Annotated in this window: 34 protein-coding genes and 1 pseudogene (1 of these 35 running past the window's edge); 5 read left to right on the plus strand and 30 right to left on the minus strand. The window is 34.4% G+C overall.

What is annotated here, in order from left to right:
• Positions 1-435 precede the first annotated feature (435 nt).
• The 3 genes from Q1K37_RS03850 to Q1K37_RS03860 all read right to left on the minus strand — a co-directional run bounded on the left by Q1K37_RS03850 (position 436) and on the right by Q1K37_RS03860 (position 13,780).
• Positions 436-2,523, minus strand: a complete 2,088-nt coding sequence (locus Q1K37_RS03850) for a pilin N-terminal domain-containing protein (RefSeq protein WP_300409537.1) — start codon at positions 2,521-2,523, stop codon at positions 436-438.
• A gap of 122 nt (positions 2,524-2,645) precedes the next feature.
• Positions 2,646-13,478: a SpaA isopeptide-forming pilin-related protein gene (locus tag Q1K37_RS03855; protein WP_300409539.1), complete on the minus strand. Its 10,833-nt coding sequence runs from the start codon at positions 13,476-13,478 to the stop codon at positions 2,646-2,648.
• A gap of 89 nt (positions 13,479-13,567) precedes the next feature.
• Positions 13,568-13,780, minus strand: a complete 213-nt coding sequence (locus tag Q1K37_RS03860; RefSeq protein ID WP_300409541.1) for a hypothetical protein — start codon at positions 13,778-13,780, stop codon at positions 13,568-13,570.
• Between the two features lie 667 nt (positions 13,781-14,447).
• Here Q1K37_RS03860 and Q1K37_RS03865 point away from each other — a divergent pair.
• On the plus strand, positions 14,448-16,175 hold the full coding sequence (locus tag Q1K37_RS03865) for an ABC transporter ATP-binding protein (RefSeq protein ID WP_300409543.1): 1,728 nt from the start codon (positions 14,448-14,450) through the stop codon (positions 16,173-16,175).
• The gene (locus Q1K37_RS03870) at positions 16,168-17,928 is read left to right on the plus strand and encodes an ABC transporter ATP-binding protein (protein ID WP_300409545.1); all 1,761 of its coding nucleotides are present in this window, start codon (positions 16,168-16,170) and stop codon (positions 17,926-17,928) included. The genes Q1K37_RS03865 and Q1K37_RS03870 overlap by 8 nt, the downstream gene beginning before the upstream one ends.
• A 305-nt stretch (positions 17,929-18,233) precedes the next feature.
• Here the strand turns inward: Q1K37_RS03870 and Q1K37_RS03875 are convergent, their stop codons facing one another.
• The 4 genes from Q1K37_RS03875 to amaP form a co-directional block, all read right to left on the minus strand.
• Complete coding sequence (locus tag Q1K37_RS03875; protein ID WP_300409547.1) at positions 18,234-19,142, minus strand: radical SAM protein; 909 nt, start codon at positions 19,140-19,142, stop codon at positions 18,234-18,236.
• 103 nt (positions 19,143-19,245) lie between these two features.
• Positions 19,246-19,782: an Asp23/Gls24 family envelope stress response protein gene (locus tag Q1K37_RS03880; RefSeq protein ID WP_300409549.1), complete on the minus strand. Its 537-nt coding sequence runs from the start codon at positions 19,780-19,782 to the stop codon at positions 19,246-19,248.
• A gap of 18 nt (positions 19,783-19,800) precedes the next feature.
• On the minus strand, positions 19,801-20,115 hold the full coding sequence (locus tag Q1K37_RS03885; RefSeq protein ID WP_300409551.1) for a DUF2273 domain-containing protein: 315 nt from the start codon (positions 20,113-20,115) through the stop codon (positions 19,801-19,803).
• Between the two features lie 9 nt (positions 20,116-20,124).
• On the minus strand, positions 20,125-20,670 hold the full coding sequence (gene amaP, locus Q1K37_RS03890) for an alkaline shock response membrane anchor protein AmaP (protein ID WP_300409552.1): 546 nt from the start codon (positions 20,668-20,670) through the stop codon (positions 20,125-20,127).
• Positions 20,671-21,129: 459 nt separating this feature from the next.
• On the opposite strand from amaP, the gene Q1K37_RS03895 reads away from it, so the two are divergent.
• Positions 21,130-22,308, plus strand: a complete 1,179-nt coding sequence (locus Q1K37_RS03895; RefSeq protein WP_300409554.1) for an iron-containing alcohol dehydrogenase — start codon at positions 21,130-21,132, stop codon at positions 22,306-22,308.
• Between the two features lie 55 nt (positions 22,309-22,363).
• Here the strand turns inward: Q1K37_RS03895 and Q1K37_RS03900 are convergent, their stop codons facing one another.
• The 15 genes and pseudogenes from Q1K37_RS03900 to uraA all read right to left on the minus strand — a co-directional run bounded on the left by Q1K37_RS03900 (position 22,364) and on the right by uraA (position 46,350).
• Positions 22,364-23,458 (minus strand): glycerol dehydrogenase, encoded by a 1,095-nt coding sequence (locus Q1K37_RS03900; protein ID WP_300409556.1) that lies wholly within the window; start codon positions 23,456-23,458, stop codon positions 22,364-22,366.
• 320 nt (positions 23,459-23,778) lie between these two features.
• Positions 23,779-23,961 carry a hypothetical protein gene (locus Q1K37_RS03905; RefSeq protein ID WP_300409558.1) on the minus strand — a complete coding sequence of 61 codons (183 nt, stop codon included), beginning with the start codon at positions 23,959-23,961 and terminating at the stop codon, positions 23,779-23,781.
• Positions 23,962-24,221: 260 nt separating this feature from the next.
• Positions 24,222-24,650 carry a hypothetical protein gene (locus Q1K37_RS03910; RefSeq protein WP_300409559.1) on the minus strand — a complete coding sequence of 143 codons (429 nt, stop codon included), beginning with the start codon at positions 24,648-24,650 and terminating at the stop codon, positions 24,222-24,224.
• 8 nt (positions 24,651-24,658) lie between these two features.
• On the minus strand, positions 24,659-25,126 hold the full coding sequence (locus Q1K37_RS03915; protein ID WP_300409561.1) for a hypothetical protein: 468 nt from the start codon (positions 25,124-25,126) through the stop codon (positions 24,659-24,661).
• Between the two features lie 107 nt (positions 25,127-25,233).
• Positions 25,234-25,875: a DJ-1/PfpI family protein gene (locus tag Q1K37_RS03920; protein ID WP_300409563.1), complete on the minus strand. Its 642-nt coding sequence runs from the start codon at positions 25,873-25,875 to the stop codon at positions 25,234-25,236.
• 878 nt (positions 25,876-26,753) lie between these two features.
• Entirely contained in the window at positions 26,754-27,569 is an 816-nt protein-coding gene (locus Q1K37_RS03925) for a KilA-N domain-containing protein (RefSeq protein WP_300409631.1), read from the minus strand.
• 904 nt (positions 27,570-28,473) lie between these two features.
• Positions 28,474-28,881, minus strand: a complete 408-nt coding sequence (locus Q1K37_RS03930; RefSeq protein ID WP_300409564.1) for a GNAT family N-acetyltransferase — start codon at positions 28,879-28,881, stop codon at positions 28,474-28,476.
• A 34-nt stretch (positions 28,882-28,915) separates the two neighbouring features.
• The gene (locus Q1K37_RS03935) at positions 28,916-32,053 is read right to left on the minus strand and encodes a DEAD/DEAH box helicase family protein (RefSeq protein ID WP_300409566.1); all 3,138 of its coding nucleotides are present in this window, start codon (positions 32,051-32,053) and stop codon (positions 28,916-28,918) included.
• A gap of 1 nt (position 32,054) precedes the next feature.
• Positions 32,055-33,968: pseudogene (locus Q1K37_RS03940) on the minus strand (site-specific DNA-methyltransferase).
• Positions 33,969-34,580: a DUF4391 domain-containing protein gene (locus Q1K37_RS03945; RefSeq protein ID WP_300409568.1), complete on the minus strand. Its 612-nt coding sequence runs from the start codon at positions 34,578-34,580 to the stop codon at positions 33,969-33,971.
• Positions 34,573-37,824 (minus strand): helicase-related protein, encoded by a 3,252-nt coding sequence (locus Q1K37_RS03950; protein ID WP_300409570.1) that lies wholly within the window; start codon positions 37,822-37,824, stop codon positions 34,573-34,575. Before Q1K37_RS03950 ends, Q1K37_RS03945 begins: the two co-directional genes overlap by 8 nt.
• A gap of 426 nt (positions 37,825-38,250) precedes the next feature.
• Positions 38,251-39,765 (minus strand): glutamine-hydrolyzing GMP synthase, encoded by a 1,515-nt coding sequence (gene guaA, locus Q1K37_RS03955; RefSeq protein ID WP_300409572.1) that lies wholly within the window; start codon positions 39,763-39,765, stop codon positions 38,251-38,253.
• Positions 39,766-39,785: 20 nt separating this feature from the next.
• Entirely contained in the window at positions 39,786-44,702 is a 4,917-nt protein-coding gene (locus tag Q1K37_RS03960; protein ID WP_300409574.1) for a phosphoribosylformylglycinamidine synthase, read from the minus strand.
• A 102-nt stretch (positions 44,703-44,804) separates the two neighbouring features.
• Complete coding sequence (locus Q1K37_RS03965; RefSeq protein ID WP_300409576.1) at positions 44,805-44,960, minus strand: hypothetical protein; 156 nt, start codon at positions 44,958-44,960, stop codon at positions 44,805-44,807.
• Positions 44,961-45,090: 130 nt separating this feature from the next.
• Complete coding sequence (uraA, locus tag Q1K37_RS03970; protein ID WP_300409578.1) at positions 45,091-46,350, minus strand: uracil permease; 1,260 nt, start codon at positions 46,348-46,350, stop codon at positions 45,091-45,093.
• A gap of 247 nt (positions 46,351-46,597) precedes the next feature.
• Here uraA and Q1K37_RS03975 point away from each other — a divergent pair, with 247 nt between their 5' ends.
• Positions 46,598-47,776, plus strand: a complete 1,179-nt coding sequence (locus Q1K37_RS03975) for a DUF819 family protein (RefSeq protein WP_300409580.1) — start codon at positions 46,598-46,600, stop codon at positions 47,774-47,776.
• Between the two features lie 224 nt (positions 47,777-48,000).
• Positions 48,001-48,450: a transcriptional repressor gene (locus Q1K37_RS03980; RefSeq protein ID WP_300409581.1), complete on the plus strand. Its 450-nt coding sequence runs from the start codon at positions 48,001-48,003 to the stop codon at positions 48,448-48,450.
• An 82-nt stretch (positions 48,451-48,532) separates the two neighbouring features.
• Here Q1K37_RS03980 and ppk1 read toward each other — a convergent pair whose 3' ends face one another.
• The 8 genes from ppk1 to Q1K37_RS04020 form a co-directional block, all read right to left on the minus strand.
• Positions 48,533-50,716 (minus strand): polyphosphate kinase 1, encoded by a 2,184-nt coding sequence (gene ppk1 / locus Q1K37_RS03985; protein WP_300409583.1) that lies wholly within the window; start codon positions 50,714-50,716, stop codon positions 48,533-48,535.
• 10 nt (positions 50,717-50,726) lie between these two features.
• Entirely contained in the window at positions 50,727-51,629 is a 903-nt protein-coding gene (locus tag Q1K37_RS03990) for a phosphatase (protein ID WP_300409585.1), read from the minus strand.
• A gap of 351 nt (positions 51,630-51,980) precedes the next feature.
• Entirely contained in the window at positions 51,981-52,667 is a 687-nt protein-coding gene (gene gpmA / locus Q1K37_RS03995) for a 2,3-diphosphoglycerate-dependent phosphoglycerate mutase (protein ID WP_300409587.1), read from the minus strand.
• A 206-nt stretch (positions 52,668-52,873) separates the two neighbouring features.
• Complete coding sequence (locus Q1K37_RS04000; RefSeq protein WP_300409588.1) at positions 52,874-53,512, minus strand: V-type ATP synthase subunit D; 639 nt, start codon at positions 53,510-53,512, stop codon at positions 52,874-52,876.
• Positions 53,513-54,901, minus strand: a complete 1,389-nt coding sequence (locus Q1K37_RS04005) for a V-type ATP synthase subunit B (protein WP_300409589.1) — start codon at positions 54,899-54,901, stop codon at positions 53,513-53,515.
• The gene (locus tag Q1K37_RS04010) at positions 54,894-56,666 is read right to left on the minus strand and encodes a V-type ATP synthase subunit A (protein ID WP_300409591.1); all 1,773 of its coding nucleotides are present in this window, start codon (positions 56,664-56,666) and stop codon (positions 54,894-54,896) included. Before Q1K37_RS04010 ends, Q1K37_RS04005 begins: the two co-directional genes overlap by 8 nt.
• Positions 56,667-56,681: 15 nt before the next feature.
• Entirely contained in the window at positions 56,682-56,990 is a 309-nt protein-coding gene (locus tag Q1K37_RS04015; protein WP_300409593.1) for a V-type ATP synthase subunit F, read from the minus strand.
• A protein-coding gene (locus Q1K37_RS04020; protein ID WP_300409595.1) for a V-type ATP synthase subunit C crosses the window boundary here: on the minus strand, positions 56,983-57,671 show its 3' portion. It continues 313 nt past the right edge of the window; the window shows 689 of its 1,002 coding nt (coding positions 314-1,002); its start codon lies off the right edge, out of view; the stop codon is at positions 56,983-56,985. Before Q1K37_RS04020 ends, Q1K37_RS04015 begins: the two co-directional genes overlap by 8 nt.

Genomic DNA, 57,671 nt, shown 5'->3' on the forward strand with positions numbered 1-57,671 from the left:
TTTTTAACTATTGACAATATTACTGAAAATACATAAATTATGCGGGACTGAGTGCCCGATATATATGGTAGTGATCCCGCAATCAGTTTTAATTTACAAAGTTTGTTTTTTTAACTATTGACAATATTACTGAAAATACATAAATTATGCGGGACTGAGTGCTTGATTAAAAAGGGTTGTTTTTTCTCTTACTTCTAACTTCTCATTTCTCACTTCTATTTATAAACGTTCCTTAGTCCCCTCCTAAGGTGATTAGAAAAATATAAAACTTTTAATTAAATTTTCTCAAAGTTTAAGAAACTTTGATTTACCATTTGCCGTTAGGCAAAACTAACCAGGTGTTAGGGGCTGTAAAAGCCCCTAAATAGAAAATGCTGGAGTTTCCTCCAGCAGCTTCTAAATGGTTATCTAGTCAATATACTTGTTAGCTTTTTATTATTCTTCAGCAACTTCTCTTCTCTTCATAGCAACAACAGCACCTGCCATCAATGCTATACCAAGAGCACCGAAGATTATTGTACCTATACCACCTGTTTGTGGGATAGTTACTTTCTTATTTGTGATTTTTGTAGCATCTTTTACAGTATTTGTCTCTGCATTATTATCTGCATCGATAAAGTCTATGTCTCCGTCTGCATTAAATGAAGTATCTGATACTGTAAATGCTACTGGTGTTTCATTTTTTGCATAGTCTGCTGGTGGAGTGATTTCCTTGTATTTGTATTCACCATATGCAAGACCGTAAACTCCCCATTGACCTTGGTCATTAGTTACAAATTTTTGAGCATCGTCCTCAGTTTCAGTCCATTCCCAAACTATAGCAGCATCTTTAGCAGCAGCATCTCTAGCAGCTTTTAATTCTGCAATTTTTTCTGCTGATTCTGGTTTTTTAACTGCATTTTGGTATTCAGTTTCAGCCTTAACTAAAGCTTCTTGATTTTCATCTACAACAGCTTTATCTTTAGATTTAAGATATTTATCTCCAGATTCGTTCAGGATAATAAATTCTGCTCCTTCAAGTCTTTCTGTTCCATCTTGGTTAGTCTTCACGAATTTTTTACCACCAGTTCTAACTACTACTGGATCTGGAGTTATTGGAGGTGGGTTATCGTTCTTTTTATTTACTATAACAACTTTACCATCTTCTGTAGTTGAATAATTTGGTACCCAACCTTTAGTTTCAACTTCCACTACTTTATATTGCTTTGCATTATCTAAACCTTCAAATGTTGCACTTGTTGCACCGCTATTTAAAGTCTTAGTTTGACCTTCAACGTCTGACCATGTATTATCAGCTGGATTATAAACTTGAAGTTTTAAAGTTATTTCTAATCCATCAGGCCATGCTACTGCAGAATCTTTTGCAGTTGGTCCATTTGTAAAGGACTTATCTACAGTAATCTTTCTATCTTTTGGAGTTACTGGTGGTGGGTTATTATCACCAGGTTCTGGAGTATATCCAGGGTTATTACCATAGTGTAATGTGTTAGTATTTTCTAATGGGTTATTAATAGCAGCTTCTGAGTTTACCACAGCACTATAAGTTAATGTGAATGTAACGTCAGTATTTTCTCCGTTGATAGGCTCTCCCTTACCATTTACTTTAAATCCTGCATTAGCTGGTGCAGTTTTTTGAGCAAGTTTAGTAAGACCAGCATCAGTCAATACTAATACAAATCCGTTGTCCCCATTAGTTAATGTATAGTCTGTATCTTTTTCTAATCCTAGTTCTGGGTTAGTTGATATTTCTACATTTTCAGAGAAAGTAAGTCCTTTTGACATCTTATCTGTCCAAGCTAGTTTATTATAAGTTGAGCCAGCTTTTACAGTAGTTGTAACTTTATAAGGTACTGTGTCCCCTATAGTTACTTTACCAGCCTTCATATCTTCTGATGCAGTATCAGCCATTTCCTTTTTGTTTTCCGGCTTACCTGTTTCAGTATTCTTTGGATAAACATGTACTTCTTTTTGAACTCCGTTTTCATTTACTAAAGGTAAAGTGATTTCTACTGGAACTGCCTTCATTTCAGAAAGTGTCTTTCCATCTTCACCAACATAAGTTGAAAGTTCTCTAACTTCAACTATTTTGTAGTCTGTTGGCTTATCTTGTGGTAGCTTAGAAGTGTCTAATACTAAACCTGTTTCAGTTGTAAGTCCACCAAGGGCTTCTTTTACATCTGTAGTAGTTGTACCATCAGCTTTTACCCAATTACCATCTTTGTCTTGAACTGCGAAGTATACTCCTTTAATTTCTTTTGCACTTTCAGCTCCAGGTAATTTTTTAAAAGCTTCTAAATCTTGTGTACCATCGTAACCTTCTGGTCCATCAACTTTCCACTTATCAAACACTTCTTTTTCTAAAAGCAACTTGTGAAGTGTAACTTTTTCTGTTACTTCTTCTTTAGCAACTGGGTTATCTTTCGCAGGGTCTTCAACGTCTTCCGCCGCAAATACAGGTACTGCCGTACCAAGTATCATCACTAATGCTAAAAGCATCGACAATACTTTCTTCATTTTTCTCATAATTAATACTCTCCTTATTTTTGTTTTTTCTCCTATAATTCCTACTTATATAATAATTAACATTATTACTTAGCCAACAGTTGGGTCTCTAGACCCGAAGGTGATAGAGTAATTTTTGGTCATCATCTTATCACCTTCTTTCGTCTATATCCTATAAAGGCTGTGGCCATTACGCCAAGGCCTAGTATAGTAAAGATTAGGCTTCCAAACCCTCCTGTTGAAGGGAATTTTCCTCTTTCGTTAACTATCTTAAGAGGATTTAGGATTTCACTTTCTCCATTCTTTGAATAAAGAACTGTTTCTCCTGATTTTATTGTTCTATCAGTCTGATTAATATTAATAGTATAATTCTCTGTACCTATCTTAAAGCCTGCTGGAGCTTTTGTTTCCTTTAAAGTGTAATCTCCACTTGGCCAGTCGCTAGGAACATTAATCTTAATACCTTTATTAACATCTTCTTCTGAACTAATTCCTTCATATGCTGTCTTTAAGTCCATCTCTAAGGTTATGGTTGTCTTATCTTCAGAGATATTGGTAATCTTATACTTTCTATCGCTAACTTCTGCATTTTCAGAATCCACATTTACATTTTCAGGGAATATCTTTCCTTCAGGAGCCTTTAGTTCAAACTCTAAAGTTCCAAACTCTATTCTATGCTCTTTATTATCCTCGTCTTTCCAAATCTTATCGATATAGAATTTCATCTTATCTCTTTCATTTGGAATGATTTGAGTATTGTTTAGAATATCTACTATATTTCCTGTTTCATCTACCTTAAAGCTTGAAACAGCCTTATCTGGTAGAATGTAGCCTTCAGGAGCCTTAGTTTCCCAAACCTCATATTCCCCTTGTGGTAGTCCTTCCCAGAAAAATTCTCCCCTATCATCACTAGTAACAGGTGCACCATAATCTTTCCAAGTGTCTCCATCTTTTACCTTAAGCTGGAAGACAGCGTCTTTTAGATACTTCACTTGTTCAGGTAAATAAAGATGTTTTACTTCACCTAAACTCTTTGAGAGTGAAGCCATCGGTATCATATTAGAAGATGGTAAAGCCTGACCTGGTGGAGTAGTTGTTCCGGGATCTACCTTTGTAAACTTGATCTTATTCTTAGTATTTAAAATATTAAATACTATTTCACCATCTGTAGTATTATCTGGTGTGTAGAATTTTAGGTAGGTATCCCAAGTGTCATCAAAGTAATTATATACAGGATTTCGATAATAGTCATAATAACCCGCATAATAGGCTCTATGGTAAGCACTTTTCGTGATAAATTCTGTACCCTTAGTATTAGCCACCCCTTCTACTTTTATCACATAAGCGTTGTTAGAAGCGTCATTTCCAAGGTAGAATCTTAAATGTCCATAATTATCTAGTTCAAATTTATTATTTAGTCTATTTAATTTTGTAAAGTCTACTCCATAGGACCAAGGAAGATTTTGAGTTCCACCAACTGTTGAATACATTTCTATATTTGTAACTTTAGTCAATTGATCTGACCAAAACTCAGCCCAACGATAATAATCTGTATCCCTTTGAGGGTTAACATACATTATAGCTGTGAATTCTCCAGTTTTATCATCAAATTTTGTGACATAGGTTTTTACTCTTTCTGGATCTGATACATAGTTTTCGTAGCTTACATCAATTGTATCGCTAAAAACTGCATCTTCTATTCCAATTGACATAGAAACTGCTTTTGTATTATTTTTTACTACCATCCTGTTGATAAACATTGGCGTATTTATCTTAAATCCATTGAGTTTATGGTATTTTACATAGTCCGTAAAGGTATAGGTTATACTTCTTCTATCTTGTCCGATTTTTGCTACTGCAAGTTTCCCTGAAGATGCCATAATATCGAATGTCTCATCATCTACTATTCCAAGTCCGTCTAGGTTAACATTGTCACTTAATTTTAATGTAAATGTATCCCCAGGATTTATGATAGTTCCTTCTTTTACCAAGAAGTTTACTCTCGCCATAAGTCCTTCTGCCTTATTTGGATATACTACTGTTTTGCTATTCTCAGTAGACACTATAATATTATCTTTTGTTTCATCTAATATTAGATCATTTGAAACATCTCTTGGGCTTTCAGGGTTTTCTGGAACTTGCCAATCTTTCCCTAAAAGTACTGGTATAGGTTTTGAATCTAGAATGTATCCGTCTAGTGTTTTGATTTCTTTTAACCAGTATTTTCCATAAGGAAGATTATCAAACACAATCTTGCCAAAAGCATCAGTTTTCTTCGTAGCAACTACATCTCCATTAGAATTCCTTAGTTCAAATTCAACACCTTCTAGTATTTTGCCAGCTTCATCTTTTTTGATTAGGCTAAATTCTTCCGTACCAGACTTCTGATTTATAATCTTTTTATTATCATCATCAATGACCTTGTAAATATCATCTTCGCCTTTGACTTCTATACTTCCATCTGGATTCATCTTGAAAGCCTTAGCTACTCCTTCTATTGGCATATAGCCTTCTGGAGTTGAATCTTCGTGAAGTTCATACTCCCCAGGTTCAAGATCTGTAAGTTTTATTAAACCATCAGACCCAGAAGTTGCTTTGATAGTAGTATCTTCAAATTCTCCTGCTTCATTTTTCTTGTATAAAGAAAATTCTACATTCTCTAGTGGCTTATCTTGCGATAAATCATCAGGGTTTTCCCTGGATAATTTTATAAATTCCGCTTCATACTTAGCAAGCTCATTTGCTATTGAGTATTCAAAGGTGTTATCAGCTGTTTTTGATAATTCGATAGCATCTGGTTTAATTTCTACTATTTGTGGAGTAATAGTAGGATAAGTCGAACTCTCCAATAAAATATTACTATATTTTACAGATTTAAGAGGACTTATGGTTATTTTATCCTGTGGATTTTTTGGAGTAACAGTGAAATTAAATTCACCATTTGTATTATTTTCTCCTGATGCTATATTTTTTCTAAATGTTCCATTACTTATACCATTACCTGTAACTGTAAAGTTTGTGATATCAAATATAACTTCTAAATTATATAGATAATTATAATATTGGTCTTGTCCTTTATATAAAATCTTTACATTAAAGCTATCTGAATCTGAGTTCTGACTTATCTTTGCTTGAAGATCCATTAATCTATATGAATAACCAACACTAGTATAGTAAAGCCTTTTGCCTTGTTTGTTACTTATACTATAACTTGTATTTATCTTTGTCTCTCCAGGCGGAGTTATTGAAACTTTTCCATCCTCGCCTACTATAACTTTCCAAGTATCATTATTCTTTTCATAACCCACAGGTGCAACTGTTTCTTCAAGTGTGTATTCTCCAGGTTTTAATCCATAGAATTTCAGCTTTCCAAAATCATCAGTAGTTTCTGTAATTATCTTTCCTGTGCTATCTTTTAAGGTAAATGTTGCACCTTTTAATTTCTCTTCTCCACTCCCATCGGTTTTTATGATTAGTAGTTCTGATAGCTTCTTATTAGGAACAGTTATTGAAGGTACTTCTTCAGTTTTTGAAACTTTAATGATATATGATCCTTCGCCTCCTATTACTGTATAGGTATATCCTTTTATACCTGTTATACTATTTGGATCTAGGGTAAGTTTTTCTGCTCCAGCTGTTAGCTTTTCAAAGAAATATTTGTTATCTGAACTTAAAGTAAAGGTTGTTCCATCACTAGCCTTTCCTTGAATAGATCCTATAGGGCTAAGTCCTTGCCAGTCTACGCTTACGTTAAATCCTCTATTTTCTTTTGTCGAGATGGTTATTGTACCGTCTTTATCACTAACAGTAGCTTTGTAATCTGTTGCTATAACATGGTCATTAGTAGACTTTACATCTGTCACATAATACTGATATAAATTTCCAGAAGCATCCTTTTTAGGAAGGCCTGAGAATACTTGCTCTCCATTTACTCCTATACTTCCATTTTTACTAAATGTTCCATCTTCTATATATTGAGCTCCATTTTGTACTCTTCTCTTTAATGTGAAGTTTATTGAAGTATCTGTAGGAACTCCTCCCGTGTGGCTGTTATTTACAGTTACACTTAGATTACTCTCTGCAACAGTAACTGTTGGAGATGGTATTGTCCTTAGCGCTACAGTAGAATTTGGTTGATAGCTTATTGGGTTGATTAAAGAGTAAGTTTTTCCTGTTTGTACATTTGTAGAAGACTTAACTCTAAAGGTCATTGTGGCAGTTTCGCCCGCATTTAATGAAAGTTCTCCAGCATTTAACTTAATTGAATTTGTTGCGCTATCATAACCACTATGCCATTTTGATACTGGTCCAGGTTTAGTGGTTATAGTACTTCCACCTACAAAGGTAAAGTCATTGTTAAAGCTTACATTAAAGACTGCATTTTCAACTGCCTTTTTTACTACTCTTCCATACACTTTTAGGTTATCACTCAAGGCTTTGGCTTTATTATTTGATGCATTTATCGTACTGCCAGGACTCAGCCCTAGTAGCGAATCCCAGTTTCTTAAATATATTGTTAGATTACTATTTGAACCAACATAGAAATTATTTATATTTACACCTTTTCTATTCAAATTGTTTATTTGATTTGTTATCCCCGCATTAGAAGAACCAATTGAGTTACCTACTATCATAATAAGTTCTTTATTTGCACTTGTTCCATTTGCAAAAATGTTATTTGCTGTCTGTAGGGCATACTGAGTTCTTACAGATGTATTAGGATAAGAACTAGTAGAACTTCCATTTTGTATAGCACTAATTGCATCAGCTTTGGACATTAATCTTGCTGTACCATTATATCCAGTTCTTTCATTATAAAAATGAACACCAACTCTTACATTGTCTCCATACTCATTTATCTTATTGATTAGAGCATTTTTCACATCAGGAGTCAAGAATGGATCTTGCACTACTATAACTACATCTGTTGCAGGTCCATTTTCCACTATATCTTGTCCTGCTGTTATATCTAGCTTTACTTCAAATTCATCGTTTCCTAAATATTTGGCACTTGTCGTTACCTTGGAATTTCCATAATTAATAGTTCCTACATTTCCTATTGTTATATCCGATTCCTGTGTTCCTGTTGGAAGTGCCATAAGTGAAATTGGCGCTGCCCAAACATCCATCAGTAACTTTCCTAATGAGCTTGAACCTGAATTAAAACTGCTTGGTGCTGATCCTACTGCTTGCACTTTTTCTATTACTGTTGTAACACCATTTGAATCAACCTTGACAGTCCAGGTCTTATCTGATTTTATATATCCTTCTGGTGCTTTACTCTCTGTTAGTTCGTACTCTCCTGGTTTTAAGTTGTCAAATGAAATCTTACCATCAGATTCTGAATTTTTTACGATACTCTCTCCAGTTGAATCCACTTGTTTTAAGGTAAATTCTGCCCCTGGTAAAAACTCTTTACCATCTTCATTGGTCTTTATAAGCTCAAACTTTCCTGTCTTATCAATTTTCTTAGTGTTCTCTACTGTTAGGCTAGGTGGAGTGTAATCTCCAGTACCAGTTCCACTACCTCCACTAGTATTTGTTGCAATTGCAGATGACCTTGCCGCTGCAAGCCCATTATTTACTAGTTGTATATATTGTCCTAGAATAGTAGATTGATTATTTCCTTCCTCTGGAAATTTCATTTCGCTTTCTACCATTACAAAGTAAGTTGAAGTTCCGATATTATTTAGCTTGATTTGGGCTAATGGTACAGTCACTCCATTTTCAATTTTCGTAGTATACGTTAAGGTGTAATTACTTGGATCTACTAAAGATAGCTTATCTTTTTCATAGATCACAGCATTAGGAACAGTGGCTCCATCATTAAACTTATAAAGGGAAATTTTTATCTTACCAGATGAAATATCTGCCATGTTAAATGTATTATCTTTAACTGCTGGATAAATATTTATTAGGGATTCACCTGTAAGGTTGTTCTTCTTAGGATTGATATATCCTATTTGTGTATATCGTCCATTTTGATCATTTGTATATAGATAATTAGCATCTAGGTTTGAATTCCCATTCGAAGCTACTGGCTTATAGGCTATTGAAATATTTTTACCTATAGTATTATTTCCTAAGGACACTGAAAAATCATAGCTACCTGTACTTGATGCATAATTTAGGTTCACTGAATGTCCCCACTCCATAGCCATATTTAGATTTTCAACACCTGCTACATTATCCGTGAATACATATATTATTTCCTTTTCAGCACCTGTTTCTATTTTGAAGTTTGGTCCAAAGGTTGGATAGGCTAATAAATTCCCACTTCCATCAAAAATGGATGGGTAATTCATCTTATCTGGTTGTAACATATTGTAATGCAATGTATCAGACTCTTTAATAGTGAAATAGTCTCCAAGATTTACAAATCCATCTACTATTAAGTTCATACTAATAGTAATTTTATTTTCACCTGATCCCATTTCAAGTCTATTGTTTCCAGATATTCCATCTGCATTATCATTGAAGTTCAAAGTTCCTGTCAATTTAACCCTGTTAGATACATCTGTTCCTTTTATATCTCCTGGATTAGGAGCTACTTCTCCAAGTTCTGTTATAAAAGTTCTTCCCTCTGAGTTTACATAAATTGACCATTCCTTTGTACTTAGATCATATCCCTTTGGTGCACTAAGTTCCTTCAGTCTATAAAGTCCTGGCTTTAGGTTTTGGAAGTGAATTTGTCCATTTCCGTCAGTTTTGAAGTTCGAAGTTATTCCACTACTATTTGTAATGCTAAAAATAGCATCTGGCAATTTTCCCTTGCTTTCAGAATCAACCTTGGTTAAAGTAAATTCTCCATACTTTGGAATTTCTTCTTTAGTATTGATGATGTTAAAACTTCCACCAATTTGACCATTCATAATAACTTCAGTATCGGTTACTATAATTTTGTATTCTGCAGTCGAAATTTTATATCCATCTGGTGCTTTCGATTCTACAAGCACATACTCTCCAGGTGTTAAATTGTCAAATGTCGCTTTTCCTGTACTATCCGTAGATTTTCTAGTAACAGCATTTCTCGTTCCACCTTCGACTTTATACAATACAAATTCTGCAAAATCAGTATTAATTGGTACTTCTTGTCCGTTTGATAAAGTCACCTTATTTATCTCAAAGGATTGTGTGTTATCAAAAGCTGCAGTTCCACTACCTCTGGTAGTACCATAGTAAGAGTCTAGGTTTAAAACTCCTCCAGAAGGTCTTGGATTAATTGTAATTTGATTATTTATTTGGCCTAAACGTTCTGGCGCTAATCCTGCATGAATGAATTCCACATCAAAGTCAATAACTAGAGTATCTTCTGGATCTAAGTTTTTACCTATAAAAGTAAAAGTTGAGTTATACTCTGTAGGATTAGTAGGTAGATTTTGTATCAATACATATTTACTATTTGAATTTCTTATCATAGGTTCCCTAGTATAAACTGGTATTGATTTAAAACTACTTGGATCAAATCCTCCAATTTCATTTGCTCTAGTTGCAACTCCAGCTCTAAAGCTTTTTAAAGTTTGGTCTCCAGGACCAACTACCCAAAGCCTTGTCTTGTCTGTTTTCGTAGATAACTTATCTATAATTCTAGAATCCGTTTGCTTACCATTGAATAAAAGTTTATATTTACCTTCGTTTGATACTATTCTCCAAGTAATCTTTCTTTTGCCATTTTCATTTACGTCAGAGATAACTTTATTATCAAATTTTTTCATCAAAACTTCATCGAAACTAGCTTCAAAATGAATCTTTAAATCACCTTGAATATCTGAAATTTCATTTGGATTTGTACTTAATGAAGATTTGAATGTTGCAATACCATTGCTTACGCCATTTAATCCGGAATTGTTGGCTTTAAAAATATTATTGGGATCATCATAGTCTAGGGCTCTGTCTTGATCAATAGAAAATCCCCTTTCTATTTTTGTACCTTGTTGAACACGGGACCCATTAATTAAAGTGTCATTGTTATTAATTGTCCAATTTTCTCCAACCATCCAATTTGCAGTAACATCCCTTGTCTTTGCCTTTTGCTCTAGATAATCTGTTGCGACAAAGCGTAATTCACTATCTCCTACCTTGTAGATATTAAACAGTACTTCGCCTGTGTCTTTTTCTGTAATTTTAAAAAGTGGCTTGTTTGGATCTGTTACTGCAGCAAGTGTCAATTTTTCAGAAATTGTAAGACTAATATAATCTCCAACTTTGAATCCTTTAGGGACTTTTAATTCACCACTAACTGCACCTGCCCATCCATATGTTCTTCCTCTACCTGGCTCAGCTGGTAATTCATATTGATTTTGTTCCATTGGATAAATCTTTGTAATACCATAACTTCCAGCTTTCTTTTCAAAACCGTTGGTGAAAGTATAGATGTTTTGTTCATTATTAGATGAAGAATTATATAGTTTATATTTCTCTCCATTTGGTCCTGTTGTAGTTGCCAAAAATTCTGTGTCTTCTGCAACTTCTCTAGTCAATGGCTTTAATGGTCTTGTTCTATTTAAAGTCCAATCTTCTCTACCATTTGTATTTAATGGATTTTGATAAACCAATACTGGTTCAGAAGAATAGTTTGTCTTATCCTTTGTAATTGTAGCTTCTGTTATATTTCCGTCTTCTATTATCTTATATTTAGTATCTACTCTAGAATTTGCTGGAACACCGTCCCATAATTTATTAATTATTATAGGTTTTTTTATTCCATTTAGTTTAGCTTCAACTTGCTTCTTACCTGTGGTAAAGGAATGTTCTACAGTTTCCTTTTCGGGTTTAACAGCGGTTATTACTTCATAATACGCTATTTGTCCGGGTTTTAAAATCTGCTCATATGAAGATGTTTGACCACTTCTGGTATATTTACTTCCTACTCCTGATATGTTGTTGAAATTATTTTCAGGTTTATATAGAGTAACCGTTGCAGATTCAATTGTTTGAGTATCATCTACTAAACCATTTTGCTCTATAAAAGAATTAATATCTTTATGAGTTAGGTTCCTATCTGATACTTGCCATTTGATTTTATTAGGAGCAATATACCTTCCCGTTACGGATCTTGCTATTGCTAAATCTCCAGTAGGTACTGTATTCATAGTATCTGTTGGCATAATATTCCCATTAGAATCAAGGTACATATATGAAGTATCTATAACTTCTCCTCTATAGGTTGTAGCTTCCATCTTGTGGATTGACTTTGTTTGATGAATCTCTTGTAATCCTATAGGTCTTGATATGCCATTTGAGTCTGTGGTTTGCTTATTGATATTCGCACTGATATGATAGTCAATATTATAGAAATATTGGAAACGAATTACCGGAGTTCTTACAACTATTTCTTCACTATATCTTGTAGGGTCAACATTATTTATTGGAAATCCATCTCTATAGGTAATAGATTGGAAGTCATTTCCCGTATCGTTATATGGTGGAGTTACATAATTTTTGTAGCTACTTCCATTTAATAAATCTGTTGCTATACCAGTAGATTTATCAATTCTGTTAATAGAAATTATTTGTGGTGTTCCAAGTCCTGAGTCGCCAGTTGTAGTAAAGGAATGCCATAGATGCCTTTGGTTAGGTGTATTGTGGATAGCATTATATGCATTCAAATCCGAATATTTAACTGTAAAAGTCCAGTCGATGTAATCAACGTATTCATTGACTCCACCGTTTTCTTGGTCGTTAATTTCTACTACTTTTTGATCTATGTTAACATCTAAAATACCATTAGTATAAGGAAAGAAAAATCCAACCGCTGGTGAAATAAGATCTTCGGAAATTTCCAGTCCATTACTTGCTCCAAGCAAGGACATTCTGCTTCTCTTTAATAGACTATCAATCTTGGTTTCTGAACTTGGTTCCACCATTTTACCTCTTGGTGTAGGTTTTTCGTCTTCTTTTATTTGAGTTTCTTCTGTGGATTTTGTTTCTTCAATTTCAGCCTTTGAACTTTCCGTAGACTTTTCTTCTGTAGGCTTTGTAACTTCTTCAGCTTTTTCCTCTTCTTTGCCTTTAACAACATTTTCAAATTTTTCAACTAGTGGTTTTTCGTCTATGGATTTATTACTCAATTCAGTAGTTAATCCATAGTCTTTTTGTAGGTCTTTGATTTCAGAAGAAAGAGTAATTTCATATTTATAGCCAGGCTTAACTTCTTTTGTCAGGTCAAGTTCTTTTAATTCTTTATTTTCTTTTATTTCTTCTTTAAATAACTCTTCTTCCTTTTCGCCATCTGTCGCGGTAACACTTGTGATTTTAAGGTCTTTTAAGTTATCATTTTGACTTACAAAATTAACTTTCAATTCTTCTAGATTTTGTAAATTGTCTAGGATGAAAGTTTGAGTCCATAAAACTTCCTTGCCCTTATTTTCTTGACCACTATATAAGGAAAGAAGATTGTCCTTTGTACTTTCAATGTTTCCAGTACTGTCGTCAATGACAATTGGTAGATAGAGTTTTTCAAAGTCTTTATAGGAGACTGTAATTGTTGTTTCTACTGGTTTAAGTCCATCTAAACCTGCTTTTTCTTCTTCCAGTTTTTGTTTTTGAACTTTATATTCTTTTAATACTTCTTCAAATTCTTTTGTGTCTAGTGTGGTTTCAGACTGGATATCCTCTCCCTTTAATACACTTAGTTTTCCCTCTTTGTCTTTTGCAAGAAAACTATAATCTTTTATGTCAAAGCCATCTTTTGAATTTAAAATACTATGTCCATTTAGCAATTTTATACTATTATTTTCAAGATTTTGGGCATAAAAATACTCCAGGGGAGAAAGCTTGTCCTTTAAATCATCTTCTTTGTCTGTAGAGTCTGTTTCTATGATACTCTTACTCTCCTTAAGATGAGTTTCCGATAAGGTACTTTTTGTTTCACCTTCCTTATCGTTGTTTTGAACCGCCAATGCTGGTTGAGCAAATATTTGTAATAACATCAGTACACTAAGTACTGCTGATAAATATCGCTTATGATTTTTCATCCTTGCTAATCCTCCTAGAGTTGTTATTTTTATATGAACGTTAATAAGGTATTCGATTAAAGTAAAATGTATATTAAGATTTATAGTTTCTACTTAACATTGAAAATATCCCTTGGAATTTCCCTTCCATAGGATATTGTTTTGCTCTTTACTTTTCTATATAGGTAAGTATATACAGTAGTAAGATAAAAAGCAAGTACTTCCGTAAATATCATGGTATTGATGTTTAAAATGTTACAAATTTTTAATATTATGGTAATGAATAATATTCCATTTCCTCTTGAAGTAGATATATCCTTCATTTAACTTCGCTTCTTAGGTTTTATCTATAAAATGAATTCGAAAATTTATGCCCCTTTTTTAACTTCTACATAATAAAAGGAAATTATTAGTTTATAATGTTGGATTTATCTAGTTTTATAGAATTCGATAGAAAATAATGTCTGTTTTAGTTTTGATAGGTAGTTTTCAAGCAATATCCCTTTATTAAAGCCCTAAAATTGTTTGAATGGATTGTAAAATATGCTTTTATCCTACTAAATCGAACTATTACTTTACGATAAATAAACTTCAAAATTAAATGAATATTAATCAATTTAAAAACCTATTTACTTTGTATTCGTTTCAATTTGCAATGTGGTACAAGTATACAGATTTTATTTCTATTAGGCAAGAAATTTCTTAAATTTTTTAAGCTTTTTTATACTAATTTTACATTTTCTTAATATTTTTATTTCTTTGTTTTTATTGATAAATACAGCACTTATTAAATGTGGCTTATTTCCTTAATTCACGGTTTAAAATTTTTATTCATGACCTTTGCTATGTTATATGCAAAATGTTTTCAGAATGATTATCAAGAATATCCTTATATTCCTTTTCACTTTACCGCTTTAAAATTTTATTGACATAAAACTACCAAAAGTCTATAATAAAAGTTGTTTAGTATATTTTATTGGAGGTGAATTTATGAGTGTTTATAAAAAGTACTACGACCTAGTGAAAAAGTTTAGGATTCAGATAATATTGGGTTTTATTCTGGGTGTTGCAACTTTATTAACCAGTATTTTGCTTCCTAACTTGATTGGTTCTTTGACAAACCATATTCAAAGGAGTACTTTGACCAGTGACATCATTATGAGATATTGTCTTATTATCTTTGCTGTTGGCCTTTTTAACTACATTGCTAATGGGATATGGAATTATTTCTTCTTTCAAAATTACTACTACGTAGACAATGAAATAAGACTTAGGATATTTTTTAAAGCTTTAAGTGAGAGTCCGGTTTTCTACATGAAAAATCCTATTCCGGATATTATCAACAAGGCGACTTCCGACTCTGCCAATATCGGCGATGTGGTTGGTTATGGGTTGATGACCCTTGTTGACGGGGTGATGTTTCCACTTTTGATTTTCGTTTTTATGTTTAGAATTTCCTTTACTCTTACTTTAATTCCTATTATCTCCCTTCCAGTTATGGTGTTTTTAGTTACTAAGATCTCACGAAAATTCGATTCTAGATATCTTGCTGTTCAGCGTACAAAGGATAGACTCAATGACAAGGCTATTGAAACCTACAACGGTATAAAGGTTATCAAGACATTTTTATTAAACAGAATTGTAAAAGAAGAGTTCCTTGAAAAGGTTGATGACAACCTGGAGGAGGAGTTAAATCTTCAAAGGGTAAGTACACTTTTCATGCCTGCTGTTGAAATCGTTATGGGAATTTCCTCTGTATTGTCCTTTATCTTTGGTGCATTTCTAATTAAAAAGGGTGCAATCAGCTATGGGGAGCTTATAACTTTTTCCATGTACTTGATGTATTTGTCTTGGCCTGCCTTTGCACTAAGCGACTTAATCGTGATTAGTAAAACCGGCAAGAACAGTTTTTCTAGGGTTGAAAAGCTTCTTAACTATGAGTCGGACTTTGTTGTAAGGAACAATCTTATTGAACTTCCTTCCATTGAGTCTGTGGAGTTTAAAGACCTTTCTTTTAATTATCCTGGTAATGATGGGTTTGGTCTTAGTGGTATGAGCTTTAAACTTAAAAAGGGCAAAAGATATGGTATAGTTGGAAAGACGGGAAGCGGTAAGACTACTATACTTAGAAATCTAATTAGAGAATATCCAAATTTTCATGGTGAGATAAATATAAATGGAATTCCCATTAGGGAGATTAACTTTGATAAGTTGAAGAAAAAAATCGGTTATGTTCCCCAGGAGCATTTCCTATTTAGTAAGTCCATTGGAGACAATATCAAATTCTACAGGGATGTGGATGAAGAAAGTTTGAATGAGGCAATTGAAACATCGGACTTTGCCAAGGATGTGAGTCAACTTTCTGAGGGAATTGACACTTTAAGTGGCGAGCTTGGTATAAGCCTGTCCGGTGGTCAAAAGCAGAGGGTAAGCCTTTCTCGAGCATTGTTGACGGATGTTGACCTATTGGTGTTAGACGATGTCCTATCTGCTGTTGATACAAAGACTGAAAAGAATATATTGAATAATTTGGATAAAAAGTTCAAGGATAAAATCGTTGTCATATCCAGCCATAAGATAAGCGCTGTAAAGGACTTTGATGAGATATTCGTAATAGAAAATGGAAGGATTAGCGAAAGAGGAGACTTTTCCTCCCTCGTAAAAAACAGAGGTTGGTTTTATGAACAAGCCTTGACTCAGGGGGTGCTAAATGAATAATTACCAAGAAAATAAGTTTAGAAAAGGAACTGGTGGTCTAATAATTTCCACCTTTGGCAAGGTAAAGTTGGATTTGTTCTTTGGAATAGTACTGTCCTTGGTTGGAACTTTCCTAGATCTTTTGGCACCAATCCTTTTAAAAAGGCTAATTGACGAGGAGATTTCACCAAAGCTTGGGATTGTAAATATGAAATCCTTTATTATAATTGCATTATTATACCTTGGGGCAATCTTCTTATCAAACCTTATAAATTATTTGAAGGTGCTTCAGCTTAAGGTAACCTCCAATAAGGCGGCTCATATACTTAGGGAAGATGTGTATTCCCATTCTTTAAAACTTCCCCTATCCTACTATGACAAGACACCTGTTGGTAAGATTTCCTCCAGGGTTGTAAGTGATATTGACCAAATTAAGGAGATATTTTTCTATGGCTTTGCGACGGCCTTTTCTTCCATAACCTTTATCCTTGGTTCCATTATCTACGTTATGACCCAGGATGTTATGGCAGGGCTGATTTTATGTGTTCCTGTTCCAATTATGATAGTCTTAATCATTATCTATAATAAGAATAGTGCAAGACTTCATATTGCGTATAGGAAGGGAAGATCCAAGATAACTGCAGATTTAAACGAAAATTTAAATGGTGTATCCTTGATACGGGCCTTTGGTGTTACAGATGAAGCCTATGATGAATTTAAAGAAAGTAATGATGAGCTATTTAAAACTGGTGTGAAGATTGAACTCTTTGACTCCTTGTTTTCATGGAACCTGTCAGAATTTTTAAAGATTTTGTCCACAGTTTTTATAGTGTTTGTTGTTGGTAAGGGTATTATCGATAAAAACCCTACTATGACTGTCGGTTTTATGCTACTGTTACTTAGGTACAATCAGACCATCTATGAAAATATTACAAATACTTTAAGGCGTATGAATATTTTGGAAAAAGCCTTAGGTTCTGCCCACCATATTACAGAGCTTATGGACTGTCCTGCTGAATATGAAGGAAAGGAAACCTTAAGGGATACTTTAGGAAATGTGGAATTTAAAAATGTAAACTTTTCCTATGTTGAAGGAAATCCTGTTTTGAAAGACATCTCCTTCTACTCCCCTGCTGGTAGCAAAACTGCCATAGTTGGGGACACAGGATCAGGAAAGAGTTCTATAATAAATCTGATATTCAGATTTTATAATGTGGATGACGGAAAAATTTTATTAGATGGAAAAGACATTGAAAGCTTCGAGACAAAAGAACTTAGAAAGCATATGTCATTGGTCCTTCAAGACCCATTTATCTTTAAGGACACCTTGCGAAACAATATCAGCCTTGGCTATGAATATACAGATTCAGAGATTGTTAGTGCATTAGAAAAAGCCGGTGGATCCTATATGTATTCAAAATTAAAAAAAAGACTGGATACTCCCCTATATGGAGAAGGGATTGGCCTTTCATTAGGAGAAAAACAAATCGTAACCTTTGCAAGGTCGATACTGAGAAATCCAAAAATATTGGTGCTAGATGAAGCAACTGCATCAATTGACACGGAAACAGAGAAATATATACAAATGGGACTTAAAAATTTAATGAAGGGAAGAACTTCATTTATTATAGCCCATAGACTTTCAACGATAAAAAACTGTGACCAGATAATTGTGCTGGAAAAAGGTAGAATCCTAGAAGTTGGTACACATAGAGAACTGCTTGAGAAAAAGGGCAAGTACTTTGAACTCACAGAAAAGGCTAAGGAAAGTTAAGCTTTCCTTAAACCTTTTATATATAGAAGTGGGAAGTGGGAGAAAAACCAACCCCTTTTTTTAATCGGGCACTCAGATCCCCAGGACTTATGTATTTTCAGGGATATTGTCAATAGTTATAAATAACTAATTTTTTAAATTAACACTGAGTGCGGGACCCTCCATAAATTCAGGGACTGACCGTACCTGAAAACCCTGCTATAAAAATTGTTGGAAAGCTTTTGGCTTTCCTTCAAAAGCTCCGCAGCCGGACACTCAATTCATCAAAGTTTTTACCAAGCACTCAAACTTAAGTGCGGGAGCACCTACTCTTTATCCCAGATCTTCCACTTTTTCCTCTCTTCTTCTAGAAGTTCTTTGTCTGTCTTTTTTAGATTTTCCTTTAATATTTTTACCAAGTCTTCTTTTCTATCTGGAATTAGTGTTGTTATGGGAACGACTTTGGTCTTATGGGTGCCGTTATAAATAGTTCTTATATCTAGATTTTCCAGTAACATTATCTCTTCTTCTATCTGCTGTCTAAGGGTTATTCTTTCAAATTCTCCTGTTCTGATGCGTTCTACAAGTCCTGCGCCGCTGAAGATTACCAAATTTACCACCACAATTTCAAAGGGATTAACTCTATTTAAAAACCTTGCAGTGTTTAAAATATGCTCCTTTGAATATTTCTTTCCACCAAGGCCTAGCATAATGTATACGGAATAGGAAATTCCTAATTCTTCTAGCAATTTTAGTGCATTGTACTGATCTTCTACCGTCACACCCTTTTGTTGATAAGAAAGTACTCTTTCATCTCCCGACTCAATTCCAACACAAACCCTATCAAGTCCTAGACTTTTAAGAAGTTTTAAATCTTTTTTTGACTTTCTCAAAACATCATCTGCCCTAGCAAAGGTTGAAACATATTTCATCTTTGGAAAGTTCTTTCTTATCTCTTTTAAAATCTCCACAAGACTATCTGTCTTTAAACAAAGGGCGTTTCCCTCCAGTAGGGTAAACTTACTTGGGACAAATCTCTTATCTTCATAAAACTTTGCCCTTTTCCTAATATATTCTTTTATATCTTCAAGGTTGAAAACCTTGAAACTTTTCCCCACATTTAGGTCACAAAATAGACATTTCCCATAGGAACAACCATCTGTTACAGGTATCATTTCGTTGTGCATTTCAGGCATAGGACTGTACATATACCTATCATAAAAACCCTTTATCATTTTTACCACCACTGGATCAATTTTTGTATGTAAAATCGAGCAGCCAATTGACTGCTCGACTATATTGCCAAACCCTCTATTAAAGAGGGATATAATCTAATTGTTATCTAAGATTTGGTCTTTGTTCATATTCGTCATTAGGTTGATTTTCTTTTCTCTTCTTTAATTCAAATTCTTTTCTTGTCATCACATCGTCAACTCTTACATTGACTTCAACAACCTTAAGTCCTGTCATTTGTCCAACGGATTGACTGATGTTTCTCTTTAATTCTTCAAATACCTTTGGTGCAGAATGACCATACTCAAGAATTATTGATGCGTCTATTGCCGCTTCTTTTTCACCAACTTCAGCGTTTATACCCTTTGTTAGGCTATAGCCACCAAATTGTTCAGAAATTCCTGAAAAGAAACCACCTTTCATATCTAAAACCCCTGAAACTTCATTGCATGCAATTGCAGCAATCTTTTCTACAACGGAGTCATCAAATGTTAATTTTGACTCGTGGGCAGGTTTTGTAATCTTATTTACATCTTCTTTAAGGTTTTCGGCGAATCTTTCTCTATTTTCTTCGCTTTCTCTTTTTTCTTGTTCCTTTTTGTTTATACCAGCAATTTCATTATATTTTTCTTCACTAGCCATTTTAACATCTCCTTTTTATTAATATCTATTGAAAAAATTTTCCAACCTAAACAAAATCTTAGGATTACCATCTTTTAGTTGTCCTATAAGTTTTCCTAAAAAGTATAAGATGATAATCAGTAGGGTTTTAAAGAAACCAATTGTTAAAAACAAAATGGCAATTATCAAACCCATTACAGTATATTTAAATTCATTCCAGTGAAACTTTAAGAAATTTTTCAACCTATTTCTAAAGACGGAAGTTGCTGTTTCCTTTTCTTTGATGTCATTTCTACTTCCATTAGAGGTTGGTCTATTAAAGTCCTCTGGGTAATTGTCAAATCTATTATCCATTGTCCCCTCCTAAACCACTCTTCTATTGGTATCAAGTTTTATATCGTAGAATTTAACATCTACCATTTCCACTGGATATCCAGTAAACTTCTCCAGTCCTTCTTTAACTTCCTGCTTGATAGTCTCCCCTAGTACATTTAAGTCTTCACCTTGGTAGACTCCGCAAAGAAGTTTTGTTCTGATTTCATTGTTTCCAGAATTCTTTACTTTCACATCAACTTGGGCATTTCTTACTTCTGGATGTCTGTCCAGAGTGCTCAAAACATTGGACTCCAAAGCCCTCGAAGTAATCAATATCTCTCCTGACTTGTCCCTATCTATAATATAATTTGTTAAGGACGGACTAACTATTACTCTTATTAACAGATATAGTCCCAAAAGTCCACTAATTATGGTTATAGTTGTGAGGAAATAGTAGAACCAATCCTCCTGTCCGTAGGCCCTTAACTGTTCTGTTAGTGAACCGTAATCAAAAATTATAAAATATGAGACAAATAAGGTCAGGAGTAAAATCAATGCAAGAATCGTATTAATCCATTTTTGCCATTTTCTCACTCCTATCCCTCCCTGATAATCGTTTTAATTTGCCTTACAATATATTTATATCCGACGAGAGCTATTTTAAACATTGTTCTTTTATTTCTTTTTGTTATATTTCTTCGCTATTTAAAGTTTATTGTCAATTTGTTGTCCTATTAGCTTTTTTTCTTTTTCATTTTTGTAATTTTTTATCCTGTTATTTTATCAATGTTCAACTATTAGTTTGAAAATAACATAGTATAATGGCTAATTTAAGCTCTTTAATCAATTAATAACAATTTGGAAAAAATCATTCAAATATTAAAACTTTGTAACACTTGTTAAGTTTTACAATAACTTAACAGTTCTAACCTAAAGTATGAAAACTAGAGGTTTGACTAGGCAAAAATGCAAAACTGACTAGTTTTATATCCTTGACTACTGATTAACGCGTGTTAAAATTTAATTAGATAATAATTTAACAGGAGGGAAATTATGAATAGATACACATTACCTAGAGACATGTACTATGGTAGAGGTGCTATTGATGCACTTAAGGACTTAGAAGGAAAAAGAGCGATTGTTGTAGTTGGCGGCGGCTCCATGAAGAGATTTGGTTTTCTTGATAAGGTAGTAGAAAACTTAAAAGCTGCAAAAATGGAAGTAAAGCTTTTTGAAAATGTTGAATCTGATCCATCTGTTGAAACTGTAATGGCCGGTGCAAAGGCAATGCAAAAATTTGAACCAGACTGGATTGTAGCCATGGGCGGTGGTTCCCCTATTGATGCTGCCAAAGCCATGTGGGTGTTCTATGAATATCCAGAGGTAAGTTTTGAAGATATAATTGTTCCTTTCAGTTTTCCTAAGTTGAGAAATAAAGCAAAGTTTGTTGCTATCTCTTCAACTTCTGGAACTGCGACTGAAGTTACAGCTTTTTCAGTAATAACAGACTATGAAAAGGGCATTAAGTATCCACTGGCAGACTTTGAAATCACTCCAGACATTGCAATTGTTGACCCGGATGTGGCTGAAACCATGCCTCCAAGGCTAACTGCAAATACTGGAATGGACGCTTTGACCCACGCCTTTGAAGCTTATGTAGCCACAGGTCATAGCGTATTTACAGATCCTTTAGCCCTTAAGGCAATTGAGATGGTCTTTGAATATCTACCTAAGTCCTATGAAGGTTGTAAGGACTCTAAGGAACAAATGCACTATGCACAATGTCTAGCTGGACAGGCTTTCTCCAACGCGCTTCTTGGAATAGTCCACTCATTAGCCCACAAGACTGGTGCTGCATTTTCTACAGGACATATCGTACATGGATATGCAAATGCAATGTATTTGCCATATGTTATACAGTACAATAGAAAAGACGAAGACACTTTAAAACGATATGGTGAAATTGGTAAGTATCTTGGATTGGAAGGTTCTGATTTAGAAATCAGCAACATTTTAATCGATAAGATCCATGAGTTTAATGCTAAATTTGATATTAAGAACAATTTGAGGGAATTTGGTATCATCGAAGATGAGTTTAGGGAAAAGCTTGATCAAATTGCTACAGATGCCGTTGCCGACGCTTGTACTCTTTCAAACCCAAGAAAAGTAGATGTAGAAAATATGAAGAAAATACTTGAATATATTTATGAAGGAAAAGAAATAAACTTCTAGAACATGGAAAAAGGGGCATTTTCGCCCCTTTTCTAATTCCCATTATTATAAGATTTTATTTCTTATGTTCTTCATAGTACTTTGTTCCAAGACTATCGGCTGTAAGCACAAAATCCTTAAGTCGTTCAGGAGTTACTTCTCCCACTAAATTGTGTATGGTTTCTCCCTCTGCACATGCCTTTTCACAACCTATCATCAAATCTTCCTCTTTTATATTAAGATCCTCTAAGGTTAGTGGAAGACCCAATTTATAGCATAGGTCAATTACCTTGTATAGTTCTTCTTTTGGACTTGCTTCCATCAATAGCTGAACGATTGTACCAAAGGCAACTATTTCACCATGCATAGCATCTACAAATTCTATTTCTGTAAATCCATTGTAAATAGAATGTGCAGCTGCAAGTCCACCATTGTCCGCACCAACACCACTTAGGTAGGTTGCCGCTTCGATAATCTTGTCTACGGATTCATTTACTACCCTTTTCTCAAGGGATGCTATTGCAATTTCTCCATGCTCAAATAAGATTTCGTTACATAGTTTACACAAAGCCAAAGCAGAGTCACTTATTCCTCCATTTTCCAAAGATGGAGCTCCTACCTTCTTACAAGCCCTAGCTTCATAGTAGGTGGCAAGGGCATCTCCAATTCCTGCAACTAAAAACTTTGAAGGAGCATTAGCAATTACATTTGTGTCCACCATAACCATATTTGGATTGTCTGGATAGAAAATGTATCTGTCAAAGGTTCCATCATCATTATAAATTACAGAAAGTCCTGTACATGGAGCATCTGTAGCTACAACTGTTGGAAGTACAATGATAGGCTTTTTAGTATAATATGCAGAAGCCTTTGCCGTATCTATGGCAGATCCACCACCAAGTCCAACTACTACGTCGATATTGTCTTCCTTGATTATTTCACTCATCCTATCGATTTCACCATTGGAACTGATTCCTGCAAATTCTTCGTACCTTCTGTAGACACCGCTGTCGCCAAAACTCTTTTCAAGTTTATCCTTACAGTATTTAAGTCCACTTCCTGAAGCTACAAATAAAAATCTTTCTCCATAGTCCTTACCATAGTCATAGAATTCTTCAAAGGCATTTCTCCCTTGGATGTATTTTTGTGGTGTTCTAATTAATTTAAGCATATTTCTCCTTTCAAACTGTAAATAATATTGTATTGATGTTTCGTTTAATTTTTAACTAAATAACTTAAAAATTTTGCAATTTATTAAGTTATTACTGACCGACCATTAAATTTTATACCCTAAAACATTTTCCTAAAACATGGTTGTAGGACTTTGGAGTCTACATTAACCAATACAATATTTTTTTAATGAAGATTATACGTTTGTCAAAAAATAAAGAAAACCACAAAAAACAAACTCACTCTTTCCCCTAAATAATGGAATTACCCCTAATTCCTATATGAATTTAGGGGTAAAATAATTATGAGTTTCTTATATTTTTATTTTCTTTTAGCAGGTTTATTATTCTTTGCTCTATACTTTTTAACAAGTCCAACTACTATGAAAGTTCCACCAAATCCTATTAAAAATCCTAGGATTCCATCCCCTGCCTTGGTAACTTCACTCAATATAAGTGCAACAAAGAGTAGTATTCCACCTATCATTATTAAAAAATTATCCATTATTCCTCCAAATTAGTACTTAATCAAATATAAAAAAGGCTGTTAATCTTAAGTGTGAAGACAAAGTTTAAATCTTGATTCCTCGACTAATTTAATTAATCCTAGTGTTAATTCCTTACTCTATCAACAACCTTAAGTTATGAAGCCTTTATTTGTCTCTATTAGTTTTAATACCCAATCCTATAGTCCATACAACAAAAATTTCTATGACTGATACCATTCCCTGTATGTTAAGAAATTGTGATAATTAAAACCGCCAATTATTTTCCAAGCTTTTCAATCTCCAAATCCAATCTTTTAATTAAATCCAAAATAGACTCTCTGAAAACAGCAAGTTGTCTAAGGGATTCTTTAATCTCCCCCTGAACCCTTAAGTCCGTAAATATATTATCAAACCACATGTCCAAAGCTCTATCAGATATACTATCCCTAACACTTTCAGGCAAAGTCATATTCACATCTGCCAATTCCTTATTTAAATTTTCAAGCGACTCACTTATTCCATAGATATATTGATTAGCCTTATTGATTTTATTTCTCTTTAACAAGCTAGTTATAAACCCACCTGCAAATATATCCCACTTTCCCCAAGTACGGGCACTATTAAGATAACTTGTAGCATTGTCAATACTATCTATAACTTCATTAGCCGCCTCTTTTGCTTCAAGAAGTTCCTTTATTCTATCCATCTTTGTCTCTACCTTCCTAGATTTTCATGCTTAACTTCAGGCATGTCAGAAAAATTATTTGAATTTAAAATACTTATAACTTTTTCACTATCTACCCTAGAATAAACCTGTTTAAACGTGGTGCCATAGGCCACAATACGCAATTCTAAATCATCCTTATTTATAACCCTTAAATCCTTCACAGCCTCAAAAGGAACAAACTTTGCAATCATAGAACTTAAATCAACAAAAAATCCCCCATCACTTATACCAGTAATTCTCGTGAAAGAAAACACAAAAACCATACCAGCCGCAACAAGGATATATCCAACAATCGTATTGTCGTATTTGAAACATATCATAACCGAGAATAGCGTGAAAATGAGCAAAGTGATTTTAACAATAGCGGGAGTCTTTGTGTGATATTTTATATTCCTTGCATGGTAAAAATTGTATGCAGTGGCTATGAGGAATATGGTGAGTAGTAAGTATTTCATAAAAATTTCCTCCTTTGTGATTTTTAATAAAAAATTAAGCGATAGTTAAATAATTAACTTTTCCAATATTATCCTTAAAATCAAGCTCCAATCCACAGAATCAAACCTTATAAAAAGTCCTTAAATACCTCTTCAAAAATCTTAATCCCTTCTTCATCCATATGATATTTATACTTCTCCTCTGACTCATCAAAGTCAGTACATGGTTTATAAGCGCTGTCTGGACATTCATATCCTAGTAGTCTTGCTATTGCTATAGGAAAATCTGCATAGGCATCTGCAACTGCTGTAACTATGTTCCCATCAACTACTATTGGCTTATATTGTATGTTTTCATCTTTGATAAAGGGAAGTCTTTCATTCATTTCCACATAAAGTTGGTTTGTAAACTTCTTGTCATCAAGTAGTCCTGCCATGGATAAAAATATTGGACCGCCACAAATTGCACCTATTACGAAGTCTGGGTATTTCTTAAGACCTCGTAAAAAGTCTATAAGCTTATGGTCATTTAAAGATTCTCTGATGTCACTAATTCCCGGTAAAATCAAACAATCATAGTCATTTACATCAAACTCATCCAATGTCTTTTCAGGCTGAATGATAACACCTTCTTCAGATTTTACAAAGTCTTTGCTGGATGATAACACGACAGTTTTTGATTCAAAGTACCATCTAAACAGTGCAATAGTGTTGCCAATTTCCTGCAAACTAAATTCTGGATAAACCAGTAGTGCAATTTTCTTTTTCATAGTCCACCTCTTTTAAACTTTAAACACATTCCAAATACAGTTTATTTACATATTTACCCCAATAACTAATAATCAATTTAAAATTAGTAAATGTATTTAAATTTCTTTTAAATCTAAAACCTGCTACACTTTGCTCATATATAGTCTTTGGAAGCCTTTTAATAATTATCGATTCATTTTTAAGTGCGACGTAAAATTTTGCGTTGCACTTTTGCGTTGCAAATGATGCGTAAATTTCGACCAAGTGATGCGCAAATTTGTTAAAAAGTTAAAATTACATGTTTTAGGATCTACTTCGAATGTAATTAAATCCTACTAATCCTGGTATAACTGAATTAAATGGGTATAATATTATTAGATTCAAATTTTTTCTGTGAATTTTGTCTTAATTTTGCGGAGATAGCGCAGCGGAGAGGCGCAGTGCTGTAATCAGCAAAGGACACCGGTTCGACTCCGGCACTCCGCACTAATATATATATAAATTTCTTAAACTATCAAGTGTTTTTCTTTCGTCTATTATAATTTTATCGCCGAAAATTCATAATTATCGCCTAAATCTTATGCAGTTTTAGGCGATAATTATTAACTGATTTAACCGTCTGAAAACTTACTACCATTTTTTTCTATTATCCTAAACAAACCCCATAAGTTTAAACCCGCTATTAACACAAAAACTCCAGTAATCGGACCTGAGCTTTCTTAAAACTAAACTACTTAGAAATATTCCTAAATACTCCACCATTGTTTCCTACTCGCATTCTTTATATATTAGTATACGGATAATATTAAACTATACAAATTACCACTTTTATTTTTTTAATATGGAAAATTTTATACCCAAACAGATCCAAGTTTCAGATTGAACATTTCTAATAATTTTATTTCGGAAATTTTTTAATATCTAATTTATTTAACTTATCTAAGGACATTAGTTGTGTCTTTGCAAGATTTCTTAGTTCAATCATTCTTCCTTTTTGATCTATTCCTTTTTCTATTAATATCGCATTATAAGATTCCATATTAGCAAGCACTAATAATTCATTAAGACTTGCATAGTCTCTTATATTTCCTTTTAAAGCAGGATTTTCTTTTCGCCAAGTACTTGCTCTTTTATTAAATAAAGCTACATTTAACATATCTGCTTCGCTTGCATACTTAAACGATAATTGTTCATCAGTAAGGTCCTTTAACAAATACTCTTTAATTGCATCTGTATGGATCTTATAATTGATTTTAGATATTTCTCTATGTAGATTCCAAGTAAGAGATAACTTTGAGTTTTCATCTTCCTTTAACCTTTTATAGTCTTGAATAATATATAATTTAAACTCCGGAGATAACCAAGAAGCAAATTCCATAGCAATATCATAGTGAGCATATGTTCCTCCATAACGACCAGCTTTTGACACTATACCGATAGCATTTGTAGAATTTATCCACTTACCTGGTGTCATTGTAAATCTATTTAGCCCAGCTTCACTTCTAAACGTGTCGAATTGCACACGGTTAAAATTAGGGTTATTCAAAGCTTCCCATAGCCCTATAAACTCAAGTGTATTTCTATTTCTCATCCAGTTTTGAATTACGAATCTTGGATCGTCTGAGTTTCTGTATCTTGCTATATCAGTTAAGCTTATATAGTCATTTTTAAAATCTTCTGTATAGATCTGAATATCAAAACCTTGAGCAGAAATTTTCTCTTTTTTTTATTTTTGCCATTCTTATTCCTTTCAAATCTGCTACTTATTTCTTTATCATTAGATAAATGTAAACTAACATCGTTCACAAAAATCTTAGCATTTTTATTTTATTTTCTTTAAGCCTTGGGATCCCTCAAGTTTTTTAGAAAGTTATTTGTTCATGATTTATATTATCCCGTTAATACCAAACTACTATTCCATAGTCTTCAAATTTATTGTTTGCGAAATATTCAGCAATTTTAGATTCCTCCATATCGGCTAGATATATCCACCATAATCTATTGCAGGATCACAAGTAGGTAATTCTACTTCAAATGATTAATATATAATAACCACAAAAATCTATCACTTTTTTTCTTCATTTAAGTCTTTAAAAGTTGAACTGAGAAAAACTTAATATTTTACTTGATTCATATAAATCCTTTCTTTAGTTATATGTTATTAGTAAACCACTTTTAAACTTTATCTTTCAAGTTATAAACTAGTTTATATTTCTGTATAATCGTTCTGTATTTTAAAGTCTTGAAAGAAATATAAGACTTAATTCTAGGGATTTTTAACAAGTTGTTCGCCATGCACCATGAATCTTATGGTATTATTCAGTAATTTAATTTTCTTTTTCATAGTCCACCTTTTTTAAACTTTAAACACATTCAAAATACGCTTTGTTTACATATTTACCCTAATAACTAATAATCAATTTAAAATTAGTAAATGTATTTAATTTTCTTTTAAATCTAAAACCTGCTACACTTTGCTCATAGATATCCTTTGGAAGCCTTTTAATAATTATCGACTCATTTTTAAGTGCAACGTAAATTTTATGTTGCAAATGATACGTAAATCTTAAACAAGTGATGCGCAAATTTGAACAAAGTTGAATTTTACATTAATAACTCTACTTCATAAAAGCTACGCAGTTGTTCTTTCCTACCGGTTTAAGCCCATTCTTTTCATAGAATTTTACAGACTTTTCTGAATCATCAGTCAACAAAACAATTTGTCGTAATTCTTGATATTCTTCAAGGATTGTATTTAATAGAAGACTTCCTAGTCCTTTACACTGATATGACTTTAAAACCAAAATGTCCTGTATATAGATAATGGTATAACCATCTCCGACAACTCTTGCTAATCCTACTAGCAAATCACCATCCCAGGCTGTCCAAACCTTCAAAGAGTTCCTTAGCGCATTTTCCAACTGTATAGGATTAGAAGTATAAGAAGTCCAATTAGCATCATTATATAAATCAATAACACTATCCAAATCAGGAATTACTTTATATGTTATACTAATTTTATTCATTATGGTCCAACTTTCTTCATTCTTAATTACCTGCTTATATATTTTTCTCAATTGTAGGCATAATATTCAATAAGCTCTGGTAACTATCTACATCATGATAAACAACATCTTCTGTTGATAAATGATTAAATAACTTTCTGGCACATGATATCTTTGCTTTTTCAATAGGTCTTAGCTGTAGACTTTCCATTGTTCCTTTTGTTTCAGCTATAAAGAAGATATGTTTTACTGTTCCTGCTTTAAATGCAATAGCCCAGTCAGGACTATAGTTTCCTACTGGAGTAGGGATTGAAAATCCTCTAGGCAATTTCGCATAAACACATACTTCATCAGCACCATCTAAGTCTTCAGCAAATTGTCTTTCTACCGATTTTTCAGCAGAACCATCTGTAAATACATAAGGTTGAATATGCTTTTTCGCTTGGAAGGCTTTTTCTAAACTACTATTTTTTTCAGATGTGAAAATTGATGTATCATATTTACCATCAATCTCATCATACGAAATATGCTCGACAATCATAGTTGCTTTCTGTTCTTTGATTAATCTAGAAACTTTACTAATAAACTCCTCAGGATTGTTTTTGTACATTTCAAATTTATCAGGTCGAATTCCCTTTAGTATTTCAACTACAGTTTTACGAGTCAAGATAGTTAATTCTGAAATCTTCCCAATTAAATCATATTTTATTTGGCTTGTTTCAAAATGCTCTAATGAAACAGTTCTTGACCTAGCTGATTCAAATGAAGTTCCTTCTTTAACACAATCAGCTGTTAAGTCTTCCCTTTGCTCAGAACGGGATATTGTATATTGAAGTTTTGATACATATAAGTCATTATCTATCGATTTGATTGCCTTTTTAATAAGCTCATCACTATCAAAAGAAACTGTATAAGCATATTTATGATTGATATATGACCATAAAGTCTGAAATTCTTTTTTATAGAAATTTTCATTGAAGTCATTATCACGAATTTTTGTTTCATTGCCATCATCAATCATGTCATCTAAGATTGAATCGTTGAAGACACTTTGAATTAATTTATGAATACTCTCTCCCATAAGAAGTAGTTCTTTAGGTAAATCAGCCAAATTGTTATTTTTTAAATCTTCATGGTATTTTTCTGTGATTGTATCATTACCATCCATAGAAATATAGTCATTTTTGACTAAGTATTGATAAATCATACTTGCTTCTTGGACAGTTACAGAGTGGTTATTTCCATCTAAAATAACATTCTTCCCCTCAAAGTAATCGATAGAAGCTTTTCTTGGCCTATCATAAAGATTTTCTTTAATTTCTTTTTGAAGATCATTTACAAAATCTTTATATGATTCACTTGCGATTACAGTTAGCTTATTGATTTTGTGTACTTGTGAAGAACCTAGTCTTTCCTGATCCATTCTTTCTCCATCACTATCAACACAGATACGAAGACCTCGACCCACTTCCTGACGTTTCATAATTGTAGATGTACCATGTTTCAAAGTACAAATTTGGAATACATTTGGATTATCCCAGCCTTCTCTAAGTGCTGAGTGAGAAAATATGAATCTGGTGGGTTCATCAAAACTTAATAATCTTTCCTTGTTCTTTAAAATTAGATCATAAGCAGAGATATCATCAGAAACATCAGATCCTCTTTTTACCTTGCTATTAATAGAGCGTCCCTTTTTATCTATTGAAAAATAGCCTTTATGAGTATTTTCAACCTCTATGTTTTTTAGATATTTTTGATATGGTGTGTCAAAGATAGTGATGTAGTCATTTAGGATATCAGTATATTCTCTTTCGAAAATTTCACCATACTCTCCTAAAAGCTCATTTCCTTCTTCATCATATTGACGATATTTTGATACCTCATCAATAAAGAACAAGGATAGGGTCTTTATTCCCTTATTGAATAATTGCTCTTCTTTCTCAAAATGGGATAGGATAGTTTCTCTAATTTGTATTCGCCTCATATCCTTTTCAGAAACATCCCCGACAAGATCACCTTTTTTAATTGTTTCACCATTTATAAAACTTACAGTTCCTTGAATAGGATCGATATCAGATATTCTATAGCCTTTGTACTGCTCCATTTCATTTGAAAGTTCATATAAATTGTCATCAACTGAAAGAATTCGAGTTTCCCTATTAATTGATTTCTTATAGGCTATTTCAAATTCAATCCTGGCCTTAGGTGGTTCTTTCGGAGATAAAATGATGCTCTCTAAATAAAGATATTTATCAGTACCTCTAAAATTCTTAACTTTAAAGCCTTTAACTTCAATCTTTTTAACAAGCTTTTGGTTATATGCATCTACTGCATCTAGGGCATATACTAGATTATGTTTTTTAGAATGAGTTGCAGAATAATTAAGTGTAAAAAGAGGATTAAAGTTTTTCAGGGCCTTTTGGGTAGCCTTTCCGCCCATCTTTTGAGGTTCATCTAAAATTAAGATTGGGTTGTTAGCCTTTATTACGTCAATAGGTCTTCTTGATCCAAACTCATCACGCTTGCTATAGATAATCCTTGCATCCTTGCTTCTACCACCTTCTTTTAAAGAGGTATTGAAAGCCTGCATGTTGATAATCATACAATTAATTCCTGAATTGCTAGAGTAGGAATCCAGCTGATTTAAATTTTTGCTATCATAAACAAAAAACCTTACCTTCTTTTGATACTCTTCCATAAAATGGTCGCCCGTCATCTCAAATGACTTTTTTACCCCTTCACGAATAGCAATCGAAGGAACTACAACAATAAATTTAGACCAGCCATATTTTCTGTTAAGCTCAAACATAGTCTTTATATAAACATAAGTCTTACCTGTTCCAGTTTCCATCTCAATATCTAAAGAACCTGCACCAAAATCTCCAACCAAGGAATCAGAAATTGAAACATTGTTATTTTGCTGCACCTTTCTTATATTTGATAGGAATTCTTCAGGCGAAATTGTTAATTTTGCATTCTTAAAACCTGTTTCATCATAGTCGTCTTTAAAGTTATAGGTAGATTTATCCTCCTCTAAGTCAAAATAAGTCTGTGAATAGAGCTTTTTATCCTTAATATTTCCAATATCTCTCCTATAGCTAAGACCATCTGAATACCTTTGACCGATAAAGCAGTTTACAACACTATTTACAGCATCTGTCTGATATTCTTGAATCTTAAAATTAAATTTCATACTAAATTACCTTTCTTATTGTTTGCGGACTAAGACTTTCAAATATTTGTTCAAAGTTTGTTGCCAAGCTGTCGCTTGCCATAGAAGAGTCTCTAAATACTGCATAGTATGGCTCTTTTTCAGCTATTGCTTTTACGGTTTTTTCAGTGATGTTTTTATCAAAACAAGCTATTAAAAATCCGTCCTCAACTATTAGAACCTCTTTTTCGTCAATAACCTTCTTTTCAATTTTACTAGACAATTCTATTCCTAAATCTAACATAACTTGGAATAATAAATCTTCTGAAGACCTATCCTCTTTTATATTATCAGAAAGTGAATCAAGAAAATTTTGCTCTGTCTGAACTGGGGCATAGTAAACATCCTTCATATTAGAAGAATCTGTTTTTAACACTCTAAATCCACTATCTAGGTTTTCTATTCCTTTTTTGTCCTTATTATCTTCTAAAATCTTTTTACCCGCTCTGCGAATACGTTCTTTACCGATTTCACATATATTTTTGTATCCTGCCTTATAGGCTTCAGATTTTTCATCAGTTTCTTCAGGTATTTGCACCATGATAAATTTACGATTGCCGCCATCTTCGGCATTTAATTGCATTGTTGCATGGGCAGTAGTTGCTGAGCCGGAAAAGAAATCGAGAATGATTGAATCTTTTTTTGATATCAAGTATATTAGATATTTTATATATTTTTCCGGCTTAGAATAGCTAAAAATTGATTTATTATTGAATAAACTTTTCAATTCTTTATTTGATTGAGTTGTAGAGTATTTTTCTATTATACCCATAGGCTGTAATGTTCTTCTAATAATATTTCCCTCATTATCAGCATTTAGATATTGTTTTGTATAAACAGCCCAGTTTCCGTTTCTGTCTTTCTTCACAACAACATAATCATTTTTAATACCCCATTTTAGTTTTTCTTTAGACCAACGCCAACGACTAATTTTCTCTTTTCCTTTATTAGGAAAAATTGTACTCCCATCTGGCGCATTTATTCCGTAATCAAGAGAAGCAATATATCCTAAACTAGCACTGTCTAATTTAATAAGTTGATGTCTTCCTCGTTCTTTTTCATATTTATCAGACAACCTATACCTATCCGTATCCTCAACATCTATACCATTTATTTCTAAAGAATCCTTGTTTTTTGCATATACAAGACAATATTCATGTTTTATTCTAAAATGCTTAGAGTCTGAAGACCCACCACCTTCACGATTTGCCCATACAACATTAGCAATAAAATTAGAATTTCCAAATACTTCATCACATAGTTTATTTAGGTTCGACTGTTAAATATCTCCTATAGAGATTAAAATAGCTCCATCATCACTTAACAAATTCCTAGCAAGCTTTAACCTTGAGTACATCATATTAAGCCAATCTGTATGAAAACGCCCATTAGACTCCAAATTTTTCTCTAGTCTATTCCCTTCTTCATCATACTGACCACTGTCTTCTAAGTAGTCATCTTTATCCATAGAAAAGTTGTCATTGTAAACGAAATCCTTTCCTGTATTGTATGGTGGATCTATATAGATCATCTTAATTTTTCCAAGATATGTTTCTTGTAAGAGTTTTAGTACTTCTAGATTATCTCCTTCTATATAAAGGTTTTGGGTATTATCGAAGTTAACACTTTCTTCCTTGCAAGGTCTTAAGGTTTTAGAAATTGGTTCATTTGCAGTTACAATAGCCTTCCTCTTGTCAGGCCATGTAAATTGATACCTTTCTTCTCTACCTTCTACCACCTCAGTTGAGATTTCCTGCATAAGAATATCTTTATCAATTGCTCTTATTAGGTTTCCTTCATCATCTATTGTTTCAGTAATAGCATTTGGAAAAAGTTCTTTTAACTTCTCATACTTTTCATTTGCTAAATTTTTTGTTTGCATTTCTAACTTTTCCATTTACATCTCCTCTAACTCTCTTTTATATTCTTTCAATTTTTTAAAAATTTCAAATTTTTTCTTTGCCTGTTGTTCTTTTCTAGCTTTTTTCTCTGTCTTTTCTATCTTTTGTTTAAGCTTCTCTTTTTCCTCTTCTATCTCTATTTGTTCAACAAGACTGTTTCCTTCTTCAACTTCAAACTTACCAACTTGTATTACGAAATTATCCCAGACAGAAGATAAATCAAGTCCTTGAATCTTTACATTTATCTGGTCTATTTCTTTCCATTCCCCCATGAGTAGTCTTGTTTCATAGATAGCTAACTTATATTTATCCTCATATTTCAAAATCAGTAAAATTCTCTGTCCAAAAAGCCTTGAAACCAAGCTTATATTAGCCTCATTAAACTCCTTTATCTTAAGCTCTACTAAAACAAGAAAAATCGCTGAAACTTCTTCAGTAGGTTTAACACTTATTGATTGTTCTGAGATTTCATTTGTGATTGTAATTTTCTTTATTTCCTTGTCAAAGTTTTCTTTTTTCTTTCCTATTAGTTCATTAGAAAATTTTTTATAGATGGTGTTTTTATATATATTTTTCTTGATTTTAGTTGATTTAGGTAAATTAAACATATTTCTTCTCCCTGTCCTTCACCACTAAAAAACTTATCAGTTCAAAGTCATCCAAGCCTTCAATTGACTCAGATAAAAAACTCATCTCTTTACCACTTAGGAAACTATCTATATCACTTTCGTCTTTAACGTCTATAATCGATGTAATTGCTTCTTGTAATAATCCTGAATAAAAACTCATGTCTTTCCCATCATCTGTATCATTATTGAAAGCTTTACATAGGTTCAAGTCTGCTTCCTTCTTGCCTTTACTTAGGAGTCTAAGCTTATCTAAAAGTTCTTTTGGATCTAAGTGATCAGTTATTATCTCTCCTTCTTCTGTTATATAGACCATATAGAATGGATGAAGCCTATTCTGACTATTAATATTTATGCTTTCCTCTATATTCCTAAGGACGAAAATAACACCAGCAGGAAGCTCATCTGTAGATTCAACTATGGCATTCATCCCTTTGGGTGCTTTTTCAAGTTCCGGGTGCTTTTTAATATAGTCAAGTAAATCCAGACGAAACTCGTTTAATCCTAAATCCATTATTGATATTCCTGTATCCATATCTTCAATGTCAACTACTTCTTTTTGCAATTTTTCCAGCTGCTTCTTTCTATATTCTAATTCACCCTTTTCTTCCGGCGAAAGTACGTTATCATCTCCAGTTGCTGTCATATCTACAATCTTCATTCTTGTCTCAACTCTAGCTTTTAAATTGATATATTCATCTAAAGTAATGTCAGGCCAAAAGTTTACAAGCTGAACACATTCATTTGTGCTACCAATACGATCAATACGTCCAAACCTTTGAATGATACGCACAGGGTTCCAATGAATATCATAGTTAATCAAATAATCACAATCTTGCAGATTTTGACCCTCTGATATAACGTCAGTTGCAATTAAAATATCTACTTCTTCATTTAAATCTGGAAGGAGAAGTTCCTTGTCTTTTGATACAGGAGAAAATAGCGTTAAAACAGTATTCAGATCAGTTCCAACACCTTTAATTGTTGTCTTTCCCTCGGTAGAACCTGTTACTATAGCTGAATCAATATTATATTTATCCTTTACATATTGACTGACATTGGTATATAAATAATCTGCAGTATCAGCAAAGGCTGTAAAGATCAGAATTTTCTTATTTCCTTTATTAATAGGATTATTTTGTTTTTCATCAATTACCTCAAATAGCGTCTTCAACTTTTTGTCATGTTCGGCTGTAATATCAGAAATAAAAGATAATAGAAGGTCTAGAATCTCTTTATCTTCTATTAGCTCACGCTTCCATGTTTTATAATCCATATCTTCTATTTCAATTCGAACTTTTCGTCCAATAACAAATACATCATCTTCTTTGTCATCTTCATCAAAATCAAGATTGGAGTAATCTTCCATAAATAGAGATTTTGATTTTGAATTTTTCTCATAGTTCTCTATTTCTTGAATGGTATCAATTATTAATTTATTAATACGATTTAATGTAAGCTTGAATGAATGAACTGAACTTTCCATTCTTTTCATTAGATTAATTGACATAAGTCGTCTAATTCCTTTTTCCCGTCCACTTTGAGTCAGTTTACCATTTACATGCTTTGAATCATACTTTTCTACATACTTATTTAACTTACTGGGCAGAATATAGTCTGTAGGTGTATAAATACAAAGCTGTAGTAAACTTAATTGCTCAAATATTTCATTATAAGTAATGGCTTTTTCTAAATCTGTCAAACCGGGTCGTTTGGAAATTGGTATATTTCTTTTTGGAAAAGCACCTATAGCTGTTGTATCATAGTATTTTTGGATATGTTTCCTAGATCTTGCAATGGTTACACTATCTAACAACTCAAAGAAATCATAATCTAACTTTTTTAGAATCTGATTTGTGGTTCTTTCCTCTACGTCCAATTTTGTCCAACTATTAAACGCTGTTTGTGCTTGTTTGAAAACATCATCAGTACTCTTTTTTGTTTTTAGCTTCCTATCTAATAGTTCACTCTCACCTTCAAAGGCTAGAGCTAATTGATTCTTTAAATCTATAAAACGGTTATTAACAGGTGTAGCAGACAACATTAACACTTTTGTCTTTACGCCTTTTCTTATTACTTTATTCAAGAGGCGTAAATATCTATTTTCTTTATTATCATCGCCAGAAATCTTTCCACCATTTCTAAAGTTATGAGATTCATCTATAACTAATAAATCGTAGTTCCCCCAATTTATTCGACTTAAATCAAGACCGTTAGATTTTCCCTTCTCTCTGTTTAAATCTGTATGGAAAAGAACATCGTAATTCATCCTATCTTCTGCTACAGGATTATTAATATAGTTGTCCTTATAAGTGTTCCAGTTATTGGCTAACTTCTTAGGGCATAACACTAAAACTGACTTATTACGGTTCTCGTAGTATTTAATTACAGCAAGAGCAGTAAAAGTTTTTCCTAAACCTACAGAATCCGCTAGGATACAGCCATTATATTTTTCCAGTTTATTAATGATTGCTAAAACTGCATCTTCTTGAAAGTTATAGAGCATATTCCAAATTTTACTTTCTTTGAAGCCTGTAGCTTCATTTGCTAATTCATCCTCAGAAATATCTTCTAAAAACTCATTAAAAATATTATACAAAGTGAAAAAGTAAAGATAATCTGGAGAATTCTCGTTATAAACCATCGTAATATTCTCTATCACTTTTTCTGTTACTTCTTGTAGTTTTGTTTTATCATTCCATATTTCTTCGAACAGATTTAGATAAACTTTACTCATGGGACTTGACGACTTTTGAATCATATAATATGCATTATTTCCTCGTTCAACACCTAAATCTACAGTAGTAAAACTGTCAATAGGCATGTAACTCTTGTCATCGACATTAATAAATCCCATCATGTTTTCATTAGTTATATTTGACTTAAAAATAGCTTTTTCTCTTATCCATTCAGCACACTCTTTGGCAATAGCTTTTTGAGTCATTTCATTTCTGAGCTTGACTTCAAATTCAGACCCATATAAGTTTTGTTCCCTTTCTCTTCTTGGAATATAAAACTCTCGCTTCTCTTTTTTAGGTTCTTCATTAATAAAAGTAGCGGAAGTAAATATAAAGCGAAGTTCTTCAACATTAGTAAGTTCTCTTTTTAATTGATCAAAAGCATAGATAGAAAAACTCGCTGCTGCAATCGAGATCTTACTGCCTTTTGTTATTTCAAGAGACAATTCATCTTTTAAAATCTTATTCACATTGTCTATTATTTCCAAAACCATCACCCCGTTTTAATTTACTCTTGATTATTTTGTGAAGTAGAGGTCCTTAACTCTAATCATAATCATCATATCCCAAAAATCAATCTCTAAAGCTTTTACTATTCTATGTAAAACATATATTGAAATAAACTCGTCTATTGGCATCTTTGATGTTTTAGCAAATCGATCCAATTTTCCATTAAAAATCTTTTTTGTTCATATTTTGTCTATTGGTGTTTTAATAAATATTTTAATAACTTTAATATTTCCATCTATCGCTTACATAAATATGAAGCTTATTCTATTATTGTATCAATAAATCCATGATTATTAAATGTATCAAAAAAGACGGTGCAGTACAGAGACCTCACCGCCTTGAAATTATTTTTCTTCTTAATTTAACAAAGCTTCGAACTATTGTTATCTTTTCAGATTCTTCCCCTACTCCCACTCGATTGTCGCTGGTGGTTTGCTTGTCACATCATACACTATTCTATTGATATGGTCTACTTCGTTTATTATCCTCACGGACACTTTGTCCAGCACTTCGTATGGTATTCTAACCCAGTCGGCAGTCATAAAGTCGGTTGTGTGGACTGCTCTTAATGCCAAGGTGTAGTCGTAGGTTCTAAAGTCTCCCATGACTCCTACTGTTCTATTTTCTGTTAGGACTGCGAAGTATTGGGATAGATTTTCCACTTTGTTCTTCTCTAGTTCTTCTCTAAAGATAAAGTCAGCATCGCGAAGGATTTCAAGTTTATCTTCTGTAACTTCTCCCATCACTCTTATTCCAAGGCCTGGTCCTGGGAATGGTTGTCTATTTACTAAAACCTCTGCAAGGCCTAGTTCTTTCCCAAGTTTTCTAACTTCGTCCTTAAATAATAGTCGTAATGGTTCTATAAGTCCTTTAAAATCTACTACGTCTGGAAGTCCTCCTACGTTGTGGTGGGACTTAATTACCGCAGCATCACCAACTCCGGATTCGATTATGTCAGGGTAGATGGTTCCTTGTGCTAAGAAGTCAACTTTTCCAATTTTCTTTGCTTCATCTTCGAAAACTCTTATAAACTCTTCTCCTATGGCCTTTCTCTTCTTTTCTGGGTCTGTAACGCCCTTTAATTTACTAAGGAATCTGTCCTTTGCATTGACTCTGATAAAGTTCATACCAGAGTCCTTGAAAGCCTCTTCTACTTCGTCACCTTCATTTTTTCTCATTAGACCATGGTCTACAAAGATACAGGTTAGCTGGTCTCCTAACGCCTTTGAAAGTAGTGCTGCGACAACTGAAGAGTCCACTCCTCCTGATAGGGCCAATAGAACCTTCTTGTCTCCAACGGTCTTTCTAGTCTCATCTATTGCAACTTTAGCGTAGTTTGCCATGGTCCAGTCCCGTTTTGCATTACAAATATTTACTAAAAAGTTTTCTATCATCTTTAAACCATATTCTGAATGGTTAACCTCTGGATGAAATTGTAGTGCATAAAGTTTTTTATCACCATTTACCATAGCTGCAATTTCAGTATTTGAAGTATGGCCAATGTTTTCAAATCCTTCTGGCAATTTTACAACCTTGTCCACATGGCTCATCCATACAGTACTATTTTGTGGCACGCCACTAAAGATTTCATTTTCTTCAGTTCTAAATTCCGTTTTACCAAACTCCCTTTGGCTAGAGTCTTTGACCTCTCCTCCTAGTAAGTGGGCCATAATCTGCATACCGTAGCAAAGTCCAAGTATTGGAACACCAAGTTCAAATATTTCCTTTTCTATCTTCGGTGCATCCTCAATGTATACGGAGTTTGGGCCACCGGTAAAGATGATTCCCTCCGGTGACTTTTCCTTAACTTTCTCTAGAGCTTTTGTATAGGGAACCACTTCACAGTATACGTTTAAGTCCCTGACTCTTCTGGCGATTAATTGATTGTACTGACCGCCAAAGTCTACTACTAATATCATAAATTTTCTCCTCAATTCCTTTATTTATCTAAGCCCTTAGTAAAATAATCCACTGCAGAACCAAATAGGTTTTGCACTTCTATATCATAGATATTCTTATAGATATCCGGTGTAACTCTTTCACTATGACCCATTTTACCAATTATTTTACCATCCTTTGACATGATGGACTCAATTGAATAATCAGCGCCATTATAGTTTTCTACATATTGGCTGACAACTTGTTCGTTTTCAAGTAATTCCTTTAGTTTATCTTCCCCAAGGACAAATCTTCCCTCACCATGGGAGATTGGAACCTTGTAGGTCTTTCCAGCTTCAACCCTTGTCAACCATGGAGAGTTATTTGTAAGGACTTTAGTCTCTGCAATACATGCAATATGTCTTCTGCAGGTGTTAAAGGTTATGGATGGGTCCTCTTCCTTGGTTTCAGTCACTTTTCCATATGGAAGAAGTCCTGTCTTTATAAGGGCTTGGAATCCGTTACAAATTCCTATTACAAGTCCGTCATTTTCTTCTAACATGTAGTCAATTGCATCTGAAATCTCCTTGCTTCTTAAAACATTGGCAATGAATTTTCCTGATCCATCAGGTTCGTCCCCCATGGAAAAACCTCCTGGGATTGCAAATATTTGAGATTTTCTAATTGACTCTGCCAATTCCGTTATGGACTCTTCGATATCATTTTTATCTTGGTTTCTAAAGACCTTAACTTCACCAGTTGCACCATTTTCCTTAAAGGCTTCTAGGGTGTCCCATTCACTGTTTGTTCCTGGGAAGGAAGCTACCGTTACAAATGGCTTTTCACAAGGTTTATTTGAAACCAATCCTCTCTCTACTCTATTGTTTTGAAGTTCCTTAAGTTCAATATTTTCCTTTGGTTTAAACACCTTGTCTAAAGTGTGAAGATAGTTTTCTTCAAGGGCCTGTTCATCAAGTTTGACTTTATTTACAACTATATCATCAGAAAACTCACCTATTTTTTCAATAAAGTCCCTGTCTTCAAGGTATTCAACTATAAATGTTCCATACCTTGGTGAATATAGATCCTCTAATTCAATGTCAAAACCTGTATTTCCCACAGCATTAGTATAAATCAGCGGTAATGTACCCTTGTGGTTTACGGCAATTGCAGTAATGATGTTTCCATCTACTATATCTTCGTGGATTTTTTCCATATTTGCCTTTAACTCTTCCAAATCAAGCATTCCATTTTTATCAAATGAAATGTTTACAAGTCCCAGATGACCCTTTCCTTTAAAGTCTTGAGATGTGATATTTTCAAGATCTTCTGTAGTCACAGCAAAGGAAATTAGAGTTGGTGGCACTGAAATGTCTTCAAAGGTTCCACTCATAGAGTCCTTTCCTCCAATTGGAGGTGCCTTGAAGAACTTTGCAGCCACATATGCTCCAAGTAGTGATTTTAGTGGTTTTGACCAGGACTTTTCATCTGTAAGTCGCTCGTAATATTCTTGGAATGTTAGTCTTATCTTGTTAAGGTCGGATCCTGTTGCAACAAGTTTAGAAATGGATTCGATAACTGCATAGTACCCTCCTAAAAACTGAGATTGTTCAGAAAGATAAGGGTTAAATCCATAGCTCATTATAGAGGAAGTCTTAGTCTTATATTCATCAGTATATGGGATAAGTGCAGCCATTGCCTGAGACTGGTTGTACTGCTTTTTACCTCCATATGGGTGTAAGACTGTACCTCTACCAACGGATGCATCGAATAGTTCCATTAAGTTCTTTTGACTTGTAATATTCAAATCGCCTAAATAGTCCTTTAGATTTTCAGGACTATTGTCTTTATTTTTCAAAATTGTAGGTACGTCTTCATTATCCACCATCACATCTTGGTTTCTTGTTGCTCCATTGGTGTTGATAAAGTCATAGGATAGTTCACATACAACTTCATCTTCAAAGTACATTATCATTCTATTTTTGTCATTTATTTCAGCAACCTTTGTGTATTCAAGGTTTTCCATGTCACAGTATTTTGCAAACTCCTTATAGTCGGTCTCCCTTATTAAAACCGCCATCCTCTCTTGGGATTCGGAGATTGCAATTTCCATTGGGCTAAGTCCCCTATATTTTAAAGGCACTCTGTCCAAGTGAATGGTGATTCCATCGGCAATTTCACCAATGGCAACACAAACTCCCCCTGCACCAAAGTCGTTACACTTCTTTATAAGTCTTGTAACATTTCCATTTCTAAAGAGTCTTTGAATCTTTCTTTCTTCTGGAGCATTACCCTTTTGAACCTGTGCAGACTCGGTGTTGATGGATTCCTCAGTATGGGTCTTAGATGAACCAGTCGCTCCACCAATTCCGTCCCTTCCAGTCTTTCCACCTAGAAGAAGGACTATGTCGCCAAGCTCTGGCTCTTCTCGAACGACATTTTCCATTGGAGCCGCCGCTATAACTGCTCCTGCTTCAAGTCTTTTAGCTACATAGCCTGGGTGATAAACTTCCTCTACAAATCCAGAAGGTAAACCGATTTGGTTTCCATAGGAAGAGTAGCCTAGTGCAGCTTCACGAACAATTTTAAGTTGAGGTAACTTTCCAGGTAATGTCTTATCAATTTCCTGTCTTGGGTCATCTGCTCCAGAAATTCTCATGGCTTGATAAACATAGGATCTTCCAGAAAGCGGGTCTCTGATTGCACCACCTAGGCAGGTACTCGCTCCACCCAATGGTTCAATTTCTGTAGGGTGATTGTGGGTTTCATTCTTAAACATCAAAAGGTAGTCCCTAAGTTCCTCTTTTCCGTCTATGTCAACCCTTACCTTTATCTTTACAGAACATGCATTTATCTCGGATGAAATCTCTAAGTCTTCAAGTTCTCCCGTTTCCCTAAAGTATTTTCCTAAAATGGTACCAAGGTTCATCAAGGAGATTTCCTTTGTAACGCCAAGACTCTCCCTCATACATAGATAGTCTTGGAAGGTTTCCCTTATGATGGTGTCTAGTGCCGTCTTTTCACTAAAACCTACCTTTAAGAAGGTGTTAAAAGTCGTATGTCTACAATGGTCTGACCAGTAGGTATCCAAAACTCTTATTTCAGTAATATTAGGGTCTCTCTTTTCACTCTTAAAGTAGTCCCTGATGCATTTTAAATCTTCCAAACTCATGGCAAGATTTTGCTCTTCTAAGAACTTTTCAAGGCCAAGGTCATCAAGTTCAATAAAGCGCTTAAATACAGGATTGTCCCTGTTTACACTTCCCTGTTGTGCCAATGTAGTTGGAATTCCAAGAAGAGGGACCCTTTGTGAGTCCACAGGATTTACCAAAAACTGAGCAATTCTATCTACTTCTTCCTCAGTAACACCTGTTATGGAGTAGACAGTTGAAGTTTGAGAATTTACTTCCTTTCCCAAAACCAAATAGCAAGTGTCAATTAAAGCCTGTCTTCTTTGGTCAAATTGACCTGGTAAATAGGATACGCAGATTGCATTTTCCATGGAAGCCTGTAAGTCCAAGGCCTCTTTTCCTATATAGATGGAGTCCACAACTTTTTCAGAAAGGATGGTATCTTTTATCCTATCCAAATCATTGTCGGATATTTCCATGTCATATCTATTGTAAATTTGAACATCCTTAGGCTCAATTCCCAGTGCATTTTGGATTTCCTCTTTTAATTCCTTAGCCCTATAGTTGAACCTGTCCTTCTTACAAACATAAACCCTCTTTACAGTTGGTCCTATGTCCTTTCTATATTGAATATCTTCAAAGTTTATCTTCTTAGCGTCTTCATAGACTTGGTTTTTTGCATCGTCAAAGTCGTCACTTAAAGCTACCAGGTTTAACACTCTACCACCGGATGTGAAGTAGTCCTCTCCCTCTTTTTTGGTTCCAGCGTGAATAATATCGGACTTAATATCTTCACCAATATCAATCTTTAAGTTCTTTTTATAATCTCCTGGGTAGCCACCTGAAGTAAGGACAAGACAAATTGCCTTTTTATCGTTTACCTTAAGATCTACAGAATTCAGCTCTCCTGAAGCAGTCTTTTCAAGTAGGTCAAGTAAGTCATTTTCTATAAGCGGAAGGATTACTTGAGTTTCAGGGTCTCCAAACCTTACGTTAAATTCAAGAACATAGATTCCACTTTGATTTATCATAAGGCCTATAAATAGAGCTCCTCTATAGTCTAGGTTTTCTTCTTTAAAGCCCATTAAAACCTTGTCTAAAATCTCTTCTCTTACCTTTGGCATAAAGCTTTCCGCCTCTAAGTTGGGAGCATATGTTCCCATTCCTCCAGTATTAGGACCCTTTTCATTTTCAAATACCTTCTTATGATCCTTAGAGGTTGGAAGTACTACCATGTTCTTAGAGTCGGTAAGTACTATTAAACTCATCTCAAAGCCTTGGATAAATTCTTCAACGACAATTTTCTTCTCCTCAAAAACGCCGTCATTGAGTACTTCTTCTATGAATTTGTCTGATTCTTCAATATTATTGACAATTTTTACACCCTTGCCAGCTGCAAGACCATCAGCTTTAAGTACAGCTTTTCCCTTTTCTTCTATCAGTTTATTTGAAAAATCCTTAGCCTCTTCTACCTTGTCTGTTTCCAGATAGTCGGCAGTCTTTATATTATGTCTAGTTAAAAAGTCCTTTGTAAATGCCTTGGACTTTTCAAACATAGCCTCTTTTTCCTTAGGACCAAATACCTTTAGACCTTTTTCTTCAAATAGATCTACAACACCTTCGCAAAGCGGTGCTTCCGGTCCCACTACTGTAAAGTCGATCTCTTTTTCAAGTGCAAATTTAACAAGCGCCTCCAAGTCTTCACTTTCTATACCTACATTTTCTCCAAGGGCTTTAGTTCCTCCATTTCCAGGAGCAAAATAAAGCTCACGGCTACTATCGCCTTCCAGTAGTTTATGTCCTATAGCGTATTCCCTGCCTCCGCTACCAATTATAAGTATTCTCATAATTCCTCCCCTTGTAATAATTTGGATTAAATTCTTGTAAGTTAAACAATCAAAAACTAGAGTTAGATCGTTAATAAAATAGAGAACCCCTATCGGATTCTCCTAATTTGTACCTACTTTAAGAGAACACACCAATCCCTTAGTCAGTTCCCTCTGAAATTTAAATATATAATTGTCTATCCACAGGATAATATGCTTTGAAATCAAATAAGCTTCATTCAAAGAAATTTCATTTAAATTTTTCTTAAAAATCCTCATATTATCCCCCTCATCTACTCAATCATTATATCAAACTTTCCATCAAGTTTAAATTTTTTTGTGAAAGCATGTAGAGGTTTCAAAATCAAATGTAAGAAATGAAAAAAGGAAGCATAATTACTTCCTTAAATTATTCATTCATAAGTCCTACTCTGTCAAATATATAGAAGATAAGACTTAATACCACAGCTACCAATGATGAAAGCACCATTCCTGAAAGCTGTACTCCTCCAAGATTCAATGTAACCCCTGAAAGTCCAGTTACAAAGATTACTGAAGTAAGTATTAGATTTTTAGACTTTGAATAGTCCACTCTGTCATCTACCAGAAGTCTAATTCCTGAAGAGCCTATCATACCGTAAAGTAAGAAGGTTACCCCACCAATTACATCTCCTGGAATTGTAGATATTAGAGCAGAAAGCGGTCCAATAAAGGCCATCAATATGGAAATACAAGCTGCTCCAGCAATCACATATACAGAGTAAACCCCAGTTACTGCCATTACACCAATGTTTTCACCATAGGTTGTGGTTGGAACTCCACCTATTAGTCCAGACAATGCAGTAGAAAAGTTGTCTGCAAAGATGGATCTATGAAGTCCTGGATCCTTTAATAGATTCTTCCCTATTATATTAGAGGTTACCACCTGGTGACTTATATGCTCTGACGCTATTACTAGGATAACTGGTAACATAGTCAAAATTGCCTTTAAATCAAAGGCTGGAGCTCTAAATGTTGGAAGAGTGAATAGTTTTGCTTCAAGAACTGGACTAAAGTCCACCATTCCGAAAGCAAAGGCTGTAAGATAACCAACTACTATGGCTATTAGAATTGGAATAGTTGCAAAGAACTTCCTAAAGGAAACCGAACCGATAATGGCTACGGAAAGTGTAACCAAGAATATGATTATATGTTCCGGTGATGCATTTTCCGTCATAATCTCCGCACCGATCTTTCCTCCGTTAACAGTAGACCCTGCCAACTCAAAACCGATTAGTGCAACTACAGAGCCCATTGCTGCCGGTGGTAAAACTACACCAATCCAGTCAGTTCCAAACTTATAGATGATGTAGGCAAGTATACAGCCAATCAGTCCGATGGCTATAAAACCACCTTGGGCATATTCTGGGCCCATTTGGGAAATGATTATTCCTGCAGGTCCTAGAAAAGCAAAGCTTGAACCTAGGTAGGCAGGAGCCTTTCCCTGAGTAATCAGTATAAATAACAATGTTCCAATACCATTCATCAACAATACGATGGCAGGATCAAATTTCAAAACTATAGGTACCAATACCGAAGCCCCAAACATTGCAAATGTATGTTGCAAGCTTAGTGGCAGGAGCATTGAACCTGGTACTTTTTCATTAACACCATAAATTTTCCTAGACATAATTCCTCCTTGTTTTTTCCTCTGTTTATTATACTACATGTTTCAATTAATTCCAGTTTAGGGTAAAATTTTTTACAAATATTTTAGTTTTTTTCAAAGGGATATAGAAGAGCTCTTCCTATGTAAAATTATATTTTAATGATTGTTTCAATCAATTTCGCCCTACTATATTACTTTATCATTACTTGAACATTTGTTGTTTAATGTAGTAAAATATTTATGTATTTCATAAAAAGGAGGAGATTATATGATTACAGATGGATTACAATTCATTGCGCTATTGTTCTTCATCTCCGGTATACTACTTTGGCTGGAAAAGAAATATAAAGACGGCCGTTTCTTTAAATATGTACCGGCGATGGTTATTATTTACTTTGGCTCAATGCTACTATCCACATTTAAGGTTTGGGACATGTCTGCAGAAAGTGTTTCAAACGCAAGATCCGTTATTAAGGATGCAATTTTACCAGCGATGATTTTCTTGATGCTCCTTAGAGCAGACTTAAGAGACATTGCAAAACTTGGACCTAGAATGATTATATCATTCTTTACATCAAGTGTTACAATTATCTTAGGCTTTGTCATAGCCTTTTCTATTTTTAAGGGAAGTCTTGCTGACAACGCCCATCAAACCTTGGGAGCCTTGGCAGGTAGTTGGGTAGGAGGGACCCAAAACATGGTTGCCGTACAAGAGGCTATAGGACTTGAAGGTTCAGGAATGGGATATACCTTGTTGATAGATTCAATAGACTATTCTATTTGGATAATGTTCTTGTTATTCCTTGTTCCCTTTGCTAATAAATTTAACAAGTGGACCAAGGCAGATACGACAAAGATCGACAATATCAACGCTCATCTAACAGAGAAGTTTTCAAAGATCAGTAAGGTTATTACCTATCAGGATATTTTCTTTTTACTGGGTGTTTCTTTAGCCGTAACAGCAATTACCAATGTAATTGGTGGAAAGCTTGCAGAACTTCCAGGACTATCCTTTATGGGTCAAACTGGATTGGCAATTATTACAACCACAATCCTTGGGGTTATTTGCGCAATGACTCCCCTTGCTAAAGTTCCTGGATCACCGGAGCTTTCAAATGTGATGTTGTATATGCTAATCGGTCTAATTGCATCAAATGCAAACTTCAAGGAACTTACAGAGGCACCTGCCTATATCTTGACAGGATTTGTAGTTCTTATAGTTCATGGACTTCTTATGACCTTGATAAGTAAGTTATTTAAAATGGACCTATTCACCTGTGGAGTTGCCTCCCTTGCCAATATTGGAGGTGTTGCTTCTGCACCAGTACTTGCAGCGGCTTACTCACAATCTCTAGTACCAATTGCAGTGCTAATGGCATTGTTGGGAACTATTACAGGAACTTTCTTTGGAATAGGACTTTCCCATTTCTTAGCATATATTGCTTAAAGGATACCGCTGTGAATTTTTTCATGGCGGTTTTTACTACGTAACAAACCATAATGGCAGTTTTTTATCTATTGAGTTTTTTTTGTAGATTAAAATTTACAAAAATGTCATAATTAGCTAATTATTTTCTATTTTTATAAGATAATCTGCATTTTTTGGGATTTTATATTGGAAAAGTGGTATAATATCAGTATAGATCTATTAATTAAGAAGGAATGAATCAAATGGACAACATGATTTTGTTGGATAATTTTAAAAAAGAACTTGTAAAGTCTGATATTAGGCCAACTTTTCAGAGAATAAAAATATTGGAATATTTAGAAAAAAACAAGAGCCATCCCACAGTGGATGAGATCTACTCTGCATTAGCACCTGAAATTCCAACATTATCTAAAACTACAGTCTACAATACTTTGTCCACTTTAAAAGAAGCAGGGCTTGTCAACGAGATCAAGATTGACGATGTGGAAGCGAGGTTTGACATAGTAACTAAACCCCATGGCCATTTTAAATGCGTAGAATGTGGTGATCTTTCTGATTTTGAATTTGACCTAGGCTCCATAAATCCAAAGGAGCTTTCAGATCATAAAGTTTTAAATAGGAATCTTTTTATGTTTGGGATTTGTCCAAAATGTTTAGAAAAGATGAAGGAAAACAAAATAGACAATAAGTAAACTCTACTTAATATATAACTTACATTCTAATTGCTCTAAAGGAACCCAAGATGATCAATCATCTTGGGTTCTTGCTGTCTTTTTATTTAATTCCAAAAAATCTTTTTATTCTATCAAAGAAGGACAGTTTTTCTTCTTCTTTCTTAGATTCTTCCTTAGGAGTTACCGTAAAAGGTACTGGTTTAAGTTCTCTTTCTATTGCAAGTCTCATCATGGTCTCTTGAGAGTTTACAAGTTCATCTCCCGGTTCAACTGGAACAGGCTCATAAATTCCAGAAGAATTCATAATTCTTGCCTTGGTATTGTCTTTCCACTGAATGTCCATATACTCAATAATCTTCTTTTTAATGAATTCGTCATAGATAGGAACCATTACTTCAACCCTTCGTACAAGGTTTCTAGTCATAAGGTCGGAGGATCCTATAAATACCTCTTCATTGTCTCCAAAGATAAGAACTCTTGGATGCTCTAGGTATCTTCCAACGATACTTCTGATTTCGATATTGTCAGTAAAACCTTCAACCCCTGGTCTCAGACAGGAAATCCCTCTAATTATCATCCTAACCTGAACTTTATTCCTTGAAGCCTCTTCAAGCTTCATCATAATGTCCTTGTCCGTTAAGGAATTGTATTTAAAGAAAATCTTACCATTTTCCCCTTTCGCAATCTCCTTTTCAATCTTTTCTATAATTGTAACCTTTAGTGAGTAGGGAGCTGCCAGAATATGGGAGTAATTGTTATTTACATTTTCTAGGTTTATATGGTTAAAGAAGTTGTAACAGTCCTTACCAATCCCTTGGTGTGCAGTCATCAAAGAGATGTCAGAGTATTGTTTAGAAGTGGACTCATTGTAATTACCTGTACCTATTTGACTGATATACTTTATATTTCCTTCCTGGTCCTTATAGGTTATCAAACATACCTTGGAATGAACTTTGTAGTCTTCAGTACCATATAGGATTGTACATCCTTCGTTGTAAAGGATCTGGGAGTAGTTAATGTTGGACTCTTCATCAAACCTTGCCCTAAGCTCCAACATAACCGTAACATCCTTTCCATTTTCCCTGGCCTTTACAAGATTTTTTACAACTCTGGAATTTTTAGCAAGTCTATAGATGGTAATCTTGATTGAAATAACATCGGGATTTTCCGCTGCCTCTTCCAATAGTTTCAAGAAGCTATCAATGTCTTCATAGGGATAGATTAAAAGTCTGTCCTTTTCTTCAATCTGTTGGAACAAGGACTTGTCCGACTCAATCATCTCCCCAACCTTTGGACTAAAGGCATTATAGAATATGGTTGGGTCACATTTGGTCTTTAACATGGACTCTAGACCAAAGACATTTCCCATATTAAAAGGACTGGTATAGGTAAAGAACTGGTAGTCCTTTATATTTAAATGTTCCTTTAAAAACTCCTTGGTTTGGTGATCCAGCGGACTATCTGTGTTAACCCTTACAACTTGAAGTCTAGTCCTCTTCTTCAATAGCTTTTTCATCTGCATCCTATAGTCGTCAACTTGGTCTTCCAAGTGTTCTTCATAGTTGATGTCCATGTTTCTATGAAGGTTCATAACATAGGTTTTTTTAACAGTATAGTTTGAGAAGATATCCTGTACCTTTTCCTTTAGAATCCTTTCGGTCCTAATCCACTTTTTGTCTCCAAGCATATAAAAACTTGGCAAGGAGTCTGGGATTGGTAAAAGACCTAGGCTGTACTTGTCCTTGTAACTCAGCTCACAGATAATATAGATGTTTTTATTCTCTATAAATGGAAAGGGATGAAAGAAGTCTATGATTTGCGGCGCCAAAATCGGCTTAATATGGTCATCATAAATATTTGAAATAAATTCCTTTTGTTCCCCATCCAGTTCATCATAGGTATAGGACTGAATTCCATATTGTTTTAATTCACCCATTACCCTATAGTAAAGCTCTTCATTTTCCTTTAGTAACTTTCTAGTCTTTTCATAGATTAGATCAAGTTGTTCCTGTGGAGTCATTCCAGTCTTATTATCTTCTGGCGGATTTTTCAATAAGGTCAAGTCATTCAAGGACCCTACCCTTACATTGTAAAATTCGTCTAAATTACTGTTAAAGATACTAATAAATTTTAACTTTTCATAGCTAGGATTATTCTCATCTAAGGCCTCCCTAAGAACCCTTTGATTAAATCCTAACCAGGACAGCTCTCTATTTCTAGAATAGTTGTAAATTCTTTCCTTTTTATTTTTCCCTTCACCTTTTGTTTCAGTATTTAAAGTCATGTCTCTCTCCTTAAATAGTTAAATTTAAAACTTTATATAAATATCCTTCCCTTGCTCCCTTGTCGCTAATATAGAGATTTTGAACATTTAAATAGTTTAAAATCTGTCTAAGTATTATCATACCGGGAGTAATAGTATGTATCCTTGCTGGATTTACTTGAAGCACCTGCTTTATGGCTTCCGACTTTTGTTCAATAATCTTTGAATATAAATTGTCTAAAAGCGTTCTGTCCAGCTCACAGGGAGTTGGCAAGTCAAATAATTCCATCGAAACATTGCCACAAGCTCTTATGGTACCACCTATACCATAGACGTCGGGTTTTCCCCTTACCTTGGGAATGTTAAACTTCTTTAGTGTCTTTTTAATCTCTTTTTCCATCTTCTTAGCTTCAGATTTTGTTGGAATTATCCCCTTACAATAGCCTTCTAAAAGGGATAGCGAACCTAGTTTTAAGGAATTGGAATAGTGTATCTCTCCTCCACAAACAAGTGTAATCTCCGTAGAACCACCACCAATATCCAAAATATATCCGTCTACTAGGTCAAAGTCCTGTCTTATTCCAAGATATCCAAGATTTGCTTCCTCATTTCCAGAAACCAAATCGATATTCTTTCCAACCTGTTTATCAACATACTCTAAAACCTCTTCAGAGTTTTTGATATTTCTTAGAGAAGCAGTTGCAAAGGGGTAGACCTTGTCCACACCAAAGGTGTCGCAGAGTAAAAATAATTTATTTAAAATTCCAACGATTTTATCCGCACCTTTTTTAGTTAAAAAACCCTTATTTACATAGGAGGCAATTCCCGCCACGTATTTTTTATTTGTCAGGGAAGTTATTTGCTTATTCTCATCGACTAAGTACATATTAAGTCTAATAGTATTTGAGCCTATATCTATAATTCCATATTTCATCACATCACCTCAACATTTATATACCCTAGGATCAATCTATAGTTTTATTGTTACAACATGTCAAAAAAACATATTTTCACAGATTAAAAATATAGTATCAAAGGGATGTTAATTTTGTGTTAATTTTATATATCTTTTCTTAACATTTATCCAAGGCTTTAAAAACATATTGTGTGACTTTAATTTTGTGTTTTTGTCTTAAAACATCCAGAATCAAAAGTTAAGTTTTCTAATAAATCCCCTATATTCTATGGTTTTAAATCCATTTTTGTAAAGTCAGATATAATTAAGCAACATCAACGATATCGTTAATTAAAGTCTATATTAAAAAAGAGGCAAAAAGCCTCCTCTTTACAAGTAATATTTCTTTGATAGTGTAAGGTCGTCATTTAATTCCAAAACCATAGGATGGCCTGTTGGAATTTCTAGACCCATTATCTCCTCGTCGGAAATAAATTCAATATGTTTTACTAAAGCCCTTAGTGAATTTCCATGGGCTGCCACAAGAACTGTCTTGTTATCAAGAACCTTTGGCGCAATTTCATCTTCCCAAAATGGAATTACCCTATCCAAGGTAACTTTTAAATTTTCACCAAATGGCACGGTTCCCTTTGGAAGCTGACTATACATTCTTTGATTACCTTGATAGTCCTTGGAATTTTCATCAAGGAGCGGTGGAAGTACATCATAGGACCTTCTCCAGATATGAACCTGTTCGTCACCATATTTTTCAGCAGTCTCCGCCTTGTTAAGACCTTGTAACGCACCATAATGTCTTTCATTAAGCCTCCAGGACTTAACTACTGGAACCCACATTTGGTCTATTTCTTCCAAAATGATATTACAGGTCTTGATGGCCCTCTTCAAAACTGAAGTGTAGGCAAAATCAAATTCAATTCCCGCTTTTTTAATAAGCTCTCCAGAATTTTTTGCCTCTTCATATCCCTTTTCAGATAAATCCACGTCCACCCAACCGGTGAAACGGTTTTGAAGATTCCATTCACTTTGGCCATGTCTAACAAATACTATTCTCTTCATAAGCACCAACCTTCTTATTTTTTATTTCATCAATCTTTTCTTATTAAAGTATATCACAACCAGAGAGTTTTAATATAATCAAACAGGTTAAAGATAGATTATAACTTTGTAAATGAAAAAATCTTTTAAATTTTCAGATAATTCAAGCGCATTATAAGAATAAAAAAAGCAGCATGCTAGAATTTGCTTCCAACATACTGCTAACACTATCTTTCGGCAATGATATCCTTGACCTTCATCAGTCTTGTGATGGTTGCCCTTTCATTTTCATCTAGTTTTGATCTGATATATTTAATAGTTTCCTCTAAGTCTGGAATGGTTCTGTACTCGAGAGCGTTAACTCTTCTTCTTGTCTTTTCAAGCTCCTTTGCCATCAGTTGACAAGCTTTTTCAACTTCTGCAAGTTCCAACAATTTATCCATTATCCTGTTCAAACCGTCAATGGCATTGTCCAATTCCGCAGAAGTTTGAGCATATCCATAGGGGTAGATTCCTGTGGAGTTTTCTGACTCTGTCTTTTTAAAACTCATAACGGGAATGTTTACGGACATAATATTCTTTTCTTCAATTTCCACTCCGATACTCTGTTTCGGAAAGGAAACCGCCTCTTCAAGAAATTCGGGACTCATGATGGCAGAAGCCAATAAAAAGTCCTTAAATGACTTACTAAGCTCCTCCTCTACCTCTTCCCTAAGTTCCTTGTTTCTTCGGATAAGGCTGATGAATCGTCGCATCAGCTCATCCTGTTTGTCCTTTAGAAGTTTATGTCCTCTCTTAGAGGTTGTAAGTCTGGCCTTTAACTCTGACAATTTCATTCTTGTAGGGTTAACATTTAGCTTAGCCATCTAATCATCCCCTTGAGTCTTTTGATCCAAATACTTATCCAAATATTCATCTCTGATTCTCTTAAGCTCAGTTCTTGGAATTATTCTAAGCAATTTCCAACCTAAGTTAAGAGTTTCTTCAATGGTTCTATTGTTATAATAACCTTGGTTTACATATTCCTTTTCAAATTCCTCTGCAAATTTCGCGAAGGCTTTGTCTGCGTTGGAAAGTGCAGTTTCTCCTAGGATTACCGCCAAGTCCCTGGCCTCTCTTCCCGATGCATATCCAGCATAGATTTGGTTCATGGTGTCTGCATGGTCTTCTCTGGTCTTACCCTTACCAATACCCTTGTCCTTTAGACGGGAAAGTGAAGGAATTACAAATATAGGTGGTTCAATACCAGATTTGTACAAATCCCTTGATAGGATTATCTGTCCTTCAGTTATATACCCTGTCAAGTCAGGGATTGGATGGGTTATATCCTCTTCAGGCATGGTCAAGATTGGTATTTGGGTGATGGAACCCTTTCTTCCCTTAACTCTACCTGCTCTTTCATATATTGTAGAAAGGTCGGTATATAGATATCCTGGATATCCACGTCTTCCTGGTACTTCCTTTCTAGCAGCAGATACTTCACGAAGGGCTTCAGCATAATTTGTCATGTCCGTCAAGATTACAAGTACGTGCATGTCCTTTTCAAAGGCCAAGTACTCTGCACAGGTCAGTGCCATCTTCGGAGTTGCAAGTCTTTCGATTGCCGGGTCATTTGCAAGGTTTATAAATAAAACAGCCCTATCTATGGCACCGGTTTCGGTAAAGTCGTCTATAAAGAACTGCGCCTCTTCAAAGGTGATACCCATAGCTGCAAAGACTACGGCGAACTTATCCTTTCCACCAAGTACCTTTGCCTGTCTTGCTATCTGTGCTGCAACATTGTTATGTGGCAGACCAGAAGCGGAGAATATAGGCAACTTTTGACCTCTAACCAAGGTGTTAAGCCCATCAATTGTAGAAATTCCAGTTTGGATAAACTCTGATGGGTAGTCCCTTGCCACCGGGTTTATAGGCGTTCCGTTTATGTCGATGGACTTTTCCGGAATTAGCTTTGGACCATTATCGATTGGATTTCCTAAACCATCGAATACTCTTCCTATCATGTCCTCGGATACCCCAAGTTCAAGGGGTCTTCCTAAGAATCTAACAGTCGTCTCCTTTAAGTTTATACCTGCTGAACCCTCGAAGATTTGCACCATAGCCTGATCTCCGTTGATCTCTATAACACGACCTCTTCTCTTTTCCCCATTTTGAAGTTGAATGTCCACAAGTTCTTCAAACTTAACTCCAGAAACTCCTTCTACTGCCATAAGAGGTCCTACAACTTCAGAAACTGATTTATATTCTTTAAGCATTAATAGTACCTCCTTTTTCAACTAATTTAGAAAATTCATCCTTCATGTCGGATTTTATATCTTCAAATTTATTTAAATCATCTTCATGAATATTCTTAGATCTTGCAATTCTTTCTCTAATTTCCATGTTTTCAATTTCTGACATATATGCCCCACTGTCTAAGGCTTCAAGGGCCTCGTCATAGAATGAAAGAACAAGTTCTAACATCTTATACTGTTTTGCCAGTGAACAGTAGGTGTCCACTTCATGGAAGGCATTTTGTTGCAAGAAGTCTTCTCTTATTGACTTTGTAACTTCAAGTTTTAGTTGGTCTGTTTCAGAAAGGGAGTCCCTACCTACCAGTCTAACTATTTCTTGTAGCGCTGACTCTTCTTGTAAAAGTGCCATTGCTCTCATTCTAAGCTTTGAGAAGTTCTTGTCTATATTTTCATCTAAATACCTATCTACCTTTACTTGATATAGTGAATAGGAATTTAGCCAGTTGATTGCAGGGAAGTGTCTTCTGTAGGAAAGAGCGTAGTCAAGTCCCCAGAACACCTTTACAATTCTTAAAGTCGCTTGGGAAACCGGCTCTGAAATATCTCCACCAGGAGGTGAAACCGCTCCAATTACAGTAAGTGCTCCAACTCTTTCATCTTCACCTACACATACTACCTTACCCGCTCTCTCGTAGTAGTCTGCAATTCTTGATGCAAGATACGCAGGATAACCTTCGTCTCCAGGCATCTCTTCAAGACGACCGGACATCTCTCTTAGAGCCTCCGCCCATCTAGATGTGGAGTCCGCCATCATGGCCACTGAATATCCCATGTCTCTAAAGTACTCAGAGATTGTTATACCAGTATAGATGGATGCTTCTCTCGCCGCAACCGGCATATTGGATGTATTTGCTATAAGCACTGTTCTCTTCATCAGAGATTCCCCTGTCTTAGGGTCGATGATTTCAGGGAATTCCATAAGAACGTCTGTCATCTCGTTTCCACGTTCACCACAACCAACGTAGACAACTATCTCTGCATCCGCCCATTTTGCAAGCTGATGCTGTACAACCGTCTTTCCTGAACCAAAGGGTCCTGGTATGGCTGCAGCTCCTCCTTTAGTTACTGGGAAGAAGGTGTCTATAACCCTTTGTCCTGTAACAAGAGGCTCTGTAGGGTCCAACTTCTTAACATATGGTCTACCAGTTCTAACAGGCCATTTTTGCATCATGGTAAGTTCTTTGTCGCCATTTTCAGTTTCTACGGTACACACAGTCTCAACTACTGTAAAAGATCCAGATTTAATGTCCTTTACAGTTCCCTTTACTCCCATCGGAACCATTATCTTATGACTTACAATTGGTGTCTCTTGAACTGTACCAATTACATCTCCCGGGGTAACTTCGTCTCCAGCTTTTACAGTTGGAACAAAGTCCCATTTTTTCTCCCTATTTAGCGCCTTTACAGAAACTCCTCTAGTTAAGAAATCTCCAGCGGCGTCTTGCAAAGCTTGAAGGGGTCTTTGAATCCCGTCAAACATCTGCTCAATAAGGCCCGGTCCCAATTCTATAGACAAAGGAGAACCTGTAGTTACAACCTTATCTCCAGGTCCAATTCCTGTAGTCTCCTCATATACCTGAATGGAGGCTTTGTCACCTCTCATCTCAATGATTTCTCCGATGAGCTTATCTTCTGAAACTTCAACAACGTCATAAACATTGGCATTATCCATACCTTCAGCTACAACTAAAGGTCCGGATACCTTAATAATTTTTCCTTCTTTCAATATAAGCTCTCTCCTTTATAAAATATTAGATCCAACGGCTTTTTCAACGTTCTTATTGATTCTATCAAGTCCAATGTTCAAAGAACCTTGGTTAGATGGTATCAATATAACCGCTGGGGTAATTTCATTATTATATCTTTCGATAGTCTCTGGTATAAGTTTGGCAAGTTGTTCCGTTATAAATATGATTCCATAGTTTTCCTTGGCCAACTTATCCACGATTTGCCTTGTTTCCATAGCTTCCAAAGCGGTAAAAACCTTAACTCCCAAAGCTCTAAATCCAAGGACAGAATCTCTATCACCAACTACGGCTACTCTATGCATATGTCTCACGTAACCTTTCTTTTATGAAATTCTTAGGTAGATTATTTAACTTAGAAACAAGTACTATTCTAAGATTTCTAATCTCGTTTTCCTTAGCCATTAAATAGGCAAAGGGAACTTCAGGTCCATAAGTTACCTTTTTAGCTTCTTTAATAAGACTTATAATATAGTCGTCCATGCTCTTTTCAAAAGCGGAAAGACTCTTCGTATTACTATAGTCCTTGATGCTTTCCCTCAAATAATAGTAGATTCTTGCCGACTTTATAAGAGGACTGTTTTCATCTATCTTTGCAAAAAGATTTTCTCTAAACTTATCTAAATCTATAGTTCCTCCAGGAATTATAATCTTATCTAAAAAGTGTAGGTCTATGTTTTGATTTTGTGCCCTTAAAAGAGTTCTTATATTTGTAAAGTCGATTAAGTCCTCAACATATTGCACAAACATCTCTACATCTAACTTTTCAGCTACTTCCTTTAAATTCTCGAAGTACTCCCTGTCGGTGTAAACATCTATAAGCTGAGGATCCTTTTTATCCAAGTAGTCGTCGTATACCTTGTTGATAACCCCAGCATATCTTGTATCAAGCTGGGCTCTATCTCCGGACTCAAAGTCCTCCCTAAGCTCTTCAAAGTCAAAATCTCCTATGTCTATAAACATGTGGGAATAGTCCCTACCGCTTA

It is taken from the genome of Lagierella sp., assembly GCF_029983815.1.
Classification (GTDB): Bacteria; Bacillota; Clostridia; order Tissierellales; family Peptoniphilaceae; genus Mediannikoviicoccus.

Bases quoted from the DNA above. Each gene is read 5' to 3' on its own strand.
- Q1K37_RS04015 (WP_300409593.1), bottom strand. From the start codon at position 56,990: ATGCATAGAGTAGCCGTAGTTGGTGATAGAGATTCTGTCCTTGGATTT.
- Q1K37_RS03930 (WP_300409564.1), bottom strand. From the start codon at position 28,881: ATGAATAAAATTAGTATAACATATAAAGTAATTCCTGATTTGGATAGT.
- Q1K37_RS03865 (WP_300409543.1), top strand. From the start codon at position 14,448: ATGAGTGTTTATAAAAAGTACTACGACCTAGTGAAAAAGTTTAGGATT.
- Q1K37_RS03860 (WP_300409541.1), bottom strand. From the start codon at position 13,780: ATGAAGGATATATCTACTTCAAGAGGAAATGGAATATTATTCATTACC.
- Q1K37_RS04000 (WP_300409588.1), bottom strand. From the start codon at position 53,512: ATGGCTAAGCTAAATGTTAACCCTACAAGAATGAAATTGTCAGAGTTA.
- Q1K37_RS03895 (WP_300409554.1), top strand. From the start codon at position 21,130: ATGAATAGATACACATTACCTAGAGACATGTACTATGGTAGAGGTGCT.
- Q1K37_RS03900 (WP_300409556.1), bottom strand. From the start codon at position 23,458: ATGCTTAAATTAATTAGAACACCACAAAAATACATCCAAGGGAGAAAT.
- Q1K37_RS03990 (WP_300409585.1), bottom strand. From the start codon at position 51,629: ATGAAATATGGAATTATAGATATAGGCTCAAATACTATTAGACTTAAT.
- Q1K37_RS03905 (WP_300409558.1), bottom strand. From the start codon at position 23,961: ATGGATAATTTTTTAATAATGATAGGTGGAATACTACTCTTTGTTGCA.
- Q1K37_RS03980 (WP_300409581.1), top strand. From the start codon at position 48,001: ATGGACAACATGATTTTGTTGGATAATTTTAAAAAAGAACTTGTAAAG.
- gpmA (WP_300409587.1), bottom strand. From the start codon at position 52,667: ATGAAGAGAATAGTATTTGTTAGACATGGCCAAAGTGAATGGAATCTT.
- Q1K37_RS04005 (WP_300409589.1), bottom strand. From the start codon at position 54,901: ATGCTTAAAGAATATAAATCAGTTTCTGAAGTTGTAGGACCTCTTATG.
- Q1K37_RS03875 (WP_300409547.1), bottom strand. From the start codon at position 19,142: ATGATAAAGGGTTTTTATGATAGGTATATGTACAGTCCTATGCCTGAA.
- Q1K37_RS03885 (WP_300409551.1), bottom strand. From the start codon at position 20,115: ATGGATAATAGATTTGACAATTACCCAGAGGACTTTAATAGACCAACC.
- Q1K37_RS03975 (WP_300409580.1), top strand. From the start codon at position 46,598: ATGATTACAGATGGATTACAATTCATTGCGCTATTGTTCTTCATCTCC.
- Q1K37_RS03850 (WP_300409537.1), bottom strand. From the start codon at position 2,523: ATGAGAAAAATGAAGAAAGTATTGTCGATGCTTTTAGCATTAGTGATG.
- Q1K37_RS03935 (WP_300409566.1), bottom strand. From the start codon at position 32,053: ATGAAATTTAATTTTAAGATTCAAGAATATCAGACAGATGCTGTAAAT.
- Q1K37_RS03915 (WP_300409561.1), bottom strand. From the start codon at position 25,126: ATGAAATACTTACTACTCACCATATTCCTCATAGCCACTGCATACAAT.
- ppk1 (WP_300409583.1), bottom strand. From the start codon at position 50,716: ATGACTTTAAATACTGAAACAAAAGGTGAAGGGAAAAATAAAAAGGAA.
- Q1K37_RS03880 (WP_300409549.1), bottom strand. From the start codon at position 19,782: ATGGCTAGTGAAGAAAAATATAATGAAATTGCTGGTATAAACAAAAAG.
- Q1K37_RS03945 (WP_300409568.1), bottom strand. From the start codon at position 34,580: ATGTTTAATTTACCTAAATCAACTAAAATCAAGAAAAATATATATAAA.
- Q1K37_RS03965 (WP_300409576.1), bottom strand. From the start codon at position 44,960: ATGAGGATTTTTAAGAAAAATTTAAATGAAATTTCTTTGAATGAAGCT.
- uraA (WP_300409578.1), bottom strand. From the start codon at position 46,350: ATGTCTAGGAAAATTTATGGTGTTAATGAAAAAGTACCAGGTTCAATG.
- Q1K37_RS03920 (WP_300409563.1), bottom strand. From the start codon at position 25,875: ATGAAAAAGAAAATTGCACTACTGGTTTATCCAGAATTTAGTTTGCAG.
- Q1K37_RS03870 (WP_300409545.1), top strand. From the start codon at position 16,168: ATGAATAATTACCAAGAAAATAAGTTTAGAAAAGGAACTGGTGGTCTA.
- Q1K37_RS03855 (WP_300409539.1), bottom strand. From the start codon at position 13,478: ATGAAAAATCATAAGCGATATTTATCAGCAGTACTTAGTGTACTGATG.
- guaA (WP_300409572.1), bottom strand. From the start codon at position 39,765: ATGATATTAGTAGTAGACTTTGGCGGTCAGTACAATCAATTAATCGCC.
- Q1K37_RS03960 (WP_300409574.1), bottom strand. From the start codon at position 44,702: ATGAGAATACTTATAATTGGTAGCGGAGGCAGGGAATACGCTATAGGA.
- Q1K37_RS03910 (WP_300409559.1), bottom strand. From the start codon at position 24,650: ATGGATAGAATAAAGGAACTTCTTGAAGCAAAAGAGGCGGCTAATGAA.